Source organism: Streptomyces sp. NPDC013157, from assembly GCF_042899865.1.
Taxonomy (GTDB): domain Bacteria; phylum Actinomycetota; class Actinomycetes; order Streptomycetales; family Streptomycetaceae; genus Streptomyces.
Genome location: NZ_JBIBAK010000004.1, coordinates 568,223 through 624,786, shown reverse-complemented (window position 1 = coordinate 624,786; position 56,564 = coordinate 568,223). Strand labels below are relative to the sequence as shown.

At 71.8% G+C, this 56,564-nt stretch carries 52 protein-coding genes and 1 riboswitch (2 of these 53 running past the window's edge); of the genes, 27 read left to right on the top strand and 25 right to left on the bottom strand.

Annotated features, from left to right (window positions below; all coding sequences use genetic code 11):
* Positions 1-517, bottom strand: the 5' portion of a protein-coding gene (locus tag ACFY6U_RS16120; protein ID WP_390038533.1) for a hypothetical protein. The gene continues 437 nt to the left of window position 1, outside the view; 517 of the gene's 954 nt are visible here — the first part of the coding sequence; the start codon lies at positions 515-517; its stop codon lies beyond the left edge, outside the window.
* Between the two features lie 70 nt (positions 518-587).
* Between ACFY6U_RS16120 and ACFY6U_RS16115 the strand changes: the two genes are divergently transcribed.
* Both ACFY6U_RS16115 and ACFY6U_RS16110 read left to right on the top strand, forming a co-directional pair.
* Complete coding sequence (locus ACFY6U_RS16115) at positions 588-1,478, top strand: neutral zinc metallopeptidase (RefSeq protein WP_390038531.1); 891 nt, start codon at positions 588-590, stop codon at positions 1,476-1,478.
* Positions 1,479-1,594: 116 nt separating this feature from the next.
* Positions 1,595-2,008 carry a VOC family protein gene (locus tag ACFY6U_RS16110; protein WP_351502187.1) on the top strand — a complete coding sequence of 138 codons (414 nt, stop codon included), beginning with the start codon at positions 1,595-1,597 and terminating at the stop codon, positions 2,006-2,008.
* 21 nt (positions 2,009-2,029) lie between these two features.
* Here ACFY6U_RS16110 and ACFY6U_RS16105 read toward each other — a convergent pair whose 3' ends face one another.
* The 3 genes from ACFY6U_RS16105 to ACFY6U_RS16095 all read right to left on the bottom strand — a co-directional run bounded on the left by ACFY6U_RS16105 (position 2,030) and on the right by ACFY6U_RS16095 (position 5,759).
* Entirely contained in the window at positions 2,030-3,418 is a 1,389-nt protein-coding gene (locus tag ACFY6U_RS16105; RefSeq protein ID WP_390038529.1) for a hypothetical protein, read from the bottom strand.
* A 386-nt stretch (positions 3,419-3,804) separates the two neighbouring features.
* Entirely contained in the window at positions 3,805-4,932 is a 1,128-nt protein-coding gene (locus ACFY6U_RS16100; protein ID WP_390038527.1) for an alpha/beta hydrolase, read from the bottom strand.
* Between the two features lie 92 nt (positions 4,933-5,024).
* Entirely contained in the window at positions 5,025-5,759 is a 735-nt protein-coding gene (locus ACFY6U_RS16095) for a class II aldolase/adducin family protein (protein WP_390038525.1), read from the bottom strand.
* A 196-nt stretch (positions 5,760-5,955) separates the two neighbouring features.
* Between ACFY6U_RS16095 and ACFY6U_RS16090 the strand changes: the two genes are divergently transcribed.
* The 10 genes from ACFY6U_RS16090 (at position 5,956) to cobI (ending at position 19,861) form a co-directional block, all read left to right on the top strand.
* On the top strand, positions 5,956-6,714 hold the full coding sequence (locus tag ACFY6U_RS16090) for a lysozyme (RefSeq protein ID WP_390038523.1): 759 nt from the start codon (positions 5,956-5,958) through the stop codon (positions 6,712-6,714).
* A gap of 175 nt (positions 6,715-6,889) precedes the next feature.
* A complete protein-coding gene (locus ACFY6U_RS16085; protein WP_390038521.1) occupies positions 6,890-8,146 on the top strand; it encodes an anion permease in 1,257 nt (418 codons plus the stop codon).
* Between the two features lie 18 nt (positions 8,147-8,164).
* The gene (locus ACFY6U_RS16080) at positions 8,165-8,392 is read left to right on the top strand and encodes a hypothetical protein (protein WP_390038519.1); all 228 of its coding nucleotides are present in this window, start codon (positions 8,165-8,167) and stop codon (positions 8,390-8,392) included.
* 184 nt (positions 8,393-8,576) lie between these two features.
* Positions 8,577-8,719: riboswitch (cobalamin riboswitch) on the top strand.
* 99 nt (positions 8,720-8,818) lie between these two features.
* A complete protein-coding gene (locus ACFY6U_RS16075) occupies positions 8,819-9,760 on the top strand; it encodes a cobalamin biosynthesis protein (RefSeq protein WP_390038517.1) in 942 nt (313 codons plus the stop codon).
* Positions 9,757-11,289, top strand: a complete 1,533-nt coding sequence (locus ACFY6U_RS16070; RefSeq protein WP_390038515.1) for a cobyric acid synthase — start codon at positions 9,757-9,759, stop codon at positions 11,287-11,289. The genes ACFY6U_RS16075 and ACFY6U_RS16070 overlap by 4 nt, the downstream gene beginning before the upstream one ends.
* Positions 11,286-14,954 (top strand): cobaltochelatase subunit CobN, encoded by a 3,669-nt coding sequence (cobN, locus tag ACFY6U_RS16065; protein ID WP_390038513.1) that lies wholly within the window; start codon positions 11,286-11,288, stop codon positions 14,952-14,954. Before ACFY6U_RS16070 ends, cobN begins: the two co-directional genes overlap by 4 nt.
* Entirely contained in the window at positions 14,951-16,978 is a 2,028-nt protein-coding gene (locus ACFY6U_RS16060; protein WP_390038511.1) for a putative cobaltochelatase, read from the top strand. Before cobN ends, ACFY6U_RS16060 begins: the two co-directional genes overlap by 4 nt.
* The gene (cobO, locus tag ACFY6U_RS16055) at positions 16,978-17,577 is read left to right on the top strand and encodes a cob(I)yrinic acid a,c-diamide adenosyltransferase (RefSeq protein WP_293997213.1); all 600 of its coding nucleotides are present in this window, start codon (positions 16,978-16,980) and stop codon (positions 17,575-17,577) included. Before ACFY6U_RS16060 ends, cobO begins: the two co-directional genes overlap by 1 nt.
* Entirely contained in the window at positions 17,577-19,130 is a 1,554-nt protein-coding gene (locus ACFY6U_RS16050; protein ID WP_390038675.1) for a cobyrinate a,c-diamide synthase, read from the top strand. The genes cobO and ACFY6U_RS16050 overlap by 1 nt, the downstream gene beginning before the upstream one ends.
* On the top strand, positions 19,115-19,861 hold the full coding sequence (cobI, locus tag ACFY6U_RS16045; RefSeq protein ID WP_390038509.1) for a precorrin-2 C(20)-methyltransferase: 747 nt from the start codon (positions 19,115-19,117) through the stop codon (positions 19,859-19,861). The genes ACFY6U_RS16050 and cobI overlap by 16 nt, the downstream gene beginning before the upstream one ends.
* Positions 19,862-19,872: 11 nt before the next feature.
* Here cobI and ACFY6U_RS16040 read toward each other — a convergent pair whose 3' ends face one another.
* Entirely contained in the window at positions 19,873-20,601 is a 729-nt protein-coding gene (locus ACFY6U_RS16040) for a ZIP family metal transporter (protein WP_351496080.1), read from the bottom strand.
* 84 nt (positions 20,602-20,685) lie between these two features.
* On the opposite strand from ACFY6U_RS16040, the gene cobM reads away from it, so the two are divergent.
* From cobM to cobC, 6 genes are read left to right on the top strand one after another with little or no spacing between them, the layout of a single operon-like run.
* Entirely contained in the window at positions 20,686-21,534 is an 849-nt protein-coding gene (gene cobM, locus ACFY6U_RS16035; protein WP_390038507.1) for a precorrin-4 C(11)-methyltransferase, read from the top strand.
* Positions 21,531-22,820 carry a precorrin-6y C5,15-methyltransferase (decarboxylating) subunit CbiE gene (cbiE, locus tag ACFY6U_RS16030; protein ID WP_390038505.1) on the top strand — a complete coding sequence of 430 codons (1,290 nt, stop codon included), beginning with the start codon at positions 21,531-21,533 and terminating at the stop codon, positions 22,818-22,820. The genes cobM and cbiE overlap by 4 nt, the downstream gene beginning before the upstream one ends.
* Positions 22,817-24,520: a precorrin-3B C(17)-methyltransferase gene (cobJ, locus tag ACFY6U_RS16025; protein WP_390038503.1), complete on the top strand. Its 1,704-nt coding sequence runs from the start codon at positions 22,817-22,819 to the stop codon at positions 24,518-24,520. Before cbiE ends, cobJ begins: the two co-directional genes overlap by 4 nt.
* A complete protein-coding gene (locus ACFY6U_RS16020; RefSeq protein WP_390038502.1) occupies positions 24,517-25,101 on the top strand; it encodes a precorrin-8X methylmutase in 585 nt (194 codons plus the stop codon). The genes cobJ and ACFY6U_RS16020 overlap by 4 nt, the downstream gene beginning before the upstream one ends.
* Positions 25,098-26,018: a sirohydrochlorin chelatase gene (locus tag ACFY6U_RS16015; RefSeq protein ID WP_390038500.1), complete on the top strand. Its 921-nt coding sequence runs from the start codon at positions 25,098-25,100 to the stop codon at positions 26,016-26,018. Before ACFY6U_RS16020 ends, ACFY6U_RS16015 begins: the two co-directional genes overlap by 4 nt.
* Positions 26,008-27,129, top strand: coding sequence for an Rv2231c family pyridoxal phosphate-dependent protein CobC (cobC, locus tag ACFY6U_RS16010; protein WP_390038498.1), 1,122 nt, complete (start codon positions 26,008-26,010; stop codon positions 27,127-27,129). Before ACFY6U_RS16015 ends, cobC begins: the two co-directional genes overlap by 11 nt.
* A gap of 100 nt (positions 27,130-27,229) precedes the next feature.
* Here cobC and ACFY6U_RS16005 read toward each other — a convergent pair whose 3' ends face one another.
* The 6 genes from ACFY6U_RS16005 to ACFY6U_RS15980 all read right to left on the bottom strand — a co-directional run bounded on the left by ACFY6U_RS16005 (position 27,230) and on the right by ACFY6U_RS15980 (position 32,168).
* Positions 27,230-28,159, bottom strand: coding sequence for an SCO1860 family LAETG-anchored protein (locus tag ACFY6U_RS16005; protein ID WP_390038496.1), 930 nt, complete (start codon positions 28,157-28,159; stop codon positions 27,230-27,232).
* Positions 28,160-28,301: 142 nt separating this feature from the next.
* Positions 28,302-29,393 carry an amidohydrolase family protein gene (locus tag ACFY6U_RS16000; RefSeq protein WP_390038494.1) on the bottom strand — a complete coding sequence of 364 codons (1,092 nt, stop codon included), beginning with the start codon at positions 29,391-29,393 and terminating at the stop codon, positions 28,302-28,304.
* Between the two features lie 5 nt (positions 29,394-29,398).
* The gene (locus ACFY6U_RS15995; RefSeq protein ID WP_390038492.1) at positions 29,399-29,689 is read right to left on the bottom strand and encodes a hypothetical protein; all 291 of its coding nucleotides are present in this window, start codon (positions 29,687-29,689) and stop codon (positions 29,399-29,401) included.
* Between the two features lie 21 nt (positions 29,690-29,710).
* The gene (locus tag ACFY6U_RS15990) at positions 29,711-30,484 is read right to left on the bottom strand and encodes an amino acid ABC transporter ATP-binding protein (protein WP_390038490.1); all 774 of its coding nucleotides are present in this window, start codon (positions 30,482-30,484) and stop codon (positions 29,711-29,713) included.
* On the bottom strand, positions 30,481-31,317 hold the full coding sequence (locus ACFY6U_RS15985; protein ID WP_390038488.1) for an amino acid ABC transporter permease: 837 nt from the start codon (positions 31,315-31,317) through the stop codon (positions 30,481-30,483). The genes ACFY6U_RS15990 and ACFY6U_RS15985 overlap by 4 nt, the downstream gene beginning before the upstream one ends.
* Positions 31,314-32,168 (bottom strand): ABC transporter substrate-binding protein, encoded by an 855-nt coding sequence (locus ACFY6U_RS15980; RefSeq protein WP_390038486.1) that lies wholly within the window; start codon positions 32,166-32,168, stop codon positions 31,314-31,316. Before ACFY6U_RS15980 ends, ACFY6U_RS15985 begins: the two co-directional genes overlap by 4 nt.
* Before the next feature lie 229 nt (positions 32,169-32,397).
* Here ACFY6U_RS15980 and ACFY6U_RS15975 point away from each other — a divergent pair, with 229 nt between their 5' ends.
* The 5 genes from ACFY6U_RS15975 to thpD all read left to right on the top strand — a co-directional run bounded on the left by ACFY6U_RS15975 (position 32,398) and on the right by thpD (position 36,901).
* Positions 32,398-33,498, top strand: coding sequence for a pyridoxal-phosphate-dependent aminotransferase family protein (locus ACFY6U_RS15975; protein WP_390038484.1), 1,101 nt, complete (start codon positions 32,398-32,400; stop codon positions 33,496-33,498).
* Positions 33,499-33,785: 287 nt separating this feature from the next.
* A complete protein-coding gene (gene ectA, locus ACFY6U_RS15970; protein WP_351496110.1) occupies positions 33,786-34,301 on the top strand; it encodes a diaminobutyrate acetyltransferase in 516 nt (171 codons plus the stop codon).
* Positions 34,302-34,312: 11 nt separating this feature from the next.
* On the top strand, positions 34,313-35,584 hold the full coding sequence (ectB, locus tag ACFY6U_RS15965; RefSeq protein ID WP_390038482.1) for a diaminobutyrate--2-oxoglutarate transaminase: 1,272 nt from the start codon (positions 34,313-34,315) through the stop codon (positions 35,582-35,584).
* A 28-nt stretch (positions 35,585-35,612) separates the two neighbouring features.
* Positions 35,613-36,011 carry an ectoine synthase gene (locus ACFY6U_RS15960; protein ID WP_351496114.1) on the top strand — a complete coding sequence of 133 codons (399 nt, stop codon included), beginning with the start codon at positions 35,613-35,615 and terminating at the stop codon, positions 36,009-36,011.
* A 2-nt stretch (positions 36,012-36,013) separates the two neighbouring features.
* Positions 36,014-36,901, top strand: a complete 888-nt coding sequence (gene thpD / locus ACFY6U_RS15955; RefSeq protein WP_390038480.1) for an ectoine hydroxylase — start codon at positions 36,014-36,016, stop codon at positions 36,899-36,901.
* Between the two features lie 71 nt (positions 36,902-36,972).
* Here thpD and ACFY6U_RS15950 read toward each other — a convergent pair whose 3' ends face one another.
* The 5 genes from ACFY6U_RS15950 to ACFY6U_RS15930 all read right to left on the bottom strand — a co-directional run bounded on the left by ACFY6U_RS15950 (position 36,973) and on the right by ACFY6U_RS15930 (position 41,742).
* Entirely contained in the window at positions 36,973-38,034 is a 1,062-nt protein-coding gene (locus ACFY6U_RS15950; protein ID WP_390038478.1) for an aminotransferase class V-fold PLP-dependent enzyme, read from the bottom strand.
* 99 nt (positions 38,035-38,133) lie between these two features.
* On the bottom strand, positions 38,134-38,850 hold the full coding sequence (locus ACFY6U_RS15945; protein ID WP_390038476.1) for a DsbA family oxidoreductase: 717 nt from the start codon (positions 38,848-38,850) through the stop codon (positions 38,134-38,136).
* A 60-nt stretch (positions 38,851-38,910) separates the two neighbouring features.
* A complete protein-coding gene (locus tag ACFY6U_RS15940) occupies positions 38,911-39,414 on the bottom strand; it encodes a GNAT family N-acetyltransferase (RefSeq protein WP_390038474.1) in 504 nt (167 codons plus the stop codon).
* Between the two features lie 86 nt (positions 39,415-39,500).
* On the bottom strand, positions 39,501-40,109 hold the full coding sequence (locus ACFY6U_RS15935) for a DUF1349 domain-containing protein (protein ID WP_390038472.1): 609 nt from the start codon (positions 40,107-40,109) through the stop codon (positions 39,501-39,503).
* Between the two features lie 103 nt (positions 40,110-40,212).
* Positions 40,213-41,742, bottom strand: a complete 1,530-nt coding sequence (locus tag ACFY6U_RS15930; protein ID WP_390038470.1) for an aldehyde dehydrogenase (NADP(+)) — start codon at positions 41,740-41,742, stop codon at positions 40,213-40,215.
* Between the two features lie 157 nt (positions 41,743-41,899).
* On the opposite strand from ACFY6U_RS15930, the gene ACFY6U_RS15925 reads away from it, so the two are divergent.
* Positions 41,900-42,673: an IclR family transcriptional regulator gene (locus ACFY6U_RS15925; RefSeq protein ID WP_234539677.1), complete on the top strand. Its 774-nt coding sequence runs from the start codon at positions 41,900-41,902 to the stop codon at positions 42,671-42,673.
* Positions 42,674-42,758: 85 nt separating this feature from the next.
* Entirely contained in the window at positions 42,759-44,219 is a 1,461-nt protein-coding gene (locus tag ACFY6U_RS15920) for a peptidoglycan D,D-transpeptidase FtsI family protein (RefSeq protein WP_390038468.1), read from the top strand.
* 102 nt (positions 44,220-44,321) lie between these two features.
* Here the strand turns inward: ACFY6U_RS15920 and ACFY6U_RS15915 are convergent, their stop codons facing one another.
* Complete coding sequence (locus tag ACFY6U_RS15915) at positions 44,322-45,773, bottom strand: NCS2 family permease (RefSeq protein ID WP_390038466.1); 1,452 nt, start codon at positions 45,771-45,773, stop codon at positions 44,322-44,324.
* A gap of 283 nt (positions 45,774-46,056) precedes the next feature.
* Here ACFY6U_RS15915 and ACFY6U_RS15910 point away from each other — a divergent pair, with 283 nt between their 5' ends.
* Both ACFY6U_RS15910 and ACFY6U_RS15905 read left to right on the top strand, forming a co-directional pair.
* A complete protein-coding gene (locus ACFY6U_RS15910) occupies positions 46,057-46,629 on the top strand; it encodes a SigE family RNA polymerase sigma factor (RefSeq protein ID WP_390038464.1) in 573 nt (190 codons plus the stop codon).
* Positions 46,626-47,477 (top strand): hypothetical protein, encoded by an 852-nt coding sequence (locus ACFY6U_RS15905; RefSeq protein WP_390038462.1) that lies wholly within the window; start codon positions 46,626-46,628, stop codon positions 47,475-47,477. The genes ACFY6U_RS15910 and ACFY6U_RS15905 overlap by 4 nt, the downstream gene beginning before the upstream one ends.
* Positions 47,478-47,588: 111 nt before the next feature.
* Here the strand turns inward: ACFY6U_RS15905 and ACFY6U_RS15900 are convergent, their stop codons facing one another.
* The 8 genes from ACFY6U_RS15900 to ACFY6U_RS15865 form a co-directional block, all read right to left on the bottom strand.
* Positions 47,589-48,743: a right-handed parallel beta-helix repeat-containing protein gene (locus ACFY6U_RS15900; protein ID WP_390038460.1), complete on the bottom strand. Its 1,155-nt coding sequence runs from the start codon at positions 48,741-48,743 to the stop codon at positions 47,589-47,591.
* 137 nt (positions 48,744-48,880) lie between these two features.
* Positions 48,881-49,678 (bottom strand): HAD family acid phosphatase, encoded by a 798-nt coding sequence (locus tag ACFY6U_RS15895; protein WP_390038458.1) that lies wholly within the window; start codon positions 49,676-49,678, stop codon positions 48,881-48,883.
* A 140-nt stretch (positions 49,679-49,818) separates the two neighbouring features.
* Positions 49,819-50,931: a chondroitinase-B domain-containing protein gene (locus tag ACFY6U_RS15890; RefSeq protein ID WP_390038456.1), complete on the bottom strand. Its 1,113-nt coding sequence runs from the start codon at positions 50,929-50,931 to the stop codon at positions 49,819-49,821.
* Positions 50,932-50,963: 32 nt separating this feature from the next.
* The gene (locus ACFY6U_RS15885; RefSeq protein ID WP_390038454.1) at positions 50,964-51,995 is read right to left on the bottom strand and encodes a pectinesterase family protein; all 1,032 of its coding nucleotides are present in this window, start codon (positions 51,993-51,995) and stop codon (positions 50,964-50,966) included.
* Between the two features lies 1 nt (position 51,996).
* Positions 51,997-53,112, bottom strand: a complete 1,116-nt coding sequence (locus tag ACFY6U_RS15880) for a pectinesterase family protein (protein WP_390038452.1) — start codon at positions 53,110-53,112, stop codon at positions 51,997-51,999.
* A gap of 100 nt (positions 53,113-53,212) precedes the next feature.
* Positions 53,213-54,535, bottom strand: a complete 1,323-nt coding sequence (locus ACFY6U_RS15875) for a polysaccharide lyase family 1 protein (RefSeq protein WP_390038450.1) — start codon at positions 54,533-54,535, stop codon at positions 53,213-53,215.
* A gap of 13 nt (positions 54,536-54,548) precedes the next feature.
* Positions 54,549-55,325, bottom strand: a complete 777-nt coding sequence (locus tag ACFY6U_RS15870) for a rhamnogalacturonan acetylesterase (RefSeq protein WP_390038448.1) — start codon at positions 55,323-55,325, stop codon at positions 54,549-54,551.
* A 95-nt stretch (positions 55,326-55,420) separates the two neighbouring features.
* On the bottom strand, positions 55,421-56,564 hold the 3' portion of the coding sequence (locus ACFY6U_RS15865) for an ABC transporter substrate-binding protein (protein ID WP_390038446.1). The gene runs 191 nt beyond the window's last position; only the last 1,144 of its 1,335 coding nucleotides appear in the window; the start codon falls outside the window, past its right edge — the gene reads right to left on this strand; its stop codon occupies positions 55,421-55,423.

The following is a 56,564-nucleotide window of genomic DNA, read 5'->3' as shown; positions in this document are numbered from 1 at the left end:
GCCCGCGCGTGGGCAGCACGCTGAGCGGGCGCCGGCCCGGACGCGCGTACCGCCAGCGCAGGGTCCGGCCGTCGTACGCCTCGACGACGCCGCCACGCGCGCGTGCGGTGGGCGCGGGCGGGCCGGAGGTGAGGTGGTCGCCGTAGGGGGCGGGGCGGACCTGGTGGGCGGCGGCGAGGAGCCCGGCCGCGAGGAGCAGGGCGAGGGCGAGGAGCCGCCCGACGGGTCCGCGGACGGGGGGTGTCCGCGGGAGGGCACGCGGGGGCCGGTGCGGGAAGGTGGCCGGAGGCTGCTCCCGGCGGGCCGTCGCGCACTGCTCCGGAAACGGCTCGGCGTCGGGTGGCCCGGTTCTCCTGTGGTGCAGAACGGCAGCCCTTTCCCTTTCCCCCTTCGGCGCCCGGCCGGGCGCTCCTGTGCCACGGGTCAGGCGCAGAGCGTAGCCACGCCCGCGGCGGGCGGCCGGGCGTGACGCGGGGGCGGGACGGGACGTCGCCCGTTCGGGCGTCGGCCCGGTCATCGGCGCGAAGTGGCGGCCCGGATGCCGCAAGGTGGTCGTGGGGGACGGTGCGAGCAGAGGGCGGTGCCCCATGCAGTTCGACGACGACGCGAACCTGGACACCTCCGAGGTGCAGGACGTGCGGGGCAGCCGGATCCCGGGCGGGAGGAAGACCGTCGGCGGCGGTCTGGCCGGCCTGATCGCGCTGCTCCTCGCCCTGTTCCTCGGGGTCGGCCCGGACCAGCTGGGGCTCTCCTCCGGGGACAGCTCGCCCGCACCCGCCTCCTCCTCGCTGGCCCAGGTGCAGCAGAGCTGCCGTACCGGACAGGACGCGAACAGCAAGGAGGACTGCCGGATCGTGGCGGTGGTCAACAGCGTGCAGGACTACTGGACGCAGGAGTTCCGGCACCGCCACGGCACCTACACGGCCGCCCCCACGGTCTTCTTCAGCGGACGGGTCGGCACCGCGTGCGGGACGGCGACCTCGGCGGTGGGGCCGTTCTACTGCCCCGGCGACCGGAAGGTCTATCTGGACCTCGGCTTCTTCGACGACCTGCGGTCCAAGTTCGGCGCGAGCGGCGGGCCGTTCGCCCAGGCGTACGTCGTGGCGCACGAGTACGGGCACCATGTGCAGGACCTGATGGGCACGTTGAGCCGGTCGCAGTCCAACCTGACCGGCGCGAACAGCGATTCGGTGCGGCTGGAGCTGCAGGCCGACTGCTACGCCGGGGTGTGGGCGCACCACGCCACGACCACGAAGGACGAGTCGACCGGCCGCCCGCAGATCACCAGCCTGACGGCCGCGGACATCCAGGACGGGCTGGACGCGGCGGCGGCCGTGGGTGACGACCGGATCCAGGAGCGGTTCCAGGGGCGGGTGACGCCGGAGACGTGGACGCACGGGTCGGCCGAGCAGCGGCAGCAGTGGTTCTACCAGGGTTACCGGAGCGGTGACTTGGCGCGCTGCAACACCTTCCGATGAGCGGCTGACCTGCAACGACGTTACAGACCGGGGGCGTTGTCAGTGCCGGGTGCAAGACTGGGGACCAGGCCGGAACGACGGCTTTCGGGGGACCGACGCACGAGGGAGTGATCGGGATGGCGGGCACGAGTGGCGGGCGGCCGAGCATCTATCCGTCGCTGCTGTACACGGACGCGAAGGCGGCGATCAAGCAGCTGACGGAGGCCTTCGGCTTCACCGAACTGTCGGTGTACGAGGCCGAGGACGGCATGGTGCTCCACGCCGAGCTGGTGCAGGGCAACGGTGCGGTCATGCTGGGCTCCAGGGGCCGCGGCGGCCGGTTCGACGCGGCGATGGAGGGCGGCGGCCCGACCGGGGTGTACATCGTCGTGGACGACGTCGACGCACACCACCAGCGCGCCGTCGACCACGGCGCCGAGATCCTGATGCCCCCGACGGACCAGGACTACGGTTCGCGGGACTACATGGCCCGGGACGTCGAGGGCAACATCTGGAGCTTCGGCACGTACGCCCCGGAGATAGCCGGCTGACCCGCCTGGCCCGCCCTTCCGCTAGCCGCCGGTGTGCACCTGGAAGGCGGCCCGGCGGACGGCCTTGGCGAGCGCCGGGTCGGGGTGGGCGGCGGCGAGGGCGACCAGGACCTGCACGGTGCGCGGGTGACCGACGGCGCGCACCTCGTCGAGCAGCGCGGGGACGGTGGGCTGCAGCGCCGACTCCAGGTGACGGACGAGCAGCGGGGCCTCACCGTGGTCGGCGACCGCGGCGGCCGTGTCGACCCAGAGCCAGGTGGCCTCCTCCCGGGTGAGCACCTCGTGGGCGTCCTCGGGGTCGACTCCGTCGTGCTCGGCCAGCCACAGCAGGGCGTACGGCCGCAGGGTCGGCTCGTCGACGACCGCGCGGACGTCCGGTTCGGCGGGGGCGCCGACGACGCGCAGCGCCTCGAAGGCGAGGCCGCGCAGCAGGGCGTCTTCGCCGCGGGCGGCGTCGACGAGCTCGGTGACGGCACCGCCGACGGGGCGGGCGGCGAGCCAGGCGCGGTACTCGGCGCGGGCCGCGTTGGGGCGCAGCTGGGCGCAGCCGCGCAGCATCTCCTCGGCGGCGACCTCGATGTTGCCGGCGGGGCTCTGCGCGGCGACGCAGATCTGCTCCAGCTTGACCCAGACCGCCCAGCTGCCCAGCGGGGTGAGGGTGGCCTGGCCGTCGCCGTAGGTCAGCGCGCCGACGGAGGCGAGGGCGTGCAGCGACCAGTCGAGGAGCGGGGCGAGCTCGGCCTCGTCGGCGGGGGCCGGGTCCTCGGCCGGGGCGTGGTCCGCCGGGTCGGCGTCGGCGGAGCGCACGGCGGCGAGCGGTCTGGCGGTCCCGGTGCCGTTCTCCGTGTCGTAGGGGACCTCGCAGCGCTCGGTGCGCAGTTCGGTGACCCGCTGGCCCAGCAGGTCCAGAAGCTGCTCGACCGGGACGGGACCGGCGGACAGCTGGAGGAAGGAGAGCACCTGGGGCATGGCCGAGACGACTTCGGCGACGGCGGCCGCCTCGAACTCGGCGGGCTCCGGGTGGGCGAGCGACCAGGCGTCGAAGAGGGCGACCCAGCCGCGCAGCACGGCGCTGTCGTCGCGGTCCCAGGCGCGCAGGCGCCAGCCGGGGCGCGCGCTGTCGCCGTGCACCTCGACCAGACCGGCGAGGCGGGCGGTGTCCCAGTCGGCGCGGACCTGAGCGGCGGTCAGGCCCAGGTCGTCGGACGCGCGTTCGGCGGACGCGTCGGAGAGGGTGGCCTTGCCGTCGGCGGTCGCGCCGTCGCTGCCCGGCCCGAGGGCGGTGTCGGCCCAGTGGGCGACGCGGGCCGCGCCGGCCAGGCCGGAGCGTGCCATTCTGGCCAGCTCGGCAGGGGCCGGGGTGCCCTCGGGCGGGCGGGGTGCGGGGCGGCGCGCGGGCCGCTGGTTCATCGCTCGGGGGGCGGCGGCCAGGGGTCGCGTTCGGACGAGTCGAAGCCTTGAGTCGCGCGGGATACGGGACGTCACGGGTGCAGTCTTCCGGTTGACGGTCCGAAAACCCAAACGGAATGTCACGGCGGGCGACGGGACTGGCCAACGCACGGGGTGCGAGGCGAGGCGAGGAGACATGTTCAGGCCAGTGGTACGGCGTTAAACGGAACCTCCGGGACCGGCCGGAACCGGGGTTTCCGGCTTGGGACGGGGAGCGGCCGCGGCCGCGGAGGGGAAGGGCCGGCGGGTGCGGGAAGAATCACATCGGGGGTGCCGGCGGATGCCGGACGCGCTCGTCAGCGACCGCTCGACAGAGGGTGCGCCGGGGCGCGTGCGCCGGGGCACCGTCACATCAGGGGCGTGAGGAACCGGCGCAGCCGTTCCTCGTACTCCTCCGGGTCGGCGTTCCACATCGCGCCGTGCGGGGCGTCCGGGACGGTGTGCAGGGCCACCAGGTCGGGGCGCCGCTCGGCGAGCCTGCGGGAGTACACCCAGGGGGCCACCGTGTCGTCCGGGCCGTGCACGATCAGGGTGGGCACGGTCAGCTGTTCCGGGTCGACGGGGTCGGCGGCGTGGTCGGCGTGCAGGCCGACTCGGCCCTGGGCGGCGCGTACCGCGAGCGGCAGCAGGGGTTCGGGGGTGTGCCGGGCCTGGGCGAGGGCGCGCAGGGTGGCCTCCCAGCTGAGTACCGGGGAGTCCAGGACCAGCCCGGAGATCCGATCGCGCAGTGCCGAGTGGGCGGCGGCGCGCAGCGCCATGGTGGCGCCGGTGGACCAGCCGTGCAGGACGACGCGGCGGGCGCCGTAGCGGACGGCGTAGCGGATCGCCGCGTCCAGGTCGCGCCACTCGCTCTCGCCGAGGTGGTTCAGGCCGTCCGGGGGTCGCGGGGCGCCGAGGTCGCCGCGGTAGGCGAGGGCGAGGACCGGCAGGCGCCGGGCGTGCAGAAACGCCATGACGTTCATGGGGTGCTCGCGGGTGGTGCCGAGGCCGTGCACCGCGATCACCCAGGTGTCCCGGTGGCCGGGCACGAACCATGCGGGCAGCGGGCCGAGTTCGCCGGGCAGGTCGATGTCGGCGTACTCCAGGCCCAGGGCCGTGCCCGGGTTGCCGACGTGGACGTTGGCGGTGAGCCAGGCCGGGTCGCCGGTCTCGAAGGTGCCGTGGGTCACCCGCTCCAGCCGCCGTACGACGGTGTCGGCGGTGCTCGCGGCGGACTCCAGGACGGCGCCGACGACCGCGTGCGAGCCGTCGCCGGCCAGGCCGTAGGTGCCGGGGCGCAGCGAGGCGAGGTCGCGGGTGAGGGTGATGCGGCCGGCCGCGGTGCCGTGCACGGTGAGCCGGGGTTCGGTGGGCAGGGGGCGGCCGGGCGGTGCCTTCAGCGCGGCGTCACTGGCGAACCGCCCCGCGGCCACACCGGCCGCACCGGCGGCGAGTACGGCACCGACGGCAGCGACCGTGACTTTGACTGGGCGCACCTGTCCAGTGTCCGGGCGGACTCCGGTGTCGGCCAGTGGAGGAGGGAGAAATCGACGAAGCCACTGGATCCGCCTTCCCGCCCGGCCGGGGTTCACCCCTCCCGCTGCCCGTATCCCCTCAGCTTCTCCCCCGCCTCCGTCACCTGGTCGGGGGAGAGCAGGGTCGGGGTCAGGCCCGGGACCGCGGACGCCGTCAGCCACAGGCGGCACATCCACTCCAGCTGGGCGGTGCGGTCGTAGGCCTGGGTCAGGGTGGTGCCGTAGGTGATCGTGCCGTGGTTCTGGAGGAGGCAGCCGGAGCGGTCGGCCAGGGCGCGGAGCATGTTCTCGGCCAACTCGTGGGTGCCGTACGTCGCATACGGGGCAACCCGGACGGCGCCACCGAGGGCGGCGGACATGTAGTGGATCGCCGGCAGCTCGGGGACGAGCGTGGAGACGGCCGTCGCGTGGACGGCGTGGGTGTGGACGACGGCCCCGGCGTCGGTGCTGCGGTAGATCGCGAGGTGCATCGGCAGTTCGCTGGTCGGGACCAGGGTGCCGAGGACCTGGCGGCCGGCGAGGTCCACGCCCGTCACGTCGTCCGGAGCGAGCCGGTCGTAGGGCACACCCGACGGTGTGACCAGCACGGTGTCGCCGACGCGGACCGAGACGTTGCCGGAGGTGCCGACGACGAGTCCGTCGGAGACCGTGCGGCGGGCGGTGGCGACGAGTTCGAGCCAGGCGTCCGCCTCCTCCGCGCGTACATCCCGCCTTCGCGGCTCCGACACACCTTGTGCGCCGGCCCGTCCGTCCCGTCCGTCGCGCTCGTCCCGCCGCTGCTCAACCATGGCCCGATCCTGTCAGGCGACGCCCCAACCGGCCTGCGCGGCAGGGCACTTTAGGCCGGACGTCCCGAATCCAGTAGAGCGCAAACCGCCACAAAGAGTTCCATTTCCCGGCTTGGCTGAAGATCGCCGAGGATACGCCGATCTTCCAATAATCTCTGGACGATTTTTCGTACACGTCGCCATTCCGGGGGGAAACATGGCCCGTGACCGTATTCCGCCGTCCCGCCACCGCGTCCGCGCCCTCGCGGCGTCCGTGGCGGCGCTCGCCCTCGCGTGCACCGCGACCGCGTTCGCCGGCACACCGGCGTCCGCGGCGAGCCTGCCGAAGGGGCATGACGTCTCCTCGCACCAGAAGAACGTCGACTGGACGAGCGCCAGGGCGAACGGCGCCAGGTTCGTCTACATCAAGGCCACCGAGTCCACCACCTACCGCAACCCGTACTTCGACCAGCAGTACAACGGCTCCCGCGAGGCCGGCATCAGGCGGGGCGCGTACCATTTCGCCCTGCCGGACAAGTCGTCGGGCGCCCGGCAGGCCGCGTACTTCGTGGGCCACGGCGGCACCTGGACGGCGGACGGGTGGACGCTGCCGCCCGCGCTCGACGTCGAGTACAACCCGTACGACAAGAAGCACCGGTGCTACGGGCTGAGCCACTCCGGGATGGTCCGGTGGATCAGGTCCTTCAGTGACGAACTGAAGCGGGAGACCGGCCGGCGGCCGGTGATCTACACGACCACGAACTGGTGGGACCTCTGCACCGGCGGCAGCAGCGCGTTCGCCGCCGACCACGCGCTGTGGATCGCCCGCCACGGCTCCGCGGACGCCGGGACACTGCCGGCCGGATGGTCGTCGTGGACCTTCTGGCAGTACGACAACAGCGGCAGCCTGCCGGGTGACCAGAATCTCTTCAACGGGTCGGCGGGACGGCTGAAGTCGTTCGCCCTGGGCCTCTGACCAACGGGCGACTGGGCCGCCGGACCGGAACCGGGACGGCGGCCTCGCCCCACCCCGCCCACGGCCACCCCGAAAGTCGATCTCATACACCACCAGGACTGCCCCAGTTCACCTTCCGTTCATTCAGGTTGCCTACGGTCCAACAGCCAATGACCTCGAAAGATTGCCTGGGTAAATGGAAAACTTCTCGCTGATCCTCGCGATTGTGGTGGTAACCGCACTCGCGTTTGATTTCACGAACGGTTTCCACGACACCGCCAACGCGATGGCCACGACCATCTCGACCGGTGCGCTCAAGCCCAAGATCGCGGTGGCCATGTCCGCCGCGCTCAACCTGGTGGGCGCCTTCCTCTCGGTGGAGGTCGCCAACACGATCTCCAAGGGTCTCGTCGACGAGAACGGCATTCGTCCCGAGGTCATCTTCGCCGCCCTCGTCGGCGCCATCCTGTGGAACCTGGTGACCTGGCTGGTGGGTCTGCCCTCCAGTTCCTCGCACGCCCTCATGGGCGGTCTGATCGGCGCCACCGTCGCCTCCGCCGGCTTCGGCGCGGTCCACGGCGACGTGCTCGTCACCAAGGTCCTGCTCCCGGCGGTCGCCGCCCCCGTCGTCGCCGGCCTCGCGGCGATGCTCTCCACCCGCCTCTCCTACACGCTCTCGAAGAACGCCGAGGACGAGGCCACCCGCAAGGGCTACCGCGCCGGCCAGATCGCCTCCGCCGGCCTGGTCTCGCTCGCGCACGGCACCAACGACGCACAGAAGACGATGGGCATCATCACCCTCGCGCTGATCGCGGGCGGTGCCATCGCTCCCGGCTCGAACCCTCCCACCTGGGTCATCCTCTCCGCGGGCCTCGCCATCGCGCTCGGCACCTACATCGGCGGCTGGCGGATCATCCGCACCATGGGCACGGGCCTGACCGACCTCCAGCCGCAGCAGGGCTTCGCCGCCCAGACCAGCGCGGCCACCGCCATCCTGGCCTCCTCCCACCTCGGTTTCTCCCTCTCCACCACGCACGTCGTCTCCGGTTCCGTGATGGGCGCGGGCCTCGGCCGCAAGGGCGGCACGGTCCGCTGGTCCACCGCGACCCGCATGATGGTCGCCTGGGTGCTCACCCTCCCCGCCGCCGCGCTGGTCGGCGCGCTCGCCGAGTCCGTGACGGACCTCGGCGACTGGGGTACGGCGGTCGTCGCCGTCTTCCTCGTCGCCTCCAGCGCCGCGATCTGGAAGCTCTCCCGCCGCGAGGTCGTGGACAGCAGCAACGTCGTCGGCACCGAGGAGCCGGCCGGTGTGGTGACCACGGCGATCGCCGCCGTGACCCCGCCGCCCGCGGGCACGGTCGCGGTCACGGACGACCTGACCGCCACCATCCCCGCCCCTGCCTCCACCTCCGCCCCGGCCGCTCCCGCGCCCGACCCGGCCGCCACCGTCTGACCCCGAGGAAGAACCGACATGAACATCGACTGGGCAGCCATCGGCTCCGTCTTCGGCGTCAGCCTCGTGGCCACCGTGGGCCTGGTGACCCTCTTCACCCTCGGCATCAAGGGCCTCTCCGCCCGCGAACGCGCCACCGCCCAGGGCGGCTCCGCGGCCCTGGCCGTCACGGCCGCCTACCTCTGCTTCGCGGCCTGCGCGGCGGCCGTGGCGTACGGCATCCACCTGATCGTGGCGAAGGCCTGACACGAGAAGGCCTGACACGAGAAGGCCCGTCGCTCGAAGGCCCGATACAAAGGGCCTCGTCGGCACCGCGAAGGCTCCTCTCCATCCCCCGGGGAGGAGCCTTCGGCATGCCCCACAGGCCCCGCCGGGCAACTGGTGTGGGCCTTCCCACACACTCCCCTCGCAGGTCAACGCCAGGTTGACGGGTCTTCCGGGGGCGTGGTGGACTTCCGGAGCCATGTACGGCGGCAAGAGAGGAAGCCGGTGTGAATCCGGCGCGGTCCCGCCACTGTCACCGGGGTAGCAATCCCCGGGAGCCAGGAACTCTCACCGCCGGTCTCGTCGAACCAGGGCGCGGACACCCTGAGTGAGGACATAACGCCATGCGCGGCTGCCGATCGAGGTTGAGTACCCGGCCCGTTCCCGACCCCGCGGCCGGCTGAGCCGATGGGTGCCGATCGCGTCTTCGCGTACGGCGCCGCCGCCGGCCTTCTCGGTGATCTGCTGCTCGGCGATCCGCGCCGGGGGCATCCGGTCGCCGTGTTCGGACGGGTGGCCGGGGCCGTGGAGCGGGTGCTGTGGCGGGACCACCGCGGGTGGGGCGCGCTGCACACCGCCGTGTGCGCCGGCGGCGCCGTGGCGCTGGGTGCCGTGGCCCAGCGGATCGTACGACCGTCCACCGCCGCGTCCGTGGTCCTCACCGGCGCGGCCACCTGGGCCGTGGTCGGCGGTACTTCGCTCGCGCGCGAGGCCCGCGGCATCGGGCGGGCCCTGGAGGCCGGCGACGTCGAGGCCGCCCGCGCCCGGCTGCCGCATCTGTGCGGACGGGACCCGCAGGCCCTGGACGCCGACGGGATCGCCCGTGCGGTCGTGGAGTCGGTCGCCGAGAACACGAGCGACGCGGTCGTGGGCGCGCTGGTGTGGGGAGCCGTGGCCGGCGTCCCCGGGCTGGTGGGGTTCCGGGCCGTCAACACCCTGGACGCCATGGTGGGGCACAAGTCGGCCCGGTACCGGCGGTACGGGTGGGCTTCCGCGCGGCTGGACGACCTGGCCGGGTGGCCGGGGGCACGGCTCACCGCCGTGCTGGCCGCGGTGGCCGGGGACGAACGGCGGGGGGCCGTACGGGCCTGGCGGGCCGACGCGGCGAAGCATCCGAGTCCCAACGCGGGGCCCGTGGAGGCGTCGTTCGCGGGGGCGCTGGGGGTGCGGCTCGGGGGGACGTTGTCGTATGCGGGGCGGGTCGAGCACCGGCCCGTGCTGAACCAGAAGGGGCGGGCCGTGGAGGTCGCGGACATCGGGCGGGCGGTGCGGCTCTCCCGTCGTGTCGGTCTGCTCGCGCTCGGCGTGACCGTCGCCGCGCGCCTCGTCGCGAAGGGACGTACGTCATGAGCGGTGGCCTCCTCGTCGCCGGTACCACCTCCGACGCCGGGAAGAGTGTGGTCACCGCCGGTATCTGCCGGTGGCTGGTGCGGCAGGGTGTGAAGGTCGCGCCGTTCAAGGCGCAGAACATGTCCCTCAACTCCTTTGTCACGCGCGAAGGTGCCGAGATCGGGCGGGCGCAGGCCATGCAGGCGCAGGCCTGCCGGGTGGAGCCGACCGCGCTCATGAACCCCGTGCTGCTGAAGCCCGGCGGCGAGCAGAGCAGTCAGGTCGTGCTGCTCGGCAAGCCCGTCGGCGAACTGAGCGCGCGCGGCTACCACGGCGGGCGGCAGCAGAAGCTGCTCGGGACCGTGCTCGACTGTCTCGCCGAGTTGCGGGGCACGTATGACGCGGTGATCTGTGAGGGGGCCGGCAGTCCGGCGGAGATCAATCTGCGCCGGACCGACATCGTGAACATGGGGATCGCCCGGAATGCCGGGCTGCCCGTGCTCGTCGTCGGTGACATCGACCGCGGCGGTGTCTTCGCCTCGTTCTTCGGGACCGTGGCGCTGCTCTCGCCGGAGGACCAGGCCCTCGTCGCCGGGTTCCTCGTCAACAAGTTCCGCGGGGACGTCTCGCTGCTGGAGCCGGGCCTCGACATGCTCCACGGGCTCACCGGGCGGCACACCTACGGCGTCCTCCCCTTCCGGCACGGCCTCGGCATCGACGAGGAGGACGGCCTCCGGGTCTCCCTGCGCGGGACCGTGCGCGAGTCGAACGTCGCCCCGCCCGTCGGGGAGGACGTCCTGCGGGTCGCCGTCTGTGCGATCCCCCTGATGTCCAACTTCACGGACGTGGACGCGCTGGCCGCCGAACCGGGCGTCGTGGTGCGGTTCGTGGACCGGCCGGAGGAGCTGGCCGACGCCGACCTCGTCATCGTCCCCGGCACCCGGGGGACGGTCCGCGCCCTGGAGTGGCTGCGGGAGCGGGGGCTGGCCGAAGCGCTGCGGCGCCGGGCCGCCGAACGGCGGCCGGTGCTCGGCATCTGCGGTGGCTTCCAGATCCTCGGGGAGCACATCGAGGACGAGGTCGAGAGCCGGCGGGGGCGGGTGGAGGGTCTCGGGGTGCTGCCCCTAAGGGTGCGGTTCGCCCCCGAGAAGATCCTTACCCGGCCGGAGGGGACGGCACTCGGCGAGCGGGTCGAGGGGTACGAGATCCATCACGGGGTCGCCGAAGTCGTCGGCGGCGATGCCTTCATCTCTGATGACGGAGGACACAGCCTGGACGGCTGCCGGGTCGGGCAGACCTGGGGCACGCACTGGCACGGCTCCCTGGAGTCGGACGGTTTCCGCCGGGCCTTCCTGCGCGAGGTGGCGGCCGCCGCGGGCCGCCGGTTCGTACCGGCCCCCGACACCTCGTTCGCCGCGCTGCGCGAGGAGCAGCTCGACCGGCTCGGCGACCTGATCGAACAGCACGCGGACACGGACGCGCTCTGGCGGCTCATCGAGTCGGGCGCGCCGCAAGGACTGCCTTTCATCCCACCGGGAGCGCCCGCATGAGCACTGTGTTGTTGTTGTCGACCGCCGACACCGATCTGCTGGCGGCCCGGGCCGCCTCCGGTGCCGACTACCGGATCGGCAATCCGACGCGCGTCGGCGTCGCGGAGGAGCTGCCCGCGCTCGTCGCGGGCGCGGACATCGCCGTCGTACGGCTGCTCGGCGGCAAGCGCGCCTGGGAGGACGGGGTCGCCGCCCTGAAGGCCACCGGGATCCCGACCGTGCTGCTCGGCGGCGAGGCGGTGCCGGACGCCGAGCTGATGGCCGAGTCGTCGGTCCCCGCCGGTGTGGTGGCCGAAGCCCTCAGGTACCTCGTCGAGGGCGGCCCCGCCAACCTCACCGAGCTGGCCCGGTTCCTCTCCGACACCGTGCTGCTGACCGGCGAGGGGTTCGACGAGCCGCAGAAGATGCCCGAGTACGGCGTCCACGGCGAGCGTCCGCTGGTCGAAGGCCGCCCGACCGTCGGGGTGCTCTTCTACCGGGCCCACGAACTGAGCGGCAACACCGCCTTCGTGGACACCCTGTGCGACGCGATCGAGGCGCGCGGCGCCAACGCCCTCCCGGTGTACTGCGGTTCGCTGCGCGGGGCGGACGCCGGGCTGTACGAGATCCTCGCCGGGGCCGACGCGCTGGTGGCCACCGTCCTGGCCGCGGGCGGCACCCACGCCTCCCAGGCCTCGGCCGGCGGTGACGAGGAGGCCTGGGACATCGGCGCTCTCGCCGATCTCGACATCCCTGTCCTGCAAGGGCTCTGCCTCACCTCTTCGCACGCGGCCTGGGACGAGTCCGACGCCGCCCTGTCCCCCATGGACGCGGCGATGCAGGTCGCGATCCCGGAGTTCGACGGACGGCTGATCACGGTCCCCTTCTCCTTCAAGGAGCAGGGGCCGGACGACGTCCCGGTGTACGTCGCCGACCCCGAGCGGGCCGGACGCGTCGCCGGAATCGCCGTGCGGTACGCCCGGCTGGGGCACAAGCCGAACGCGGAGAAACGCGTCGCCCTGGTCTTCACCGCCTATCCGACCAAGCACTCGCGGGTCGGCAACGCGGTCGGCCTGGACACGCCCGCGTCCGCGGTGCGGGTGCTGGACGCCCTCAAGGACGCCGGGTACGGCGTCACCGAGTACCCCTCCGGCGGCGACGAGTTGATCCACCGTCTCATCGAGGCAGGTGGGCACGACGTCGAGTGGCTGACCGAGGAGCAGTTGGCCGCCGCGCCCGCGCGGGTGCCGCTCGCGGACTACCGGGCGTGGTTCGAGAAGCTCGACCCGGAGCTGCGGGACGCGATGACGGAGGCCTGGGGCGAGCCGCCGGGCAGCCTGTACGTGGACGGCGACGACATCGTGCTCGCCTCCCTCCGGTTCGGGAACGTCGTCGTCATGATCCAGCCGCCACGCGGCTTCGGGGAGAACCCGATCGCGATCTACCACGACCCCGACATGCCGCCGTCGCACCACTACATGGCGGCCTACCGGTGGCTCGAGAACTCCTTCGGCGCGGACGCGATCGTGCACATGGGCAAGCACGGCACGATGGAGTGGCTGCCGGGCAAGGGCCTCGGCCTGAGTGCGGGCTGCGCGCCGGACGCGGTCCTCGGCGACCTGCCGCTGATCTACCCGTTCATCGTCAACGACCCCGGCGAGGGCACCCAGGCCAAGCGGCGCGGGCACGCCACGGTCGTCGACCACCTGGTGCCGCCGATGGCCCGTGCCGACGCCTACGGCGACCTGGCCAAACTGGAGCAGCTGCTCGACGAGTACGCGCTGGTGTCGGATCTGGACCCGACGAAGGCGCCGGCCGTGCGCGCCCAGATCTGGACGCTGGTCAAGGCGGCCGAGCTCCACCACGACCTGCACGTGGACGAGCAGCCGGAGGACGGCGATTTCGACGAGTTCGTCATGCACATCGACGGCTATCTGTGCGAGATCAAGGACGTGCAGATCCGCGACGGCCTGCACATCCTGGGCGGCGGGCCGGTCGGCGAGCCGCGGGTGAACCTGGTGCTGGCCGTGCTGCGCGCCTCGCAGGTGTGGGGCGGGCAGGCCAACGCGCTGCCCGGGCTTCGCGCCGCCTTCGCCGCGCATTTCGGTCTGGTCGAGAAGGAGTTGCTGGCCGAGCCGGGCGCGCCGGTGAAGGTGCCGGTCGAGCTGTCGGATCTCGTCGAGGGTCCGTCGCGTACCGCGGCCGACGCGATCGACCTGCTGGAGCAGCTGTGCCGCCGGGTCGCGGAGGGCATGGAGCAGCGGGACTGGGCGGCCGCCGAGAGCCGCACCCTGGTGCGGGAGGTCCTCGGCACCGAACTCCCGGACGCTGCGGCCGTGTTGGAGTTCGCGTGCACCGAGGTCGTGCCACGGCTCGCGCGCACCACGGACGAGATCGGGCACATCCTGAAGGCTCTGGACGGTGGTTACGTCCCGGCCGGCCCGTCCGGCTCCCCCACCCGAGGCCTGGTCAACGTCCTGCCCACCGGCCGGAACTTCTACTCGGTCGACCCCAAGGCGATTCCCTCCCGGCTGAGTTGGGAGGTCGGCCAGTCGCTCGCCGACTCGCTCGTGCAGCGGTACCTCCAGGACACCGGCGCCTACCCGAAGTCCGTCGGCCTGACGGTGTGGGGCACCTCCGCGATGCGCACCCAGGGCGACGACATCGCCGAGATCCTGGCGCTGCTGGGCTGCCGTCCGGTCTGGGACGACGCGTCGCGGCGGGTGACCGGCTTCGAGGTGATCCCGCTCGACGAGCTGGGCCGGCCGCGCATCGACGTCACGGTCCGCATCTCCGGCTTCTTCCGGGACGCGTTCCCGCACGTGGTCGGGCTGATCGACGACGCGGTGCGCAGGGTCGCCGAGCTGGACGAGCCGGCGGAGTCCAACTTCGTGCGGGCGCACGCCGACGAGGACACCGCCGAGCACGGCGACCGGCGGCGCGCCACCGCCCGGATCTTCGGCTCCAAGCCGGGTGCCTACGGTGCCGGCCTGCTCCCGCTGATCGACGCCCGCAACTGGCGCTCCGACGCCGACCTCGCCGAGGTGTACGCGGTGTGGGGCGGTTACGCCTACGGCCGCGGACTCGACGGGCGGGCGGCGCGCGGGGACATGGAGACCGCGTTCCGGCGGATCGCCGTCGCCGCGAAGAACGTGGACACCCGCGAGCACGACCTCGTGGACGCCGACGACTACTTCCAGTACCACGGCGGCATGGTCGCCATGGTCCGCCATCTGACCGGCGCCAGCCCCGAGGCGTACGTGGGTGATTCGGCCACGCCGGACCAGGTGCGGACCCGGACGCTCGGCGAGGAGACGCACCGCGTCTTCCGGGCCCGGGTGGTCAATCCCCGCTGGATGGCGGCCATGCGCCGGCACGGCTACAAGGGTGCCTTCGAGATGGCGGCGACCGTCGACTACCTCTTCGGCTACGACGCCACGGCGGGCGTGGTCGACGACTGGATGTACGAGAAACTCAGCGCGGAGTACGTCTTCGACGCGGAGAACCGGGACTTCATGAAGAAGTCCAACCCGTGGGCGCTGCGCGGCATCACCGAACGGCTCCTGGAGGCCGCCGACCGGGGCCTGTGGACCGAGCCGGACGCGGACACCCTGGAGCGGCTGCGCGCCACCTACCTCGAGCTCGAAGGCGACCTGGAAGGCAACTCGGAGGGCGACGACCAGTGAGTACCCCGTTCCCGTTCACGGCCGTCGTCGGCCAGGACGACCTGCGGCTCGCGCTGCTGCTGAACGCCGTCTCGCCGGCGGTCGGCGGGGTGCTGGTGCGCGGCGAGAAGGGCACCGCGAAGAGCACCGCCGTACGTGCCCTGTCGGCGCTGCTGCCGGCCGTGGACGTCGTCGCCGGCTGCCGTTTCTCCTGCGACCCGGCCGCGCCCGACCCGGCCTGCCCGGACGGCCCGCACAACCCGCCCGGCGCCTTCGAGACCCGCCCGGCGCGCATGGTCGAACTGCCGGTCGGGGCCTCCGAGGACCGGCTCGTGGGCGCGCTGGACATCGAACGCGCCCTGGCGGAGGGCGTGAAGGCCTTCGAGCCGGGTCTGCTGGCCGACGCGCACCGGGGCATCCTCTACGTCGACGAGGTCAACCTCCTCCACGACCACCTGGTCGACCTGCTGCTGGACGCGGCCGCGATGGGCGCGTCGTACGTCGAGCGCGAGGGTGTGTCGGTCCGGCACGCGGCGCGCTTCCTGCTCGTCGGGACGATGAACCCCGAAGAGGGCGAGCTGCGGCCGCAGTTGCTCGACCGGTTCGGCCTCACGGTCGAGGTGGCCGCCTCCCGTGAGCCCGACCGGCGGGTGGAGGTCGTACGGCGACGGCTCGCGTACGACGACGATCCGGCGGGTTTCGCGGCGCGCTGGGCCGGCGAGGAGGCCGCCGTACGGCAGCGGATCGCGGCGGCACGGGAGTTGCTGCCGTCGGTGCGGCTGGGCGACGGGGCGCTGCGGCAGATCGCGGCGACCTGCGCGGCCTTCGAGGTCGACGGGATGCGCGCCGACATCGTGATGGCCCGGACGGCGAGCGCGCTGGCCGCGTGGGCCGGGCGGACCGAGGTGCTCGCCGAGGACGTACGGCAGGCCGCGCTGCTGGCGCTGCCGCACCGCAGGCGCCGCAACCCCTTCGACGCGCCGGGACTTGACGAGGACAAGCTGGACCAGACGCTGGAGGAGTTCTCCGGGGAGTCCGGGGAGTCCGGGGAGTCCGGGGACGACGATCCGGATCCGGACGGTCCCGGTGGGGGTGGCGGGCAGCCGCAGCCCGACGAGGGGCCGCAGGGCGACGGTGCGACGGGGGACGCCGCCCGGCCCGAGGCCGGGGAGAGCGACGGCGTGCCGCAGCAGGCCGGTGCCGGGGAGCAGGCGCCCGTACGGGCGGCCGAGCCCTTTCGGACCAAGGTGCTGAGCGTGCCGGGGATCGGCGAGGGTGCCGCCGGGCGGCGGTCCCGGGCGCGGACCGAGCACGGGCGGACGACGGGTGCCCGACGGCCGCGCGGTGCCCTGACCAAGCTGCATCTGGCGGCGACCGTCCAGGCCGCCGCCCCGCATCAGCGGGCCCGCGGACGGTCGGGGCCGGGGCTCGTGCTCCGGCGGGACGATCTGCGGCAGGCGGCCCGGGAAGGGCGTGAGGGCAACCTCGTGCTGTTCGTGGTCGACGCGTCCGGGTCGATGGCGGCCCGGCAGCGGATGGGCGCGGTGAAGGGTGCCGTGCTGTCGCTGCTGCTCGACGCCTACCAGCGGCGGGACAAGGTGGGGCTGGTGACCTTCCGGGGGGCCGCGGCCGAGGTGGCGTTGCCGCCGACCTCTTCGGTGGACGCGGCGGCGGCCCGGCTGGAGTCGCTGCCGACGGGTGGGCGCACGCCGCTCGCCGCCGGGCTGCTCAAGGCGCATGACGTGCTGCGGGTGGAGCGGTTGCGGGACCCGGCACGGCGGGCGCTGGTGGTCGTGGTGACCGACGGCCGCGCCACCGGTGGCCCCGAGCCGGTCGCGCTCGCCGGGCGCGCGGCGCGGCTGTTCGCCGCCGGCGGGGTCGCCTCGGTGGTCGTGGACTGCGAGTCGGGGCCGGTGCGGCTGGGGCTCGCCGGGCAGTTGGCAGGTGAGCTGGGCGGTACCGCGGTGACGCTCGACGAACTGCGGGCGGACTCGATCGCCGGACTGGTGAAGGACGTTCAGGGGCGTTCGAGGAGGGCCGCGTAATGCCGCAGGGACAGCCGAGTGTGGTGCCCGACGACGGGCTGACGACTCGTCAGCGCCGTAATCGGCCGCTCGTCGTCGTGCACACGGGGATCGGGAAGGGCAAGTCCACCGCCGCGTTCGGGCTCGCGCTGCGGGCCTGGAACCAGGGGTGGCCCATCGGGGTGTTCCAGTTCGTCAAGTCGGCGAAGTGGAAGGTCGGCGAGGAGAACGCGCTGCGGGTGCTGGGCGCCTCCGGCGAGGGCGGGACCGTCGACTGGCACAAGATGGGCGAGGGCTGGTCCTGGGTGCAGCGCGACGCGCAGATGGACAACGAGGAGAAGGCGCGGGAGGGCTGGGAGCAGGTCAAGCGGGATCTGGCGGCCGAGACCTACCGGCTCTACGTGCTGGACGAGTTCGCGTACCCGATGCACTGGGGGTGGGTCGACACCGATGAGGTCGTCGACGTGCTGCGGAACCGGCCGGGGACCCAGCATGTCGTGATCACCGGGCGGAACGCGCCCGGGAAGCTCGTCGACCTCGCCGACCTCGTCACCGACATGTCCAAGGTCAAGCACCCGATGGACGCGGGGCAGAAGGGGCAGAGGGGCATCGAGTGGTGATGTCCTCGTCCGTGCCCCGGCTGGTCGTCGCCGCGCCGTCGTCCGGCAGCGGCAAGACCACCGTTGCCACCGGGTTGATGGCCGCGTTCGCCGCCCGCGGGCTCGCCGTGTCTCCGCACAAGGTGGGGCCCGACTACATCGACCCCGGGTACCACGCGCTCGCGACCGGGCGGGTGGGGCGGAACCTCGACGCGTACCTGTGCGGGCCGGAGCTGATCGGCCCGCTGTTCGCGCACGGTGCGCGGGGCTGTGACCTGGCCGTCGTCGAGGGCGTGATGGGGCTGTACGACGGGGCCGCGGGGGAAGGGGAGCTGGCGTCCACCGCGCATGTGGCGAAGCTGTTGCGGGCGCCGGTGGTGCTGGTCGTGGACGCGTCGTCGCAGTCGCGGTCGGTGGCGGCGCTGGTGCACGGGTTCGCGTCGTGGGATCCGGAGGTGCGGGTCGGGGGTGTGATCCTGAACAAGGTGGGGTCGGACCGGCACGAGGAGTTGCTGCGGGAGGCGCTGGACGCTGCGGGGGTGCCGGTGTTCGGGGTGTTGCGGCGGGTGGCGCAGGTGGGTACGCCGTCTCGGCATCTGGGGTTGGTGCCGGTCGCCGAGCGGCGGGGGGCGGCCGTGGATGCGGTGGCGGCGATGGCTGCGCAGGTTTCCGACGGGTGTGACCTGGAGGCGCTGATGGGGTTGGCGCGGGGGGCCGGGGCGGTGCCGGGTGGTGCGGCGTGGGATGCGGGTGCGGCCTTGGTTTCCTCGCCCCCGCCGCCCCTACCCGTCCCGTCACCAGGGGCTGCCGCCCCTTCGGCCCCGCCTTCGGGGGCTGCCGCCCCCGGACCCCCGCTTCGGCCTGAACGGCCTCGTCCTCAAACGCCGGACGGGCTGGTGGGGGTGCGGACCGGCTCTCGTCCTCAAACGCCGGACGGGCTGGTGGGGGTGCGGACCGGGCTGAAAGAGACCGGCGTGCGCGTCGCTGTTGCCGGCGGGGCTGCCTTCAGCTTTTCCTACGCCGAGCATGCCGAGTTGCTCGCCGCTGCCGGGGCTGAGGTCGTCGTGTTCGATCCGCTTCGGGACGAGCGGCTGCCCGACGGGACGGACGGGTTGGTGATCGGGGGCGGGTTTCCCGAGGTGTACGGCGCGGAGTTGTCGGCCAATGAGGTGCTGCGCAAGGACGTCGCCGCCCTCGCGGAGCGCGGTGCTCCCGTCGCCGCCGAGTGTGCCGGGCTGCTGTACCTGTGTCGGGAGCTGGACGGGCTGCCCATGTGCGGGGTGCTGGACGCGAGCGCGCGGATGTCGGAACGGCTGACCCTGGGGTACCGGGACGCCGTTGCCGTGAGTGACAGTGTGCTGGCCGTCGCGGGGACGCGGATGCGGGGGCACGAGTTTCACCGGACCGTGGTGGAGCCGGGGGCGGGGGCGGCTCCCGCGTGGGGGGTGCGTGCGCCCCGGCCGCGGGTCGAAGGTTTTGTACAGCGGGGTGTGCACGCGAGTTATCTGCACACGCACTGGGCGTCCGAACCCGGTGTGGCCCGAAGGTTCGTGGAGAGGTGCCGGACGTCATGAGCAGCAGCAGGTTGATCGGAGTCGGGGTGGGGCCCGGTGACCCCGAGCTGGTGACCGTCAAGGGGGTCAACGCCCTGCGTGCGGCCGATGTCGTCGTGGTGCCGGTGATGGACACCGGTGAGCGTGGGCGGGCCGAGGCCACCGTGCTGCACTACGTCGGCGCGGAGAAGGTCGTACGGGTCGTCTTCGCGCTGAACGAGCGCAGTGACCGGGGGCGGCGGGAGGCTGCCTGGGACGCGGCGGGGGCCCGGGTCGCCGAGTTGCTGCGGGGCAATGGGGCGGTCGCCTTCGCCACCATCGGGGATCCGAATGTCTATTCGACGTTCACGTATCTCGCGCAGACCATCGCCGAGCTGGTGCCGGACGTGGTCGTCGAGACCGTGCCCGGGATCACGGCCATGCAGGATCTCGCCGCCCGGTCCGGGGCCGTGCTCACCGAGGGGACCGAGCCGCTGACGCTGGTGCCGGTGACGGCGGGGGCCGAGGTGCTCAAGGACGCGCTGAGCGGGCCGGGGACCGTCGTGGCGTACAAGTTCGGGCGGCAGGCCGGGGCGGTCCTGGAGGCGTTGCGGGAGACCGGGCGGATCGAGGACGCCGTGTGGGGGTCGGCGCTGGGGCTGACCGAGGAGTCCGTCCGGCCCGCCGCCGAGCTCGACGGCTCCCCGCTGCCGTACCTCTCCACGCTCATCGCACCCCCGCGCCGGGACGGCGGCAGAGGCGGGAAGCTGTGAGCGGTCGGGCGTCAGCCGGAGATGCCCACCACCAGCCAGATGAAGGCCGCGCCGGCGACCGTGCACAGCAGCGTCGAGCGGGCCGGGTGCTCGTGGTGGGCCTCCGGGAGGATCTCGGCGGCGGCCAGGTAGAGCAGGACGCCGCCGAAGAGGCCGAGATAGCCGCCGAGCAGGCCCTCCGGGATGGTGAAGAAGATCGTGGAGAGGGCGCCGAGGACCGGTGCGCAGGCGTCGGCGACCAGCATCGCTATCGCCCGGCGGCGCGCGTTGCCGTACAGGCTCGTGATCGTGAACGTGTTGAAGCCGTCCGCGAAGTCGTGCGCGATGACCGCGAGCGCCACGGCCGCGCCCATGCCGCCACCCACCTGGAAGGCCGCACCGATCGCCACACCGTCCATCGCGCTGTGGCCGACCATCGCACCGGCCGCCGTCAGGCCCACCTCGGGCGCCCGGTGGCCGTGCTCGTCGGCGCCGTGGGCGGCCTGGCGGAGGGCCAGGGTGCGTTCCACCAGATGGGCCAGGAGGAAGCCGGCCACGAACAGGAGCAGGGCGGCCGGTACGCCGAAGACCTCGCGGCCGGCCGCGCGCAGCGCCTCCGGCAGCAGGTCGAGGCCGACCACACCGAGCATCAGACCGCCGGCCAGTCCGAGGACCAGGTGACGACGGTCGGTCACACGCTGTGCCGTCCAGCCGCCGGCCAGCGTCATCAGGAACGCGCCGAGCGCGACGAAGACCGCCATGTGCCCTTGCTATCCGATCGACCCGCCTCAGCGCACATCCAGCACCACGAGTAACACCCTTTGTCCAGAGAGGACCGATTTTCCATGGCCGATGCCGCCGCCTCCGCCGCTGCCGCCGGCGACGCTCCCACCGGCAAGGTGACCTTCGTCGGTGCCGGCCCCGGCGCAGCCGATCTGCTGACGTTCCGGGCCGCGCGCGCGATCGCCGAGGCCGACGTCGTGATCTGGGCCGCGAGCCTGGTCCAGGCGGAGGTCCTCCAGCACGCGCGCGAGGACGCGGAGGTTCTGGATTCCGCGACGATGTCCCTCGAAGACGTCGTCGCCGTCTACGAGCGGGCCCGGACGGAGGGGCTGCGGGTGGCCCGTATCCACTCCGGGGACCCGGCGCTCTGGGGCGGTACCCAGGAGCAGGTCGACCGGTGTGCCGGGATCGGCATCGAGGTCGAGATCGTGCCCGGTGTCTCCTCCTTCTCAGCCGTGGCCGCGCTGGCCCAGCGCGAGCTGACCATTCCCGAGGTGGCGCAGTCCGTCGTGCTCACCCGGCTCGGCGGTGGCAAGACGCCGATGCCGCCCGGGGAGGAGGTGCGGGAGTTCGCCCGGCACGGGACCACCATGGCGATCTTCCTCTCCGCCGCGCGCAGCGGGCAGCTGGTGCGCGAGCTGCTGGAGGGCGGCTACCCCACGTCCACCCCGGTCGTCGTCGCCTACCAGGCGACCTGGCCGGAGGAGCTGGTCGTGCGGTGCACGATCGAGACGCTGGAGGAGACGGTCAAGGAGCACAAGCTCTGGAAGCACACCCTCTTCCTGGTCGGCCCGGCCCTGGCCGCCCACGGCACCCGCTCGCACCTCTACCACCCCGGCCACTTCCACGGTTTCCGCAAAGCCGATCCGCAGGCCCGGCGGGAGCTGCGCGAGCGGGGGGCCAGTACATGATCACGGTCGTCGGTACGGGGACGGGCACCCCGCTGCCGCCCGGCGTGCTCGCCGGCGCCCGGCTGGTCGTCGGGGGGCGGCGGCATCTGGGCGCCGTACGGCTGCCGGAGGGGGCCGAGCGGGTCGTCCTCGGGCCGCTGGCGCCCGCCCTCGACACCATCGGGGAGTACGTCGGCAAGGACCTGCCCGTGACCGTGCTGGCCTCGGGGGATCCCGGCTTCTTCGGGATCGTGCGGGTGCTGGCCGAGCGGTTCGGCACGGACCGGCTGGACGTGCGGGCCGGGGTGTCGTCCGTCGCCGTCGCCTTCGCCCGCATCGGGCTGCCCTGGGACGACGCCGTGGTGGTGAGCGCGCACGGACGCGACCCCCGCACGGCGGTGAACGTCTGCCGGGCGCATCCGAAGGTCGCGGTGCTGACGGGGCCGGGGGCGGGTCCGGCGGAGCTGGGGGCGGCGCTGCGGCAGGCCATCGGCACACCCTCGGGCGGGTCCGTGGGCGGGTCCGTGGGCGGGTCCGACGCGCGCGTCCTCGTCGTCGCCTCGGCGCTCGGCTCGGCGCGGGAGCGCGTCGAGCGGGTCACGCCCGCCGAGGCCGCGGACCGGGACTGGGGGCCGGACGTCAGCGTGGTGCTGTGCCTCGACGAGGCGCGGACGCGGGCGCCGGGCGCCGTGCGGACGGTGGCGGGGGGCCGGGCGGAACCCGCCGGGTGGGCCCTCGGCGAGGACGAGTTCGCGCACCGCGACTCGATGATCACCAAGTTCGAGGTACGGGCGCTGGCGCTGGCCCGGCTCGGGCCCCGCCTCGGCGACCTGGTCTGGGACGTCGGCGCGGGCTCCGGGTCGGTGGCGGTGGAGTGCGCACGCCTCGGCGCCGCCGTCGTCGCCGTGGAGAAGGCGGCGGACGGGGTGGAGCGGATCGCGGCCAACGCCCGGGCGCACGGGGTGTACGTGGATGTGGTGTGTGACATGGCACCGGACGCGCTGACCGGCCTCCCCGACCCCGACGCCGTGTTCATCGGCGGGGGCGGGGCCGAACTGCCCGCGATCGTCGGCGCCTGCGCCGCGCGCGCCCGGCGGACGGTGGTGGTCGCGATGGCCGCGCTGGACCGGGTACCGGCGGCGCGTGCGGCGCTCACCGGTGCCGGGTTCTCCTGCGACGGGGTACTGCTGCAGTCCTCCCGTCTCGCGCCGCTGCCGGGCGAGGTGACCCGGCTGGCGGCGACCAATCCCGTGTTCCTGCTGTGGGGAACACGAACCCCCTTGTCCGACGAAGGAGTTGCCCTGTGATCGGCCTCATTTCCGCCACCGCGGCGGGGGCGGCGGCGCGCGACCGGCTGGCCGCGGCGTGGCCGGACCGCACGCGGGTGTACGACGGTCCCGTCAAGGACGCCGTACCGTCCGCGTTCGCGGAGTGCGAGCAGCTGGTGTGTTTCCTGGCCACGGGTGCGGTGGTCCGGCTGATCGCCCCGCTGCTGGGCAGGAAGGCGACCGACCCGGGTGTGGTGTGCGTCGACGAGGGCGGGCGGTTCGCCGTGTCGCTGGTCGGCGGGCACGGGGGCGGCGCGAACGAACTCGCCCGGGAGGTGGGTGAGGTGCTGGCCGCGCAGCCGGTGGTGACCACCGCGACCGACTCGGTCGGGCTGCCCGGGCTCGACACCCTCGGCTTCCCGGTCGAGGGCTCGGTGGCGGCCGTGTCGCGGGCCCTGTTGGACGGCGAACCGGTGGCGCTGCACGCCGAGTCGGCGTGGCCGCTGCCGCCGCTGCCGCTGGCGGAGGAGGGCGCCCACCACGTCCGGCTGACCGACCGCGCGGTCGAACCCGGCGAGAACGAGGTGCTGTTGCGGCCGCCGTCCCTGGTCGTCGGCGTCGGTGCCTCGAAGGGCGCCCCCGTCGACGAGGTGCTCGGCCTCGTCGACGCGGCGCTGCGGGACGCGGGGCTGTCGCCGCGCAGCATCGCCGAACTCGCCACCGTCGACGCCAAGGCCGGGGAACCCGGAATCGTCGCGGCGGCCGCGCGGCTCGGGGTCCCGCTGGTGACGTACTCCGCCGAGGAACTGGCCGGTGTCCGGGTCCCCAACCCCTCGGACGCCCCCCTCGCCGCCGTCGGCACCCCCTCCGTCGCCGAGGCGGCGGCCCTCGCGCGGGGCGGCGAACTCCTCGTCCCCAAGCGGAAGTCGGAGCGCGAGGACGGCCGGCCCGCCATGGCGACCTGTGCCGTCGTACGGCGTCCGGCGCGCGGGCGGCTCGCCGTCGTCGGCCTCGGTCCCGGTGCCCGGGACCTGCTCACCCCGCGCGCCAGGGCCGAACTACGGCGCGCCGCGGTGCTCGTCGGCCTCGACCAGTACGTCGACCAGATCCGTGACCTGCTGCGGCCCGGCACCCGGATCCTGGAGTCGGGGCTCGGCGCGGAGGAGGAGCGGGCGCGTACCGCGGTCGCCGAGGCGCGCGCCGGGCAGGCCGTCGCGCTGATCGGCAGCGGGGACGCGGGCGTGTACGCCATGGCCTCCCCGGCGCTGGCCGAGGCCTCCGACGACATCGACGTGATCGGCGTCCCCGGTGTCACGGCCGCGCTCGCGGCCGGGGCGATCCTGGGCGCGCCGCTCGGCCACGACCATGTCTCGATCAGCCTGTCCGACCTGCACACGCCGTGGGAGGTCATCGAGCGCCGGGTGCGCGCGGCGGCCGAGGCGGACATCGTCGTGACGTTCTACAACCCGCGTTCCCGGGGCCGCGACTGGCAGCTGCCGAAGGCGCTCGCCATCCTCGCCGGGCACCGGGAGCCGGCGACGCCCGTCGGTGTGGTACGCAACGCCTCGCGCCCCGACGAGTCGAGCCGGCTGACCACCCTGGGTGCGCTGGACCCGGCGTGGGTCGACATGATGACCGTCGTGACCGTGGGCAACACGGCGACCCGGAACATCGCCGGGCGCATGGTCACTCCGCGCGGCTACCGCTGGCAGGAGAGCGCTCAGGAGGAGGGCAAGTGAGCCGGGTCGTCCATCCCATCGAGCAGGAGTCCTACCGGCGGCTGCGCGCCCGCCTGGACACCTCGCACTTCCCGCCGCTGACCCGGGCGGTCGTGGAGCGGGTCATCCACTCCGCCGCCGACCTGGAGTACGCGGCCGACCTGGTGACCGACGAGGCCGACCTGGTGAAGGCACACGCGGCGCTGCACGCCGGGGCGCCGGTCGTCGTGGACGTGGAGATGGTCGCCGCCGGGATCACCCGCAGGGAGACGGTGTGCCGGCTGCGCGACGCCGGGTCCGAACCCGGTCTGACCCGTTCGGCGCACGCGATCCGGCTCGCCTACGAGCAGGTCGGGCCCGGCGCCCTGTGGGTGATCGGCAACGCGCCGACCGCGCTGGAGGAGTTGCTGACGCTGGACGCAGCCCCCGCGCTCGTCATCGGTCTGCCCGTCGGTTTCGTCGGCGCGGCCGAGTCCAAGGCCGCGTTGCGGGCGAGCGGGCTGCCCGCCGTGAGCAACGTGTCCGAGAAGGGCGGCTCGGCGGTCGCCGCCGCCGCGCTCAACGCCCTGCTGTACCACCCCACTTCCGAGGAGACCCTGTGACCACCCCGCCCGCCCTGCTCATCGCCGGCCACGGCACCCGGGACGAAGCCGGGGCCGAGGCGTTCCGCGACTTCGTGCGGCAGCTGGGACGCCGCCACCCCGAACTGCCCGTCGCGGGCGGCTTCATCGAACTGTCCCCGCCGCCGCTCGGCGACGCCGTGGCCGAGCTGGTGGAGCAGGGCGTACGGCGGTTCGCCGCGGTACCGCTGATGCTGGTCTCCGCCGGGCACGCCAAGGGCGACATCCCGGCGGCGCTGGCCCGGGAGAAGGAGCGGCACCCGGGGATCTCGTACACCTACGGCCGTCCGCTGGGACCCCACCCCTCCCTGCTGTCGGTCCTGGAGCGGCGCCTGGACGAGGCGCTGGGCGGTTCCTCGCGGGCCGCACGGGACCGCGCCGAGGTGACCGTGCTGCTGGTGGGCCGCGGTTCGACGGACCCCGACGCCAACGCCGAGGTGCACAAGGCGGCCCGGCTGCTGTGGGAGGGCCGCGGGTACGCCGGGGTGGAGACGGCGTTCGTGTCGTTGGCGGCGCCGGACGTGCCGAGCGGCCTCGACCGGTGTCTGAAACTGGGGGCGCGCCGGATCGTCGTCCTGCCGTACTTTCTCTTCACCGGGATCCTGCCGGACCGGGTGCGCCAGCAGGCCGAGGGCTGGGCGGCCGCGCACCCGGAGATCGAGGTGTGTTCGGCGGACGTCATCGGGCCCGAGCCGGAACTGCTGGACCTGGTGATGGAGCGGTACCGGGAGGCGGTCGAGGGTGATCTGCGGATGAACTGCGACTCGTGCGTCTACCGGATCGCGCTGCCCGGTTTCGAGGACAAGGTCGGGCTGCCGCAGCAGCCGCACTTCCACCCGGACGACGACGGCCACCACCACGGACACCATCACCATGGCGGGCACGCGCATGCGCACTGAGGACGGTCCCGGCGGCCCAGGAGGCGACAGAGGCCCCGAAGACCCCGGAGGTGCCCCGGGCGGGCACGATCTGCGGCACCACGGCGACGCCGAGGTCCGGGACGGCGGTCCGGCGCTCGTCGACCTCGCGGTCAACGTGCGCACCGGCACTCCCCCGGTCTGGCTGCGGGAGCGGATAGCGGAGTCGCTGTGCGGGCTGGCGGCCTACCCGGACGGGCGGGCGGCACGGGCGGCGGTCACGGCGCGGCACGGGCTGCCGGTGGAGCGGGTGCTGCTGACGGCGGGCGCCGCGGAGGCGTTCGTCCTGCTGGCGCGGGCGCTGAAGGTGCGCCGGCCGGTGGTGGTCCACCCGCAGTTCACCGAGCCGGAGGCGGCGCTGCGGGACGCCGGGCACACCGTGGACCGGGTGCTGCTGCGGGAGGCGGACGGGTTCCGGCTGGATCCGGCGGCCGTCCCGGAGGACGCCGACCTGGTCGTGATCGGCAATCCGACGAACCCGACGTCGGTGCTGCATCCGGCCGGGGTGATCGCCCGACTCGCGCGTCCCGGGCGGACGTTGGTGGTCGACGAGGCGTTCATGGACGCGGTGCCGGGCGAGCGGGAGGCGCTGGCCGGGCGGGCCGATGTGCCGGGTCTGGTGGTGCTGCGGAGCCTGACGAAGACGTGGGGGCTGGCCGGGCTGCGGATCGGGTACGTGCTGGCCGAGCCGGAGATCATCACGGAGCTGGAGCGGGCGCAGCCGTTGTGGCCGGTGTCCACACCCGCGCTGGCCGCGGCCGAGGCGTGTGTGGCGCCGCGCGCGCTGGCGGAGGCGGCGCATGCGGCGCACCGTGTCGCCGCCGACCGGGCCCATCTGGTGGCGGGCCTCGAGGAGTTCGCGCCCGAGGGGGTGCGGGTGGCGGGGCCGGCGGAAGGGCCGTTCGTGCTCGTCCGGATGGCGGGGGCGGCGGCCGTGCGGCGGCAGCTGCGGGTGCTGGGGTACGCCGTGCGGCGGGGGGACACGTTTCCCGGGCTGGACGAGGAGTGGGTGCGGATCGCGGTGCGGGACCGGGTGACGGTGAACCGGTTCCTGCAGGCGCTTGATCAGGCGTTGATGTTGACACGGGCGTGAGGGGAAGGGCTGGGGAACTGCGGACCGTGGGCGAGCGCGGGTGCGTCGTGGCTGGTCGCGCAGTTCCCCGCGTCCCTTCGGGGCGCTTCAGTGGGCGCCTCTAAGAGCGCCTGCGGCGCGCCAGGAGAACCACTCCTCCGCCCGTCAGTACCAAAGCGAGCGCTCCTCCCACGACATACGGCGTCACCGAACTCCCGCCCGTCTCCGCCAGCTTCGTCTCCTTCACCGGGGCGCCCTGCACCTTCACGTCGGACACCGGGTCGGCGGGATCAGAGGGATCCGCGGGATCGGCCGGGGCCGCCGCGGGGTCGGGCGGTGTCTGGCAGGTCGTCTTCGCCAGGGTCAGGGTTCCCGTCACCTCGGCCACGTTGAGCTTCAACGGGTTGATGGAGACCTTGAGTTCGAGGGCGCTGGCCGCCGCCGTGGTCGAGGTCGTCTCGCGCCTGGAGAGGTCGAGACGGACCTCGCCGACGCCGGGGACCCTGACGTCGGTGGGGCCGCCCGCGCTCAGCGTCACGCGCTTGCCGAGCACGGTGACGGCGCCGAGCACGTCGGCGGAGGCCCGCGGCTGTTCGCCGGTCTCGCAGGTGGCCTTGGACGTGACCGTGTCGAGTGCGACGAGGGACAGCAGGGGCAGGCCCGGCAGGTGCAGCCGGGCGTGGGCGAGGTGGACGGCGGCCTCGGCGCGGTCGGCGGAGACCGTCGCCTTCGCCGAGGCGACGTCCGCGCCGAGGACGTTGAAGGGCTTGCCGCCGTCGACTCCGTCGAGGGTGGCGGTCAGCGCCGTCCGGTCGGCGCTCTGCGGTGCCCGGACCTCGTTCAGGGAGACCGCGAGCGGGACGTTCACGGTCTTGCTGAGGAGGGAGACGTCGAGGCCGGTGCGCAGGACGACCGCGCTCGCGCGACCGTGGCCGGTGGTCGCGTGTGCGGTGCCCGCGCCGGCCAGGGCCGCGGGACCGGCGGCCAGGGCCGTGGCCGCCGCGAAGATCGCGAGACGGCGTGCGGGCATACGGAATGTGTCGCTGTTCAAGGTGGTGGGACCCCCAGAGGAAACGTGCTCGGGACCCGCCAAGAATTACGCACTGTGGGTGAACGGGCAGCAATCCTGCGTTACTTCACTCAATAGTGGACTTTCCGCGCATCTATTCGAGTCGGCAGGCACAGCAGTTCCCTTACTCCACGACCTGCCCGTTCAGCACCACTCTCCGGGGGGACGCGAGGACGCGCACGTCCGCGCGCGGGTCGCTCTCGTACACCACCAGGTCCGCCGGTGCGCCCTCCTCCAGTCCGGGCCTGCCCAGCCAGGCGCGGGCCGCCCAGCTGGTCGCCGCGAGCGCGTCGACGGGCGGGATCCCGGCGGTCACCAGCTCGGCGACCTCGCCCGCGACCAGGCCGTGGGCCAGGCTGCCCCCTGCGTCCGTGCCGACGTACACCGGGATCCCGGCGTCGTAGGCGGCCCGGACCGTGTCGTAGCGGCGCTCGTACAGCCTGCGCATATGGGCCGACCAGCGGGGGAACCTGGCCTCGCCGCCCGCCGCCAGGTCCGGGAAGGTGGCGATGTTGACCAGGGTGGGGACGATCGCGACACCACGGGAGGCGAAGAGGGGGATCAGGTCCTCCGTCAGGCCCGTGGCGTGCTCGATGCAGTCGATGCCGGCCTCGACCAGGTCCGGGAGCGAGTCCCGGGCGAAACAGTGTGCGGTGACCCGGGCGCCGAGCCGGTGGGCCTCGGCGATGGCCGCCTCCACCGCGTCGCGGGGCCAGCTGGGCGCCAGGTCGCCGAGGTCGCGGTCGATCCAGTCGCCGACCAGCTTGACCCAGCCGTCGCCGCGCCGGGCCTCCTCGGCGACGTACGCGACCAGGTCCGCCGGCTCGATCTCGTGGGCGAAGTTCCTGATGTAGCGGCGGGTGCGCGCGATGTGCCGGCCGGCCCTGATGATCTTCGGGAGGTCGTCGCGGTCGTCGACCCAGCGGGTGTCCGACGGTGAGCCGGCGTCCCGGATGAGGAGGGTGCCGGCCTCGCGGTCGGTGCGGGCCTGCTTCTCGGCCGTCGCCGCGTCGACCGGGCCGTGCGGGCCGAGGCCGACGTGGCAGTGGGCGTCGACGAGACCGGGGAGCGTCCAGCCCTCCACGGTCCGGATGTCACGGGCGCCGGCGGGACGGTCGTAGGAGACCCGGCCGTCCACCACCCACAGCTCGTCGCGGACGTCCTCGGGTCCCACGAGGACCCTGCCCCTCACGTGCAGCACCGCCTGATCGCTCATGGGCCTCAGCCTAGGACGACCGGGAGCCCCTCATCGATGCGGCCCAGCAGCCGGCCGCCGTGCACCCGCGGGGCGTCGAAGGAGCGCCAGTCGTCCTCGCCGTCGCCGCGCGGCACCCCGGGGACGAGGACCGAGGCCGGGTCGACGTCCTGGGCGAGGTCGAGGTAGGCGGGCGCGACGACGGCGCCGTGCAGCGTGCCGCCGACGAGGTCCGGGCTGAACCCGCCGGACAGGACGGTGACCCGGGCCCGCAGATCGCCGTGGATCAGGACGAGTTTGCCGGTCGCACACGGCACCGACAGCAGGGCCTCGCCCGCCTAGTCCGAGGACTCCTCCTCCACCTGCGCCATGGCCGGGTCGAGCAGCCGGGACAGGAAGTGGCGGGTCCGTTCGTGGCTCGGGTCGCCGATGACGCGGTCCGGTGCGCCGTCCTCCACGATCACCCCGCCGTCCATGAAGACCACCCGGTCGGCGACCTCCCGCGCGAAGGTCATCTCGTGGGTGACCACCATCATGGTCATGCCCTCCCGGGCCAGCATCCGCATGACCGCCAGGACGTCCCCGACCAGCTCCGGGTCGAGGGCGGACGTCGGCTCGTCGAAGAGCATCACCTCGGGGCCCATGGACAGCGACCGGGCGATGGCCACCCGCTGCTGCTGACCGCCGGAGAGGGAGGCGGGGTAGGCGTCCGCCTTCTCGGAGAGACCCACGCGGGCGAGGTTCTCGGCGGCGACCCGTGCTGCCGTCGCCTTGTCCCGGCGCAGCACCCGGCGCTGCGGCAGGGTGAGGTTCTCGGTGACCGTGAGGTGCGGGAAGAGGTTGAACTGCTGGAAGACCATGCCGATCTTGCGGCGCACGGCGTCGATGTCGACGTCCGGGTCCGTCAACTCGGTGCCGCCGACGAACACCTGCCCTTGGGTGGGCTCTTCGAGCAGGTTGACGCAGCGCAGCAGGGTGGACTTGCCGGAGCCGGACGGGCCGATCACGCAGACGACCTCGCCCTGGCCGATCTCCAGGTCGATGCCGCGCAGCACCTCGTTGTCGCCGAAGGACTTGTGCAGGCCCTTCACCTCGATCTCGGGTCGGCTCATCTGACGGCCTCCTGGGCCTTCGCCTCCATGCGGCGGACGACGAAGCCGAGCGGGATCGTGACCAGCAGGTAGCACAGGCCGGCGACGAGGATCGGCGTGGAGTTGGCGGTCGTACTGGCCAGGTCGCGGCCGTACTTGGACAGTTCGCGCTCCTCCAGGGTGACGCCGAGGAAGAGGACCAGGGAGGAGTCCTTGAAGAGCAGGACCAGTTCGTTGGTCAGCGGCGGGAGGATGATGCGGAACGCCTGCGGGATGACGATCGAGACCATGGCGCGGGCGGGTGAGAAGCCCAGCGAACGGGCCGCCTCCATCTGCCCCTTGGGCACCGCCTGGATGCCCGCGCGGATCGTCTCGGCCATGTAGGCAGCGGCGACCAGGCCGAGCGCGAGGGCCACCTTGCCGTAGGTGCCGCCGATGATCTCGGTGCCGGGGAAGGCCAGCGGGACGGCGACCCCGATGAAGATGAAGATCAGCAGGGCGGGCAGGCCGCGGAAGATCTCGATGTAGACGCCGGCGACCCAGCGGTAGGGCCCGACCGACGACAGCCGCATCAGCGCGATCACCATGCCGAGGGCCAGTCCGACGACGAAGCCGGACAGGGTGTAGAGCACCGTGTTCTTCAGCGCCAGCGTGATGACGTCCGGGAACATCTGCTTCGCGATGTCCCACTGGGCGAACTGGTTCTGCAGCCGTCCCCAGTCGGCGCCGACCGCGAAGGCGATGACGGCGGCGACGAAGACGACGTACTGGGCGCCGCGCGACAGGCGGCGCTTCTGCCGCCGGGTCAGGCCCTTCCTGCGGGGCTGGAGTGCGGTGTCCGTGTCCGTGGTCATGAGGCGGCGGGGGACGCGGCCGAGGCGTCGTAGGGACCGATCCACTTCTCGTACAGCTTCTTGTACGTGCCGTCGGCCTTGGCATCGGCGATCGCCTTGTTGACGGCGGCGAGGAGCTTGGTGTTGCCCTTCTTCACCGTGAAGCCGTACTGCTCGCCGGTGTTGATGTTGCCGGCGACCTGGAAGGCGCTCGCGTTGGCCTTGTCCTTCAGCCAGCCCTGGACCACCGGGTAGTCGATGACGACGGCCTTGACCTGGCCGGTGCGCAGGCCGTTGAGGACGGCGTCGGAGGACTCGAAGGAGACCGGGTCGAAGCCCTGCTTCCGGACGTAGTCCTCACCCGTGGTCTGTGCCTGGGCGCCCAGCCGGACCTTCTTGGCCTTGGCGTCGGCGAGCGAGGTGATGCCGCTGTTCTTGTCGACGAGGAGGGCCTGGGTGGCGTCGAAGTACGGGTCGGAGAAGTCGACGTTCTTCTTGCGCTCGGCGGTGATGGTCATGCCGGCCGCGGCCAGGTCGCACTCGCCGGAGTTGAGGAAGGCGCCGGTCTTGAAGTTCTCGAACGGCGTGTCGAGGATCTGCTGCTTCACGCCGAGGTTCTTGGCGACCAGGTCGATCATCGACACGTCGAAGCCCTGCACCTTGCCGTCGATCTCCGACTGGAACGGCGGGTACGGCAGGTGGGTGCAGGTGGTGAGCTGCCCGGCCTTGACGAGTTCGACCCCGCCTGCGGCCGTCCTGGAGGCGCTGGAGCCGTTGCCGCTCGACGTGCAGCCGGCCACGAGGGCCAGCCCGGCCGCGGCGGTGGCGGCGGCCAGGGCGCGAGCCCGGCGGCGCCCGAGGAGCGTGGTCACGAGACCTCCCGTGAGTCTGTGGGGAAGCTCCCGACGATCTGTGAGGGAGCTTTGGATTCCGGTTCTGCGGGTTCCGATTATAAGGAGATGTTTGGGCCTCTCAAACCAAACCGATGGCCGTGGGCCTGTCCGGCCTAAGAAGTCGCCGGTCGGGGCGGTGCGGCGGGTGCCGGTTACGCTCGTCTTGATCTGCCCCGTACGCCCCTCCATGAGCGAAGAGAGCACTGTCGTGACCCACCCCTTCCTCGACCTGCCCCCGCTGACCGCCGCCCGCTTCGCCGCGATCGAGGACCGGGTGGCCCGGTTGCTGGACACCCGTCAGGACGTCGTGATCATGCAGGGCGAGGCACTGCTGCCCCTGGAGGGCGCGATCAGGGCGACGGCGGGGCCGGGGACGACCGCGCTGAACGTGATCACCGGCCCGTACGGGCAGACGTTCGGGAACTGGCTGCGGGACTGCGGCGCGACGGTGATCGACCTCTCCGTGCCGTTCCACACGGCGGTGACGGCCGCGCAGATCCGGGAGGCCTTCGCCGAGCACCCGGAGATCGACTTCGTCTCCCTGGTGCACGCGGAGGCGGCGACCGGCAACACCAACCCGGTCGCGGAGATCGGCGAGGCGGTACGGGCCCACGGCGCCCTCTTCTACCTGGACGCGGTCGCCTCGGTCGGCGCCGAGCCGGTGCTGCCCGACGCGTGGGGCGTGGACCTGTGCGTGATCGGGGCCCAGAAGGCGATGGGCGGCCCGGCCGGCGTCTCGGCGGTGTCGGTGAGCGCGCGGGCGTGGGCCCGGATGGCGGCGAACCCGAGCGCCCCGCGCCGCTCCTACCTCTCCCTGCTGGACTGGAAGGAGCGCTGGGTCGACGGCGGCCGCAAGGTGCTGCTGCACGCGCCGGCGCAGCTGGAGATGCTGGCGCTGGAGGCGTGCGTCGAGCGGATCGAGGCGGACGGCCCGGAGACCGTGATGGCCCGGCACCGTACGTCCGCGCTGGCCACCCGGGCCGGGGCGGTGGCCCTCGGCGGCGGCCTGGAGCCGTACGTGTACGCCGAGTCGGACGCGGCACCGGTCGCCACGACGTTGCGGGTGCCGGCGGGTGTGGTGGCGTCGGAACTGGTCGCCGAGGCCCTGGCGGGCGACGGCACCCTGCCGCTGGCCGCGGGCGGGGGCGCCCTGGCCGGGGAGATGATCCGGGTCAACCACTACGGGGTGGACGCGACGGCCGGCGCCGTCCGGTCGAGCCTGGCGGCGATCGGCGCGGGGCTGGCGAAGCGGGGGCTGACGGTGGACCCGGAGGGCGCCCGGCGGGCGGTCGGTTCCGCCTGGCGGTAGCGGGGCGGCCGGCCTCGGGAGCGTATAGACGGAGTTACCGGCGCCTGAATTCAAGGAAATCTCGAATTCCTTTTCAGTGGATGGCTTACCCGAGTTCTTCTGCCCGCTTTTTGCGCAGCTAAACAGGGGGAATTTCGTCCGGGTTTCAACCCTGTGACACACTCCACACAGCCGGGCAATTTGCCCGATTTGTAGCAGGACATATCATGACATAGCGCCAGTCCGGATTCAGCCACCACCGACACCCGCCGTGCGTTTTTGCATTTGCCTCGCTAAATTCAATTCGCATGACTGCCCCACAAGCAGACCTGATCGTCGACCGTCCGCTGGTGACCGACGGTGCCGCTCTCTGGCGTATCGCCAAGGATTCCGGAAGCCTCGATCTCAACTCCTCGTACAGCTATCTGCTGTGGTGCCGGGATTTCGCCGGCACCTCGGCGGTGGCGCGTGGCGCGGACGGCGAGCCCGTCGGGTTCGTGACCGGGTACACCCGGCCGGACCGGCCGGACACGCTGCTCGTCTGGCAGGTGGCCGTGGACGCCGCGCAGCGCGGGCGCGGCATCGCGGCGCGACTGCTGGACGGGCTCACGGCGCAGGTGGCCGCCGACCGGCCGCTCACCGCCGTCGAGACCACCATCACCCCCGGCAACACCGCCTCCGAGCGCCTGTTCACCTCGTACGCCGCCCGGCACGGCGCCGTCGTCGAGCGCTCGGTGCTGTTCGAGGCCGGTGAGTTCCCCGACGGTCCGCACGACCCCGAAGTCCTGTACCGCATCGGCCCCTTGACCCCCACATCGCACTGAGGAGCCCCGCCGTGACCATCATCCAGCCCGACCTCGGCGTCTTCGAGACCCTGGAGTCCGAGGTTCGCAGCTACTGCCGCGGTTGGCCGACCGTGTTCGACCGGGCGCGGGACAGCCGCATGTACGACGAGGACGGCCACGAGTACCTGGACTTCTTCGCCGGCGCCGGATCACTCAACTACGGCCACAACAACCCCGTACTGAAACGGGCGCTGCTCGACTACCTGGAACGGGACGGCGTCACCCACGGCCTCGACATGTCGACGGTGGCCAAACGGTCGTTCCTGCAGACCTTCCAGGACCTGGTGCTGCGGCCGCGCGAGCTGCCGTACAAGGTCATGTTCCCGGGGCCGACGGGGACGAACGCCGTCGAGTCGGCGCTCAAACTCGCCCGGAAGGTGAAGGGGCGCGAGGCGATCGTGTCGTTCACCAACGCCTTCCACGGGATGTCCCTCGGCTCGCTCGCCGTCACCGGCAACGCCTTCAAGCGGGCCGGGGCCGGGATCCCGCTGGTGCACGGGACGCCGATGCCGTTCGACAACTACTTCGACGGGACCGTGCCGGACTTCCTCTGGTTCGAGCGGCTGTTGGCCGACCAGGGGTCGGGGCTCAACAAGCCGGCCGCGGTGATCGTGGAGACCGTGCAGGGCGAGGGCGGCATCAACGTCGCGCGGCCCGAGTGGCTGCGCGCCCTCAAGGCGCTCTGCGAGCGGCAGGACATGCTGCTGATCGTCGACGACATCCAGATGGGCTGCGGCCGCACCGGCGCCTTCTTCTCCTTCGAGGAGGCGGGCATCGTCCCGGACATCGTCACCGTGTCCAAGTCCATCAGCGGGTACGGGCTGCCGATGTCGCTGTGCCTGTTCCGGCCCGAGCTGGACGTGTGGGAGCCGGGCGAGCACAACGGCACCTTCCGCGGCAACAACCCCGCCTTCGTCACCGCGACCGCTGCCCTGGAGAGCTACTGGGCCGACGGCCCGGCGATGGAGAAGCAGACCCGGACCAAGGGCGAGCAGGTCGAGCAGGGGCTCATCGCGATCGTCGAGGAGAACCTCGCCGACGTGCGGGAGTACCGGGGGCGGGGCCTGGTGTGGGGCCTGGAGTTCCACGACAAGGAGCGGGCCGGGCGGATCGCCAGGCGCGCCTTCGAACTCGGGCTGCTCATCGAGACGTCGGGGCCGGAGAGCGAGGTCGTCAAGCTGCTGCCCGCCCTGACCGTCACCCCGGCGGAACTGGACGAGGGGCTGAGCATCCTCGCCCGGGCCGTCCGGGAAACCATCTGAAACACCAGCTAGGAGGCATCGCAGAACCGTGATCGTCCGTTCGTTCAAGGAGATCGAAGGCACCGACCGCCATGTGAAGGCCGCGTCCGGGACCTGGGAGAGCAAACGCATCGTCCTCGCCAAGGAGCGGGTCGGCTTCTCGGTCCACGAGACGATCCTCTACGCGGGCACCGAGACGTCGATGTGGTACGCCAACCACATCGAGGCCGTCGTCTGCGTCGAGGGCGAGGCCGAGCTGACCGACCGCGAGACCGGGACGTCGTACACGATCACGCCCGGCACCATGTACCTCCTCGACGGGCACGAGCGGCACACGCTGCGCGTCAAGGAGGACTTCCGCTGCATCTGCGTGTTCAACCCGCCGGTCACCGGCCGGGAGGACCACGACGAGAACGGCGTCTATCCCCTGCTGACGGAGGAGGGCTGACCATGACCACGATCACCGACCTCTACCCGAGCCGCGGCCCCGTCGAGGTCTCGGTCCCCCGCAAGGACCCCGTCGTCTGGTCGGCACCCGGCGCGCCCGGACCGATCGCCACGGACCGGCTGGAGGCGTTCGAGCGCGACGGCTTCCTCACCGTCGACCAGCTCATCGGGGACGACGAGGTCGCCGTCTACCAGCGGGAGCTGGAGCGGCTGATCACCGACCCGGCGATCCGGGCCGACGAACGCTCCATCGTGGAGCCGAAGTCCAAGGAGATCCGGTCCGTCTTCGAGGTGCACCGGATCAGCGAGGTGTTCGCGAACCTGGTGCACGACGAGCGGGTGGTCGGCCGGGCCCGGCAGATCCTCGGCTCGGACGTGTACGTCCACCAGTCCCGGATCAACGTCAAGCCCGGGTTCGGCGCCAGCGGCTTCTACTGGCACTCGGACTTCGAGACCTGGCACGCCGAGGACGGCCTGCCGAACATGCGCACGGTGTCCGTCTCGATCGCCCTGACCGAGAACCACGACACCAACGGCGGCCTCATGATCATGCCGGGCTCGCACCGGACGTTCCTGGGCTGCGCCGGCGCCACGCCCGAGGACAACTACAAGAAGTCGCTGCAGATGCAGGACGCGGGCACGCCCTCCGACGAGGCCCTGACGGAACTGGCCTCGCGGCACGGCATCAGGCTGTTCACCGGCAGGGCCGGGTCGGCGACCTGGTTCGACTGCAACTGCATGCACGGCAGCGGGGACAACATCACGCCGTTCCCGCGCAGCAACGTCTTCATCGTGTTCAACAGCGTGGAGAACACGGCGGTGGAACCGTTCGCGGCGCCGGTGCGCAGGCCCGAGTTCATCGGGGCGCGGGACTTCACGCCGATCCGCTGAGCGCGTCGTTCGCCGCGGGGGCCGCCACGTCGGACGTGGCGGCCCCCGGGGCGTTTCACCGTGCCCCCAGGTCAGCCCGCGAGGGCGCCGAGCAGGCGGTCCACGTCCGCCGGCGTGTTGAAGAGGTGGAAGGCCGCGCGCAGGTTGCCGGACCGGTTGGAGACCTCGATGCCGTCCCGGCTCAGTTCGGGCTGGCGGGCGCCGAGCCCGGGGACCGAGACGATCGCCGAGCCGGGGGCGGGCACCGGCTCGTGCCCGAGGGCCGCGAGCCCGGCGCGGAACCGGTCGGCGAGGCCCACGTCGTGGGCGTGCACGGCGGGCACGCCGAGTTCCTCGATCAGGCCGAGCGAGCGGCGCAGGCCGGCGAACGTGAACAGGGCGTGGGTGAGGTCGAACCGCCGTGCGGAGTGGGCGAGTTCGGCGACCGGGCCGTAACAGCTGTCCCACGGCTCCTCGCCCGCGACCCACCCGGCGAGCAGCGGGGTCAGGCCGCCGAAGTCCTCGGGGAGCACGAGGAAGGCCACGCCGTGCGGGCCGAGCAGCCACTTGAAGGAGACGGTCGCGGTGAAGTCGAACGCGTCGGCGTCCATCGGCAGCCAGCCGGCGGCCTGGGAGAAGTCGACGTAGGTGCGGGTCCCGTGCGCGCGGGCGGCCTCGCGGAGCGCGGGCAGGTCGGCGAGCCGGCCGTCCGCCGACTGGACCGCGCTGACCGCGACGAGGGCGGTGTCCGGACGCACGGACTCGGCGATGCGCTCCAGCGGCACCGCGCGGACCTTCAGGTCGCCGCGGACGTGGAACGGGTTCAGTACGGAGGTGAAGTCGTCCTCGGCGGTCAGGACTTCGGCGCCGGCCGGCAGCGAGGCGGCGATCACGCCGGAGTGCGCGGCGACCGAGGCGCCCGCCGCGACCCGGGTCGCCGGGACGCCGGCGAGCCGGGCATAGGCGGCCCGGCACGCCTCCACGTCCTCGTAGAGCGAGGTCAGGGGCCGGCCCTCGGCCCGCAGCAGGGCCGCCCGGTGCAGGGCGGCCACGGTACGGGCGGGCAGCAGGCTGTTGCTGGCGGTGTTGAGGTAGGTGGTCTTCGGGGCGAACTCGGCGCGGACGAGGCTCTCGAACGTCTCCGTGGTCTCCATGCGTCCACTCTGCGGTCCGGGGAACCCCCCGTCCATTGCGGATTTTTACGTGGATCCGCTAAGCGACGCTTATACGACGCCCCTGACCTGCACCTTCTCTCAGTTCTGCGGCACCGCGCACCCGTCCGGCCCACAGGCCTCCGCGCCACCCTCGTCGATCAGCTTCAGCGGGGAACGCGCACCCCAGGCCTGGCTGAGCGCCTGCGTGAACACCTCGGCGGGCTGCGCCCCGGAGACCCCGTACTTCCGGTCGAGGACGAAGAACGGCACCCCGTTCGCGCCGAGCTCGGCGGCCTCGCGCTCGTCGGCGCGGACCTCGTCGGCGTAGCGGGACGGGTCGGCGAGCACCGCGCGCACGGCCGCCGTGTCCAGCCCGGCCTCCACGGCCAGCTCCACGAGCCGGTCCTCGCCCTCGCTGAAGACGGACCGCTCCTCGGCGAAGTTCGCCCGGTACAGGATCTGGATCAGCTCGTCCTGGCGGCCCTGCTCCTTGGCGAAGTGCAGCAGCCGGTGCATGTCGAAGGTGTTGCCGTGGTCGCGCCCCCGGGTCCGGTACTCGAGCCCCTCGGCGGCGGCCTGCGCGCCCAGGTTCTCCTCGCCCGCCTGGGCCTGGGCCTCGCTCATGCCGTACTTCTTGCTGAGCATGGCGAGCACCGGCTGGACGTCGTCCTTGGCGCGGCCAGGGTCCAGTTCGAAGGAGCGGTGCACGACCTCGACGTCGTCACGGTGCGGGAAGGCGGCGAGCGCCTTCTCGAAGCGCGCCTTTCCGACATAGCACCAGGGGCAAGCGATATCGGACCAGATCTCGACGCGCATGTGGGTTCTCCAGGTAGCGACAACGGCTCTACAACTACCTGAACCTTCAAACAACCCGTTTCATTCCCCGCCCACCGCGTACCGCAGGTACAGGTGGTGGTCCCCCTCGGCCGGCGGGTTCTCCGGGTCCGGCACCCAGCCCTGGCGGGCGTAGAAGGCCTGGGCCCGCCGGTTGTCGACGTGCACGTCCAGCACGGCGGTCCGCCTGCCGTCGGCCCGCCACTGCTCCACACAGGCGGTGTGCAGGGCGGTACCGACACCGGCCCGCCAGCGCTCGGGGTCGACGTGGAACTGGAACAGCTTGACCGTTTCGGCAGCGGCGCCCTCCGGGGGGCGGAAGGAGGCGACCCCGATGATCGTCCCCCCTTCCACCACGCACAGCACCTGCCCGTCCGGCCGTTCGACGGCCCCGCGCCAGGCGGCCGTCCAGTCGGCGCCGTCGTCCGGCAGGCCGTCCGGGTAGTACGTCGACCGGGCCCGGTGGTGCAGTGCGGCGATGGTCTCCGCCTCGGCGGACAGGGCCGTACGGATCACCCGGGGCCCTTTCACGTGGTCACTGATCATGCAACTGAGGACGCGGGGGGAGTCACCTCGGTTCTGCAGCGCCCCGTAAGGGGCGCCCCTCGGGTCGTTCGCGGAGAGCCTCGTGATCAGCTGCCGTCGCGCAGGTCGGCCGGCCAGTCGAGCCTGAACTCGATGTGGTCGTACGTCACCACACACCCCTCCCCCATCGGCGACTGGGTCATGAAGCCGACCAGCGCGCCCTCCGTCTCCTTCTCGCCGCCCAGGGTGAAGAGCCGGACGAAGACCCACTTCTTCCCGTCCCGGGAGGCGTGGAAGGCGAACGCGCGGCCGGTCCGGCTGATCCGCAGCCAGACCGAACTGCCCTCCACCGTGAAGGCGTTGGCGTCGTCCGAGTGGCCCCGGGTGACGACCGTGCAGACGGTGGGCACGTCCGGGGAGTTCTCCAGACAGAGCTTGGCCCAGGCCCGGTCGCCGACGTGGACGTACAGCACACCGGCGTCGAAGGCGGCACCGAACCCGACGGTGACCCGCGCGATCAGCTGGAAGTCCCCTTCGGGTGCCCCCAGCAGCCGGGGCGCGTCCGAGGCGGGATCCAGCGCCTCCCCGGTCGGTGGCACGAACCGATCCTGCCGGGCCCCGGCCCACCCGGTGAGCACCCCGTCCTCATGGAACCAGTGCCCGTCGGGCCCGTAGGTACGGAGAAGAAAAGGAAGTTCGGGAAGTTCGACGTCCATGGTCGGATTGTGTCAGGTGCACGCGCCCCGGAGGGGCGCGGGGAACTGCGCGAGCGACCAGGGACAACCCGCAGCCGCCGAACCACCCCACGCCCCCACTGCGCTACCGCTCCAGAACCCCGTTGAACCGCCGAGGAAGCCCCAGCGGGTTCTCGTCCCGCAGCTCCGGCGGCAGCAACGCAGCGGGCGCCCCCTGATAGGCCACCGGCCGCAGCCACCGCTCGATGGCCGTACCGCCCACGGAAGTCGACGTGGACGTGGTGGCCGGGTAGGGCCCGCCGTGATGCTGGGCCGGGGCCACGGCGACCCCCGTCGGCCAGCCGTTGACCAGCACGCGTCCCGCCAGCGGCGTCAGCTCCGCCAGGATCTCCGCCCCCAGCCCCTCCCCCGCGGCCTCCTCGGCGGAGACGTGCACCGTCGCCGTGAGGTTCCCCGGCAGCCGCGACAGCACCGCCGTCGCCTCGCCCCGGTCCTCGTAGCGGACCACCACGGTCACCGGCCCGAAGCACTCCTCCAGGAGCAGGTCGTACGCCCCGGCCTCGGCCAGCCTGCCCGCGGGCACCGTCAGGAACCCGGCGCTCACGGTGTGCTCGCCGCCCGCCCCCGGTGTCACCGGGCTCTCCACGTCGGGGAGTCCGGCGCGCTCGGCGACCCCGGCGACGAAGTTGTCCCGCATCCGGTGGTCGAGCAGCACGCCCGCGTCGGTGTTGCTGACCGCGTCGGTGAGGGACTTGACCAGGCCGTCACCTGCGGCGCCGGCGGGCACCAGCACCAGGCCCGGCTTCACGCAGAACTGCCCGACGCCCAGCGTCATCGAGCCGGCGAGCCCGGTGCCGATCTCCTCGGCCCGCTCGGTGGCCGCGGCCTCGGTGACGAGAACCGGGTTCAGGGAGCCCAGTTCGCCGTGGAAGGGGATCGGCACCGGACGCGCGGCGGCCGCGTCGAAGAGCGCACGCCCGCCCCGGACGGACCCGGTGAAGCCCGCGGCGGCGATCAGCGGGTGCCTGATCAGCTCGATGCCGGCCTCGAAGCCGTGCACGAGACCGACCACGGCCTCGGGGATGCCGTGCCCGGCGGCGGCCCGGCGCAGCACCTTGGCGACCAGTTCGGACAGGGCCGGGTGGTCGGGGTGGGCCTTGACGACGACCGGGTTCCCGGCGGCCAGCGCGCTCGCGGTGTCGCCGCCGGCGACGGAGAAGGCGAAGGGGAAGTTGGAGGCCGAGTAGACGGCGACGACACCCAGCGGGACCTTGTAGCGGCGCAGGTCCGGAACGGGCGGGGTGGCGGTGGCGTCGGGGTGGTTGATGATGACGTCGAGGAAGGCGCCCTCGTCGACGATGTCGGCGAAGGCCCGCAGCTGATAGGCGGTGCGGGCGAGTTCACCGGTCAGCCGGACGGGACCGAGCGCGGTCTCCGCGTCGGCGGCCTCCACCAGCCGGTCCTTGGCCGCCTCGAGTCCGGCGGCGGCCGAGCGCAGGAAGGCCGCGCGGACCGTGCGGTCGGCGAGGGAGCCACGGGCCGCGTGCGCGGCCGTGACGACGGCGTCGACCTCCTCGGCTGTGGCCTCCACCGCAACCTGTTCACGCTGCTTCCCGGTGCGCGGGTCGACGCTCCAGACTGGTGCTGCTGCCACCGCGGGTCCCTCCATGAGTTGCGTTCTGCCGCAGTACCCGGGTCATATCCGGGTCATTCACCAGGGACGTTCGATATACTGAACGTTGTCTCTGATGATGAATATGCTGTTGGAGACTATAACCTCGGTTTCTCGTCCAACGAAGGGGTCAAGGGCGATGTCGGCAGGCGAGACAGGCGGCGGGGCACAGGTCAAGTCCGCGGTTCGGACCGTGGAATTGCTGGAGTACTTCGCGGGCCGGCCCGGTATGCACTCCCTCGCGGCCGTCCAGGAGGCCGTCGGGTATCCCAAGTCCAGCCTCTACATGTTGCTGCGCACCCTGGTGGAGCTGGGCTGGGTGGAGACGGACGCGACCGGCACCCGGTACGGCATCGGGGTACGGGCCCTGCTGGTCGGCACGTCGTACATCGACGGCGACGAGGTGGTCGCGGCGGCCCGCCCGACCCTTGACCGGCTCTCCGACGACACCACGGAGACCATCCACCTGGCGCGCCTCGACGGCACGAACGTGGTCTACCTGGCCACCCGCCAGTCCCAGCACTACCTGCGCCCCTTCACCCGGGTCGGCCGCCGCCTGCCCGCGCACTCCACCTCGCTCGGCAAGGCGCTGCTCGCCACCCACACCGACGAGCAGGTCCGCAAGCTGCTGCCGGAGACCCTGCCGGCGCTGACCGAGCACACCATCACCGACCGCGAGAAGCTCATCGAGGAGCTGCGCCAGATCCGCGAGCAGGGCTTCGCGATCGACCGCGAGGAGAACACGCTGGGGCTGCGCTGCTTCGGCGTGGCGATCCCCTACCGCACCCCGGCGCGCGACGCGATCAGCTGCTCGGTCCCGGTGGCCCGCCTCACCCCCGCCCACGAACAGATGATCAAGGACGCCCTGTTCGACGCCCGGGACCGCCTGACACTGGCCACGCGGCGGCTCTAGGTTTCCGGCCCCCCGCATGAGCGGCCGATGAGAATTCGGTCGTACGGGAACGAGGACCCCGCTTTCGATCGTCTGTCTGAGCGGAATGAACAAGACGATCAGGCGGGCGTCCGTCTTCGCGCTGCTGCTCGTGGTCACTCTGCTGGTCAGGGCGACATGGGTGCAGTTCTACGACGGTCAGGCCCTCGCGGACGACACAGACAACCGGCGCAATGCGATCGAGACGTACTCGCAGCCGCTCGGGAACATCATCGTGGCCGGTGAGTCGATCACCGGCTCGGCACAGACCCTGAGCAACAGCGACCTCAAGTACAAGCGCACCTACACGAACGGCAAGCTGTACGCGGCGGTGACGGGCTACGCCTCGCAGGCCTACGCCCCGACCCTGCTGGAAGGCGTTTACCAGGACCTGCTCAACGGCACCGACAGCCGGCTCAAGACGGTGATGGACACGGTCACCGACCAGCGCGCCGAACCGGGCAACGTGATCACGACGATCGACCCGGCCGTCCAGAAGGCGGCGTACCAGGCCCTCGGCGGCAAGAAGGGCGGGGCGGTCGCGATCGACCCGAAGACCGGCAAGATCCTCGCGGTTGTGTCGACCCCGTCGTACGACCCCTCCGCGCTCACCGACGCGAACACCGCCGGTACGGCCTGGAAGAAGCTGAACGCCGACAGCGACAAACCGCTCACCAACCGGGCGCTGCGCCAGCCCCTGCCGCCCGGCTCGACGTTCAAGCTGGTGGTCGCGGCGGCCGCCCTGGAGGACGGTCTCTACGCGAACGTCGACGCCAAGACCGACAGCCCCAACCCCTACACCCTGCCCGGCACGACGACCCCGCTGAGGAACGAGAGCACCTCGGCGCCCTGCGAGGACGCCTCCATCCGCACCGCCCTGCGCTACTCCTGCAACAACGTCTTCGGCAAGATGGCCGTCGACCTCGGCCAGGACAAGGTCAGGGCGATGGCCGAGAAGTTCGGCTTCAACGACGCCAAGCAGGACGTGCCGGTGCGCACCTACGCCAGTGTCTACCCGTCGGACATGGACAAGGCCCAGACCGGCCTCTCCGGCATCGGTCAGTTCGACGTCACGGCGACCCCGCTCCAGATGGCCATGGTGTCGGCCGCCATAGCCAACGGCGGCAAGCTGGTCTCGCCGCATATGGTCTCGCAGATCACCGACAGCGGCGGCGACGTGCTGAAGAACTACGACGACGACACGAGCAGCAACGAGATCGTCAGCTCCTCGACCGCGGAGCAGCTCCAGTCCGCGATGCAGACGGTCGTCGAGGAGGGCACGGGCACGAACGCGAAGATCGACGGCGTGACGGTGGGCGGCAAGACGGGCACGGCCCAGCACGGCGAGAACAACAGCAAGACGCCGTACGCCTGGTTCACGTCGTTCGGCAAGTCCGACAGCACCGGCAAGGAGGTCGCGGTGGCGGTCCTGGTCGAGCAGTCGGACGCGGCCCGGTCGGAGGTCAGCGGCAACGGGCTGGCGGCGCCTGTGGCCAAGGCCATGATGGAAGCGGCGTTGAAGAACTAGGGGGTTCCCTGCGCGATCGGCCGCGGGTTTCGTCGTGGCCGGTCGCGCAGTTCCTCCCGCAGCCTTCGGCCGGGGGGACCCCCGGCGCCCCTTCGGGGCGCTTCACTTCACGCCGAGCACCTGCTCCACCGGATCGATCGCGAAGTACACCAGGAACAGCGCGGACACCGCCCACAGCAGCCAGTTGACCTCCTTCGCCTTCCCCAGCACCGCCTTGATCACGACGTACGCCAGGAACCCCGCCCCGATGCCGTCGGTGATGGAGTAGGTGAACGGCATCGCGGCGATCGTCAGGAACGCCGGGATCGCGATCTCGTACTTGTCCCAGTCGATGTGCTTGACGTGGGTCATCATCAGGAAGCCCACGGCGATCAGCGCGGGCGCCGCCGCCTGGAGCGGGACGATCGTCAGCAGCGGCGTGAGGAAGAGGGCGAGACCGAACAGGCCGCCGGTGATCAGGTTGGCGAAGCCGGTGCGGGCCCCCTCCCCCACCCCCGCCGCCGACTCGATGTACGCCGTGTTGGAGGAGGCCGAGCCGAGGCCGCCGGCCACCGCCGCCGCGCCGTCGATGAACAGCACCCGCCCGATGCCCGGCACCTGCCCCTGCTCGTCGAGCAGCCCGGCCTCCGCGCTGATGCCGACGATCGTGCCCATGGCGTCGAAGAAGTCGGACAGGATCAGGGTGAAGACGAGCAGCACGGCGGTGAGGACACCGGCCTTGCCGAAGCCGCCGAACAGGCTGAAGTGACCGATGAGCCCGAAGTCGGGCGTGCCCACGACCTTGTCGGGGATCTTCGGCGTGGTCAGGCCCCAGCTCTTGATGTCGGCGGCGGAGTTGATGACGATCGCCACCAGGGTCATCGTGACGATGCTGATCAGGATCGCGCCCTTCACCTTCCGCGCGACCAGCGCGATGGTCAGGAGCACGCCAATACAGAAGACGAGCACGGGCCAGCCGGTGAGCCGCCCGACGGCACCCAGCTGCACCGGCACGGTGGTGTCCGCTGCGTCCGGGATCCGGCTGACGAAGCCCGCGTCGACGAAGCCGATGAAGGCGATGAACAGGCCGATGCCGACGCCGATCGCCTGCTTCAGCTGCTGCGGGATGGCGTTCATGATGGCCTCGCGCAGACCGGTCAGGACCAGCACGCAGATCAGCAGTCCTTCGAGGACGACCAGGCCCATCGCGTCGGACCAGCTCATCAGCGGCGCCAGCTGGAAGGCCACGACGGCGTTGAGGCCGAGGCCGGCCGCGATGGCGAGCGGCAGGTTGCCGCCGACGCCCATGATGATCGTCATCACACAGGCCACCAGCGCGGTGGCGGTGACGAGTTGGCCGGTGTCGAGGGTGTGGCCGAACTTGTCCTTGGCGCTGCCGAGGATGATGGGGTTCAGGACAAGGATGTAGGCCATGGTGAAGAACGTGGCGAAGCCGCCGCGTATCTCCCGGCCGAAGGTGGATCCCCGTTCGGAGATCCTGAAGAACCGGTCGACGCCGTTCCCGGCAGGTGGCGCGGCTCCTTGCGGCCGGGCCGCCTTCTGCGTCTCGGACATGGTCGAACTCCTCGTCCCCTGAGCGTGCGTGTGCGGATGCTGGCTGGATTGTTCCCGCGTCGCACCGGTTTCAGGTCTTCCCCGTGTTACGGAATCGGGCTCGGTGTGGTTCGGTGGACCACACCGCGTCCGGCCCCTCGCACGGAGCACACCGAACCCCCGTACGGCACACACGAAATGATCACTGCTACGCTCCGGATCTCGCCGGAACGTTCCTCCGGACATCCATATGTCACCGCATGTCATCTACATGACACAGAATCCCTGACAGAAGAGGTCACCCGTGGGCACAGTCGTCGACGACGCCGCCTCCGTGGAGTTCCATGCCTTCTTCGAACGCCACTACGCCGAACTCTCGCGTCTCGCACACCTGTTGACCGGCGAGGCGGACGCCGCCGACGACCTGGCCGCCGACGCCCTGCTGGCGCTGTGGCACCGCTGGGACCGGGTGCGGGCCGTCGACCATCCGGTGGCCTACGCCCGGGGTGTCGTCGCCAACCTGGCCCGCACCCGCATCCGCAGCGCCGTGCGCGAGCGGCGCCGTATCGCCCTGTTCTGGTCGCACCGCGAGGAGACCACCGAGAATCCGGACGTCGCCGGAGTGGTGGACGTCCAGGGGGCGCTGGCACGCCTGCCGTTCCGCAAGCGGGCGTGTGTGGTGCTCCGGCACGCGTTCGACCTGTCGGAGAAGGACACCGCGCTCGCCCTGGGGATCTCGGTGGGTACCGTTAAGAGCCAGACGTCGAAGGGCATGGCGGAGCTGCAACGGCTGCTCGGCGGGTCCCAGGGGGTTCCGCAGAGGGTGCACGCGGCGATGGCGCCCCGGACCGGCGAGAGCGGAGGTAGGAACCGATGAGGCAGCAGGACGTGCACGACGAGCTGCGCGCCCGGCTGCACGAGGCGGCCGAGGCGCACGAACCCGACCGCGCCCGCATCCTGGCCCGGGTCGAGCGGGGCATGGCCGCACAGGGCCGCCCGAGCCATCGGGCCACCCTTCCGCCCGTGTTCGGGTGGGTCCGGGTGGTCAGCGCCACGGCCGCGGTCGCCGCGGTCCTCGGGGTGGGCGGCTACGCCGTCGCCTCGGCCGTGAAGGACCCGCCCACCGAGAAGACGGTCGCGGTGTCGCCCACGCCCTCCGCGTCCCCGGACGCGACCAGCCGCCCGCCGTCCCGCACGGCCGCCCCGCCCGCTCCCGGCGTGACCTCGACGCACTCGTCCCCCAAGGCGAGTTCGACGCCCTCGTCGGCCCCGAAGACCTCCGCCACCCCCGCGGCACCCGTCGCGAAGGGCGAGGAGGACGGCCCGCTCTGGTCCGACGGCTCGGTGGACCCGCACAGCAACGACTTCTGGGCGCAGTCCGACGTGACCCTGAAGACCTCCGGGCAGCTGACGGCGCTCACGGTGCAGTTGAAGGTGGCCCAGACAGGTGGGGTGTCCAACGCGGGGGCCTGGCGCTCGCTGCCGGAGACCGACTTCACGCAGACGGTCACCGAGCAGGACGGTTTCCTGGTCTACACCTGGACGCTCAAGCCCGGCAGCAAGGTCGCGGTCGGCGAGTGGGTGTTCGCGGGCCAGTACAACCACCGGCAGGGCGGCCGCGACGCGAAGAACGACACCTACACGATCACGGGCACCGCGAGCGGCAAGCAGTACGCGGTGACGGGCGACTTCGCGACGCACACGACAGCCGACGGCGACTCATAGGAAAACAGCACCTCTCCGCGCCCTTTAGGGGCGCTGGAGATCCCCCGGCCGAAGGCTGGGGGAGGAACTGCGCGACCAGCCCCAACGGCCGCGCACCCCGCGACGCACCCGTCAGTCCATGGTGGAGCCGATCGTCGTGGACCCGGTGGTCAGAAACACCGTCACCGGCAACGCCCCACTCGTAGGCCTCGCCGCATACGCGGACGTCGCGTCCGTCGACTTGAAGGCCGGCGTGGCCACCCCGGCGTCCCAGCTGTTCGCGGCGGACACGGCCCTGGCCCCCCGCTTGTCCGCCCCGCCTCCGTTGCCCACCGCCAGGTTCCGCGCCAGCCGGGCCTTGCCGGTCTCGAAGAAGAACCCGGCCTGGGCGTTCGCGTAGGCGGTGTTGCGGTTCAGCACGATCGCACCCGTGTTGGAGTTCTCGGTGAACCCGTTCAGCGTGTTGTCCCAGGCCGCGTCGTCGTTGACGACGTGCGCGACGGCGACGCCCCCGCCGCCCAGCTTGAACCCGTTGCCGTTGCCCTCGAACGCGGAGTCGTTCCAGCGGTTCTTGCCGTTGCCGAAGGCCCAGCTGTGCTCGATCCTGACGGGGGACGAGAACTGCCACAGGTCCAGCCCGTCGTCCGAGTTGTTGTACAGGCGCGCGCCGGTCACCTTGTTGCCGGTGCCCGAGCCGAACTTGATGGCGATACCGTCGGCGTTCTGCCCGTGCCCGGCCTTGTCGTAGTTCCCGTAACTGTCCAGGTTCTGGACGAGGTTGTTCACGGTGTTGTCGCCGCGCAGGGTGAACCCGGAGTCGCCGTTGTCCGCGGTGACGAGGTTCTTGAAGATCCCGCCCGTGGACGAGGTGACGACGAAGCCCTGGGCCGGGGAGTTCTGGAAGGTGAGGTCCTGGACGGTCCAGTAACTGCCGTAGATCCCGGTGAGCCACTGGCCGGCGGGCAGCTTGGAACCGTCGATCCTCACCTTCTCACCGCTGTACGCCTCGAGCGTGATGCGGTTCGAAGCGGTGCCGCTCACCGTCGACTTGAGGGTGGCGGTCGGGTAGTAGGTACCCGCCCGCACCTGGATGACGGTGCCGGCGACAGCGTTGGCGACGGCCGACTCCAGCTGGGCGGTGGTGGAGACGGTGACCGTGCTGGTGGCGGCCTGGGCACCGCCGTTCGACAGGCCGAGGTAGACGCCGCCCGCCCCCGCGGCGACGGCCACCGCCGCGGCGATCGAGAGGGTACGCGTCCTGCGGTGGCGTCCGGTGCTGAAGCGCACTGGTCATTCCTTTCCTTGACGTCCAGGGCGTGCTGGACGTGTTCGACGAGGGAGCGAAACGGGCCGGAGGGGCCGCCCCGGCCCGTTTCTGTCTCCCAGTCGCCGCAGTGGCCGGAAAGGGTTGCCGTCCTTCTCGACTACGACACGAAGTACGTCGGGTTCGGCAGCTTGTACGTACGGTTCGCGTAGCCGCCGTCCAGGTCCGAGTACTGGTCGCCGAAGTTGGCGACGATCTCGTACCCGAGGTCCTTCTCGATGTGCTCGCGGGTGCCGGACTTGTACTGCACGGTCGTGCAGGTCCAGGTGCCCGGGGTGGCGCAGGCGCTCAGGTAGGACGGCGGGTTGGCCTTGTCCTTGAGGAACATGTGGGCGGCGTCGAGGTTGACGTCGGCGCCGATCTTCTTCAGGTTCTCGACGGCGGCGGTGCGCTGCGCCTCGCTGAGACCGGAGTTGTAGAAGACCTCGACGCCCTCGCTCTGCGCGTACCGGACGAGCTCGGCGCTGCCGAACACGCCCGGACGGTCGGCCTTGTTGACGTAGTCCGCCCACGTGGTCGAGTTGTACGTGTAGTTGTAGCGCTTCTCGTAGTCCAGGCTGAGCAGCAGCGTGTCGTCGATGTCGAAGACGACCGCGGGCTTCTCGCCCTTGCGGTGCGCCTTGCGCGCGGCCCGGTCGATGTAGCGCTTGGCGTCCGCGTCGATGCGCGCCAGGTCGTTGGCGTACGGGCTGGTCGGCGAGGCCTGGTAGACGCCGTTGGCGTCGGCGGCGGTGCCGTAGTAGGTGTCGATGTCCTTCACCAGGAGCCCGATGTTGTACGGCTCGTGGGTGGAGTTCGCGGTCGACTGGCCGGCCGTGGCGGCGCCGGCGCCGTAGAGGGCACCGCCGGCGAGCACACAGGCCGAGGCGATCGCCGCAAAACGAAGTGACTTATGCATGACAGGAGTTCTACGCGCGTCACCGGGGTGGGCGCGAGACCCGTTGCCTGATCGATATCTCATCGGCGGGCAAAAAGCGGGTCAAGCGCCCTGGAAGGAGACCCTCCGGTTGTCTCCGGTTGTCTCCGGTTGTCTCCGGTTCAGTTCATGGTGGCCCCGATGGTCGTGCTCCCCGTCGTCAGGAAGGTGGTCGCCGGCAGCGAACCGTCCGACTGGCGGGCGTTGTACGTCGTCGAGGCGTCCGTCGACTTGAAGGCCGGGGTGCTGATGCCGCTGTCCCAGTTGTTGCCGGCGGACACCACCGAGGAGCCCTTGCTGACCAGCCCGCTGCCGTTGCTCACCGCGAGGTTCTTGCCGAGCCGGGCCGCGCTGGTGGCGAAGTAGTAGCCCCAGCCGCCGTTGGCGTAGGCGGTGGTGCGGTTGATGACGATCGCGCCGGTGTTGGAGTTCTCGGTGAACCCGTTGCCGGAGTTGCCCCAGGCGGCCGAGTTGTTGACGACGTGCGCGACGGTGACGCCGTTGCCGCCCAGCTTGAAGCCGTTGCCGTTGCCCTCGAAGGCGGAGTCGCCCCAGCGGTTGACGCCGTTGCCGAAGGACCAGGTGTGCTCGATGGTGACCGGCGAGGAGAAGGACCACAGGTCGATCCCGTCGTCCGAGTTGTTGTACAGACGGGCTCCGGTGACGAGGTTGCCGGTGCCGGAGCCGAACTTGATGGCGACCCCGTCGGCGTTCTGGCCGTGCGTGGCGGCGTCGTAGTTGCCGTACGAGTCGAGGTTCCTGACCGTGTTGTTCACGGTCCCGTCCCCGGTCAGCGTGAAGCCGGAGTCGCCGCCGTTGATGGTCTTGATGTCGGTCCAGTTGGTGCCGGTGCAGGACTGGCAGACCACCGCGCTGTCCGGGGAGTTCTGGAAGGTGATGTCGGAGACGTTCCAGTAGTCCGCGGTCAGCTTGAAGATCCACTGGCCGGAGGGCAGCGAGGAGCCGTCGATCTTGACCGTCTCCGAGCCGTACGCGGTGAGCGTGACCGGCGCGGAGGAGGTGCCGTTGACCGTGGACTGGAGGGTGGCCGTCGGGTAGTAGGTGCCGCCGCGGACCTGGATGACCTCGCCGGCGGTGGCGTTCTTGACGGCGTTGGACAGGTCGGTGGAGTTGCTGACCACGACGGTGGCCGCGTGCGCCGGGGTGGCGAACACGGCGAGGCCGAGCGATGCCGTGGTCACGGCGAGGGCGGTGAAGGTGCTGATACGACGCATGACGTGCGGGTCCTTTCGTCGATCAGAGGGATTCAGAGGGGGCGGACGGGTTTCCAGTCGCCGAGGTAGGTGGCGGGGGTGTGCGACGCGGCCTCGGCGGCGGTGAGCTGCGGCCGGTTCCCGGGGACGGTGATCACCGCGCCCGGCCCGGAGTTGCGGTACTCCGCGAACCGCATGGACTGCCAGGGATAGGCGTCCCGCATGTTCGTGTAGGGCGCGACGGGGTCGATCCCGGGGCCGATGAGACTGTCCCGCACGACCAGCGAGGGCCAGGCGGTGGTCTCGTACGTCGGCACCCAGGGCCGCGCCAGCTTGTACGCCCCGTCCTCCGCGCCGGAGGAGAACCGGCAGCGGACGGCGAGGAACCCGTGCGGGTTGGCACGGGCGGTCGAAGGGGCGAACACCATGCCCTTGGGCGTGAAGGCCACGTCCCGTTGCAGGGTGCGGAAGTGGCAGTGCTCGTACACCGCCGTGGCCCGCCCGAAGACGAAGTCGACGTCGCCCTCGATGTGGCAGCGGTGGAAGAACTGCCGGCCGAAGGAACCGATTTCGGTGGTGTCGGCGAACAGCGTGTCCTGATGGGCGAGCAGCCGCACGTTCTCGACGTGCGTACGGTCCCCGGTCAGGTACGCGGCGACGGCCTGGGTCCCGGTGATCTCCGGGTGGTCGGCGCGCAGCCAGTCGTTGGCGAGGGTGAGGTCGCGGACCACGAGGCCGGGCGCCGCCGAGGTGAAGGTGGCCGAGCCGGCCGTGCCGTAGGTCCCCGAACCGTCCGGTCTCTGCGTCCCGTTGGCGTTGTCGTGGACGATGACGGCGGCCCGGGGGTCGCGGCTCGCTCCTCGCAGGGTCAACTGCGTCTTGTCCGCGGGCACGTCGACGACCTCGCGGTACGTCCCCGGGTGCACGACGATCGTCCACCCGGGGCCCGGCACCGCGTCCACGGCCGCCTGGACGGAGTCACCGGGGCGGACGTGCAGGACACGGCGGTCGTGGGTGAAGGCGGTGACCGGTCCCGTGGCCAGCGCCGCCGCTCCGGCGGCGAGAAGTGCGCGTCGGGTCGGCACCTCAGCACTCCTTCCAGGGAGTCCAGTCACCGAGGTAGGCCTCCCGGGTGGCGGACCCGGCCTGTTCGGTGGTGAGCTGGGGCCGGTTCCCGGGTGCGGTGATCACCGCACCCGGCCCTGAGTTCCGGTACTCGGCGAAGCGCTGGCTCTGCCAGGGGAAGGCGTCCGACATGTTGGTGTAGGGCGCGACGGCGTCGATGCCCGGACCGAGGTACGAGTCGCGGACGACGAGCGAGGGGCGGGCCGTGGTGTCGGAGCTGGGCACCCAGGGGCGGGCCAACTTGTAGTAGGTGTCCGGAGCTTCACTGCTGACCCGGCTCCGGGACACCAGGTAGCCGGACGGGTTGGCGGCCGCCGTGGACGGCGCGAACACGAACCCGTACGGAGCCGCGGTCAGATCGGTCCGGTTCAGGGGGCGGAAGTGACACCCCTCGTACACCGCGGTGGCCCGCCCGAAGACGAAGTCGACGTCACCCTCGGCATAGCAGTGCTCGAAGTACTGCCGGGCGAACACACCCAGGGCCGTCGAATCAGCGTACAGAGTGTCCTGGTGACCGAGGAACCGGCAGTGGTGGAAGGCGCTGCGGTCGCCCTGCACCTTGAGGGCGACGGCCTGGGTGGCGGTGATGTCGGGGTGGTCGGCGCGCAGCCAGTCGTTGGCGAAGGTGATCCAGCGGGCGGTGAAGCCGTCGGCCTGCACGGTGGTGGTGGCGGAGCCGGTGGTGCCGTACGTGCCGCCACCGGGTTTGGGGGTACCGGCCGCGTGGTCGTGGACGATGACGACGGCACCCGGGTTCTCGGCGGCGCCGATCCAGGTGGCCTCGGTGCGGGTGGTGTCGACGGCGACCGTCTCCCGGTACACGCCCGGGGCGAGGACCAGGGCCCAGCCGCTGCCGGCGGCGGCCGTGACGGCCGCCTGGACGGTGGTGAAGTCGCCGCGGCCGTGCGGGTCGACGTACAGGGTCTGCGGACTGCGGCGGCGTTCCGGGGAGCCGTACCGCCCGAAGGGGCGGGCGGCTGCCTGTGCGGGCAGGGCGGCCAGTGCGAGCGCGGCGCCCGCCCCGGCGCCCGCGGTGAGGAAACCCCGTCTGGACAGGGGAGGGTGGGGCGAGGACATGCGGGTGCTCCTTCAGGGGAGAGAGGGGTGGCGGTACTCCTTGCCGTGGGGTGGGGCCGGGGCGGCCTCCGGTGGGCGCCCCGGCCGCGACGGACGCGCGTCAGCGCAGGTGACCGGCGCCCGCGCCGCAGTCGACGATGCGCGGCACGGCCTGCGCCGGGTCGATCCTCGTCCGCAGGGTCGGGGTCCAGGTGGAGCCGGCGGTGAGGGTCTCGGCCGGGATCTGCGCGTTGTGGACGGCGATCAGGTCCGTCGGCTCACCGTTGACGTAGTTGTCGTCGGCAGTGAGCGTCGACTCGTTCCACTTCTTCAGGATCGAGCCCGCCTTGACGGTGTCGGGGAGGGTGAACGCGTTGTGCTCGGCGACGAGTTGGGACTCGATCCCGATGCCGTAGCTGTAGCCGTAGCCGTCCTCGGCGACGAAGTGGTTGTTGTAGGAGTCGACCTGTCCGAACCGCACCCGGGGTGCCCGCTCCACCAGGTTGGAGAACAGGTTGTGGTGGAAGGTGACCTTGAGGTGACCCCGGTCGACGGCCGCGGTGGACGCGCTGTCGCTGTTGCCGATGAGGATCGTCTTGTCGTGGTCCGCGAAGACGTTCCAGGAGGCGGTGACGTAGTCGGCACCCTTGACGATGTCCAGTTCACCGTCGTGCTGCTCGTAGATCCGCCCGAAGTAATAGGGGAGCGTGCTGTCGGGATGATCACCGTCCGTGAACGTGTTGTGGTCCATCCACACATGGGTCGACCCGTAGATGACCGCGCTGTCGTACTCGGAGTTCCAGTTGCCGTCGGCGGTGTCGGTCGGGTCCCACTGCGGGAAGCAGTCGAGGGGGCTCTCGAAGCTCAGGTTGCGGACGATGACGTTGTCGACGGCCTTGATCTGCAGGCTGGCGCCCTTGAAGCCGGCGTCCTTGCCGATGCCGACGATGGTGGTGTTGGCCGGGACGTACGCCTTGATGTAGGCGTCCTGCTGCGCCTGGGAGGCGCGGCGCAGCCCCTCCGGGCTGTCGTCGGGCTCGTTGTCGAGGTTGGTGGAGTGGCCCCAGGCCTCCGGTGAGTACTTGGCGAGGTAGGCGTCGAAGTCGTAGCCGGGCACGGCGAACGAGTCACAGCCGGGCCCGTCCGCGTCGATCGTCCCTTTGACTCTGATGATCTTCGGCGCGTTGCCGCCGTCGGCGAGGGCGGCCTTGAACTGGTCCCAGGTGGTGACGGTGTAGACGTGTGCGGCGTCGGCGGCGGCCCCGCCGCTGGTCCCGGTGGTGGCCGCTCCCCAGCCGTCGTTCGCGGCCAGCACCTGCCGGTCGGGCGCGACCCGTTGGGGGGCCGCGGCCTGGGCGGTTCCGGTCACGGCCAGCACGAGAGCGGCGCAGCCCGCGGCCGCCACCACTGTTATGACGCGTCCATGACATTTCTGTGTGTGCACTGTGCGGGTCTCCTCAGCTTGCGGGTGGCCAGGTGATCCAGGAGGTGGGGATGTCCTTGTGCAGCCGGACGACGTCGTGCCGGGCCAGCACCCGGGTACGCAGCAGCTCCTGCGCCACGAGCCGGGCCACGGCGATGGCCCCCGGCGGGTTGAAGTGCGTGTTGTCCTGCTCGGTGTCCGTCCAGTTGAAGTACGTCTTGGTCGCCTCGACCCCGAGGGCCTGCCACAGCGCGAGCGACAGCGCCTCGATGTCGAGCAGCGCGACCCTTTCCTGCGCGGCGAGCGCGCGCATCGCCGCCGGGTAGTCGCCGTGCGTCGGCACGGCGTTGCCGTCGGCGTCGAACCGCCGCCGCTCGACGGGCGTGGCGAGCACCGGCCGGGCGCTGTGCGCGCGGGCACCCTCGATGTAGAGCCGCAGGTAGTCCTGGTACGTGCTCCAGGGCTCGGTGTACCGGGTGGGGTCGTCGCTCTTCTCGTCGTTGTGCGCGAACTGGACGAGGAGCAGGTCATGCGGCCGGATGGCCGCGAGGATGGCGTCGAGCCGCCCTTCGTCGACGAAACTTTTGGAACTCCGGCCGTTGACCGCCTGGTTGGAGACGGCGACCTCCTTCCGGAGAAAGAAGGGAAGCGCCATTCCCCATCCGGTCTCGGGCGCCGCGTCGGCGTATTTCTGGGCGGCGGTGGAATCGCCGGCGATATAGAGAGTGCGCCGGTTGTTCTCGGGAGAACGCCCTAGGAGAGGAACGGCGGCGACGGCGGCCGAGGTTACCTGTCTGCGGGTGAGTGACACGAGGGTCCACCTTTCAGGTTTCTTTTGGGGGCGCGGGGAACTGCGCGACCGCCCACAACGAGCCCGCAGTCCCCCACAACCGCAACCACCCGATCTCAGTGGTTCTTCTTCCAGTCCGCCTGGGCCTTGTCCAGCTGATCGGCCAGCGTGTCCAGAAACTCCTTCGCCGTCATCTTCCCGAGCAGCACCTTCTGGAAGTTCGGCTCGTTGTCGGCCTTGGAAATCGTGTTCCAGTCCGGCAGATAGTAAGGAAGCTGCACGATCTTCGTCGTAGCCCCGTTGAGCGCCTCGGCGGCCAGCTTCGTCGGCTCCGACGCCTGCACCCACGCGTCCTGTGCCGCCTCGTTGTTCGCCGGCACCTGCCCCGCCGACTCGTTCCACTTGCTGTTGGCCTCGTGGGCCGCGGCGAACTCGACGAACTTCCAGGCGGCGGCCTTGTTCTTGCCGGACTTGAAGAGACCGAGCCCGTCCACGGGGTTGGACACCTGCACCCGGGTCCCGTCGTCCAGCGTCGGATTCGGAATGCCCTTGAACTTCCCGCTCAGCGCCTTTTCGTGGTCGGCATAGGAACCGAGGTTGTGGCTCAGCATCCCGATCGTGCCGGAATCCCACTGCGCGACCATCTTGGTGAAGTCGTTGTTGACGTCGGCGGACGGGGTGTCCTTCTTGTACAGCCCGACGTACTTCTCCAGCGCGGTGACGTTCTTCGGGTCGTTGACGGTGGTCTTGTCACCGTTCCAGAAGGAGGTGATCCCGCTCTGCCCGTACGTGGCGTCCAGCGCCTGGGCGATGGAGCCCTCGCCGCCACGGATGGTGTACCCGAACCTGTTCTTCGCCTGGTCGGTGAGTTGGTCGGCGGCCGCGTAGAAGTTCGTCCAGGTGGTCGGCGGGTCCAGCTTGGCCGCGCTGAACAGGTCGGTCCGGTACCAGAGCGTGCCGTTGTTCGCGGAGGTCGGCACGGAGTACGTCTTTCCGTCGCCGCCCGCCGACTTCACGCTCTCCAGGAACTTCTCGTTGAGCTTGCCGTTCAGCCAGCTCTTCGCGAGCCGGCTGTCCAGCGGTTCCAGCGCGCCCTGCGCGGCGACCTCCGCGAGCATCGCGGTGGTGACCCCGCCGACGTCGGGCAGCCCGCCGCCCTGGATGGCGGTGTCGTACTTGGACTGGACACTGGCGGCGGGCACACCGACGTACTTGACCTTGATGTCGGGGTTCTGCTTCTCGAAGTCGGCGATGATCTCC

Coding starts and splice junctions, on each gene's coding strand:
- ACFY6U_RS16115 (WP_390038531.1), top strand. CDS start 588: ATGCAGTTCGACGACGACGCGAACCTGGACACCTCCGAGGTGCAGGAC.
- ACFY6U_RS16110 (WP_351502187.1), top strand. CDS start 1,595: ATGGCGGGCACGAGTGGCGGGCGGCCGAGCATCTATCCGTCGCTGCTG.
- ACFY6U_RS16105 (WP_390038529.1), bottom strand. CDS start 3,418: ATGAACCAGCGGCCCGCGCGCCGCCCCGCACCCCGCCCGCCCGAGGGC.
- ACFY6U_RS16095 (WP_390038525.1), bottom strand. CDS start 5,759: ATGGTTGAGCAGCGGCGGGACGAGCGCGACGGACGGGACGGACGGGCC.
- ACFY6U_RS16090 (WP_390038523.1), top strand. CDS start 5,956: ATGGCCCGTGACCGTATTCCGCCGTCCCGCCACCGCGTCCGCGCCCTC.
- ACFY6U_RS16085 (WP_390038521.1), top strand. CDS start 6,890: ATGGAAAACTTCTCGCTGATCCTCGCGATTGTGGTGGTAACCGCACTC.
- ACFY6U_RS16080 (WP_390038519.1), top strand. CDS start 8,165: ATGAACATCGACTGGGCAGCCATCGGCTCCGTCTTCGGCGTCAGCCTC.
- ACFY6U_RS16075 (WP_390038517.1), top strand. CDS start 8,819: ATGGGTGCCGATCGCGTCTTCGCGTACGGCGCCGCCGCCGGCCTTCTC.
- ACFY6U_RS16070 (WP_390038515.1), top strand. CDS start 9,757: ATGAGCGGTGGCCTCCTCGTCGCCGGTACCACCTCCGACGCCGGGAAG.
- cobN (WP_390038513.1), top strand. CDS start 11,286: ATGAGCACTGTGTTGTTGTTGTCGACCGCCGACACCGATCTGCTGGCG.
- cobO (WP_293997213.1), top strand. CDS start 16,978: ATGCCGCAGGGACAGCCGAGTGTGGTGCCCGACGACGGGCTGACGACT.
- ACFY6U_RS16050 (WP_390038675.1), top strand. CDS start 17,577: ATGTCCTCGTCCGTGCCCCGGCTGGTCGTCGCCGCGCCGTCGTCCGGC.
- ACFY6U_RS16040 (WP_351496080.1), bottom strand. CDS start 20,601: ATGGCGGTCTTCGTCGCGCTCGGCGCGTTCCTGATGACGCTGGCCGGC.
- cobM (WP_390038507.1), top strand. CDS start 20,686: ATGGCCGATGCCGCCGCCTCCGCCGCTGCCGCCGGCGACGCTCCCACC.
- cbiE (WP_390038505.1), top strand. CDS start 21,531: ATGATCACGGTCGTCGGTACGGGGACGGGCACCCCGCTGCCGCCCGGC.
- cobC (WP_390038498.1), top strand. CDS start 26,008: ATGCGCACTGAGGACGGTCCCGGCGGCCCAGGAGGCGACAGAGGCCCC.
- ACFY6U_RS16000 (WP_390038494.1), bottom strand. CDS start 29,393: ATGAGCGATCAGGCGGTGCTGCACGTGAGGGGCAGGGTCCTCGTGGGA.
- ACFY6U_RS15990 (WP_390038490.1), bottom strand. CDS start 30,484: ATGAGCCGACCCGAGATCGAGGTGAAGGGCCTGCACAAGTCCTTCGGC.
- ACFY6U_RS15985 (WP_390038488.1), bottom strand. CDS start 31,317: ATGACCACGGACACGGACACCGCACTCCAGCCCCGCAGGAAGGGCCTG.
- ectA (WP_351496110.1), top strand. CDS start 33,786: ATGACTGCCCCACAAGCAGACCTGATCGTCGACCGTCCGCTGGTGACC.
- thpD (WP_390038480.1), top strand. CDS start 36,014: ATGACCACGATCACCGACCTCTACCCGAGCCGCGGCCCCGTCGAGGTC.
- ACFY6U_RS15950 (WP_390038478.1), bottom strand. CDS start 38,034: ATGGAGACCACGGAGACGTTCGAGAGCCTCGTCCGCGCCGAGTTCGCC.
- ACFY6U_RS15945 (WP_390038476.1), bottom strand. CDS start 38,850: ATGCGCGTCGAGATCTGGTCCGATATCGCTTGCCCCTGGTGCTATGTC.
- ACFY6U_RS15940 (WP_390038474.1), bottom strand. CDS start 39,414: ATGATCAGTGACCACGTGAAAGGGCCCCGGGTGATCCGTACGGCCCTG.
- ACFY6U_RS15935 (WP_390038472.1), bottom strand. CDS start 40,109: ATGGACGTCGAACTTCCCGAACTTCCTTTTCTTCTCCGTACCTACGGG.
- ACFY6U_RS15925 (WP_234539677.1), top strand. CDS start 41,900: ATGTCGGCAGGCGAGACAGGCGGCGGGGCACAGGTCAAGTCCGCGGTT.
- ACFY6U_RS15920 (WP_390038468.1), top strand. CDS start 42,759: ATGAACAAGACGATCAGGCGGGCGTCCGTCTTCGCGCTGCTGCTCGTG.
- ACFY6U_RS15915 (WP_390038466.1), bottom strand. CDS start 45,773: ATGTCCGAGACGCAGAAGGCGGCCCGGCCGCAAGGAGCCGCGCCACCT.
- ACFY6U_RS15905 (WP_390038462.1), top strand. CDS start 46,626: ATGAGGCAGCAGGACGTGCACGACGAGCTGCGCGCCCGGCTGCACGAG.
- ACFY6U_RS15895 (WP_390038458.1), bottom strand. CDS start 49,678: ATGCATAAGTCACTTCGTTTTGCGGCGATCGCCTCGGCCTGTGTGCTC.
- ACFY6U_RS15890 (WP_390038456.1), bottom strand. CDS start 50,931: ATGCGTCGTATCAGCACCTTCACCGCCCTCGCCGTGACCACGGCATCG.
- ACFY6U_RS15880 (WP_390038452.1), bottom strand. CDS start 53,112: ATGTCCTCGCCCCACCCTCCCCTGTCCAGACGGGGTTTCCTCACCGCG.